We start from the raw sequence: 57,671 nt of genomic DNA, 5'->3' as shown, positions 1-57,671 counted from the left end.
GTTCTTCCTGCCCCGGAAGCCAGTAGTCTTTCAGATCTAATATGTTGATATGCGGAGCAATCTCGTAGGCCGCCTGAAGTGGGTTGGTCCCTCTATTGCCGGCAGGACGATTGTTCGAGTTATTACGGCTTGCATCCAAAGATAATCCCAAAGAAAGATTGTCCCGTAAATGCATGGTAGAATTGACATTCAAGGTATTTCTAAATAGATCCGAATTGGGAACAATGCCTTTATTATTCATATTCGAATACGAAAAGCGATAATCTAGCCCCCTGCTTTTATTTGCAAGCGATATTCCGTTGGTAGTCGTGATTCCTGTCTGTACAAAGTTCTTGATATTATCTGGGTACGAACGTAATTCTGTTGGAATGGGATTGCCCTGATCATCTAGGGGACTGTTCCATTGAACGGCTTTGTAACCTTGGTCCAGTGCCGGTCCTACCATATAACTGGAACTCTCGTCTATCCGCAGATCGCCTGGCTGATCGCCTGGTTTCCATGGCATGGTACCACTAGCAAACTTATTATGAAGCTGAATGAACTTGTAAGGGATATCGAATACGGTATTGCTATTGACTGCAATGGTCATCTTCTCGGCATTCTTTCCGCTTTTTGTCGTGATCAAGACGACTCCATTGCCTGCTCTAGACCCGTATAGGGCGGCGGCACTCGGCCCCTTTAATATCGAAACACTTTCTATATCCTCGGTATTGATATTTGAAATAGAATTGCCGTAGTCGACCTTATTATCGTCACCGATCTGCCCTATATTGGCTAGACCACTAGTCAGTGGCACTCCATCGACGACGAACAATGGTTGGTTGTCGGAACTCAATGAGGACGCTCCACGAATGACCATGCTCACGGAAGATCCAGTAGGTCCTGTTGAGCTGATTGCCACACCAGGTACCTTGCCGGCCATCGCTACCATAAAGTTATCGTTGCTCACTCGGTTCATATCGTCTCCCTTGACCATACCTACGGCATAACCTAAGGACCGGTCTTTACGCTTAATGCCCAAAGCAGTGACAACGACTTCTCCCAATTCACTCTCCTTGGTCTGCAATACCACATGCTGTGTCGGTGTGCCTTCGGTGACATATAGGCCTTTTAGCTCTTGGTAATTGTAACCAATATGATTTATACTAATCGTGTATTGACCCTCAGAAAGCGTAATCTGCGCATTGCCCTTGGTATCTGTCGATGCAGTTTGATTGCCAGATGCCACCTTTATGGATGCTCCTGCTATCGGGATTTGTTGGGCATCGGTGACTCGTAACCGAAGTGTAAAGGATTGTTGTTTTTCTTTTCGCGTAAGCACGACTCCCCCATTCACTTTTTTCGACTGAATATTGGTATGCTGCAAAATATAGTCTAGTACCTCTTCAAACTTGGCGTCCTGGAATGATTTTTCATTAACCCTTATTCGTTCTAACTGTAATGCCTGTTTGTCGTAACCTATAGCGTGTCCGCTGTGTTGTGATAGTAGCGATAAAGCCTGCTCGGCATTGCCTGTTTTTAAATGTATGTTAATGCGTGAAGAGGGGTCAGATATTTCTACTACGCTTGCTGTAGCTGCTCCTACCGGAGGCAGCTGCGCCAACTGACAGAGTGATAACGCCGCAGCCAATTTTGTAAGCTTAACAATTTTATACATATATTTGTGAAAATGTTTATTTAAACATGTTTTTTATGGTGCTCACTGGTCGATTTTGCGGTTTGCCAGATGAGCACTTTCTCTATAATATAATTGGGAATCCATCTATGTATCCCAGAATCATCGGTACAGTGTTATTTCATTTTTATCCCTCCTGAATTTTAATTGGTGAATACTACATATCATGGTCATGAGCTGTTCGACTGTTTCCACCTGAGGCATCAGGAGCGAATATCGAAAGTTATGCGTATCTAGGTTTTCGGTCTTTAGTGTCACACCATAACGCGATAGCATACGGTCGCTCAGCTCCTCAAAAGTTACTCCATCGAGTATAAATCCGCCTTGGGTCCACATATTAGCATACTCGGCATTCCTATCAAAACATGTAAACAGCCCTTCTTGTGCATCGTATCGAAGGCTCTTCCCGGCGGTAAGAACGTAAGATTGTTGCTCTTTATCTGTCACACTAACTCTTCCTGTCTGTACATCGACAGCTACCTGATGTCGCGAAGTGGCGTTATGTACATTGAAAGAGGTACCTAATACTTGAATATGAAGCCCTCCCGTGGCAACAGAAAAAGGATGCTGCGCATCATGTTGTACATTGAAGAAGGCTTCCCCCTGATCGAGGTAAACTTTTCGCTCGCTCTTAAACGATTCCCTATCAAAGCGTAACTTGGTATTGCCACTAAGAAATATCGAGGAACTATCGGGTAGGATAAATTCGCGTATTTCGCCTGCATCTGTCATAACCTGACTCATCGCTGTACTGGAAGTGAATGAAGGGAGGCCACCGTTTTTATAGAAAAATAGACCGCTGGCTATCCCTGCGAATAAAAGGCCCGCAACAATGGAAAGCCAACGTATTTTCCTTTTCCGAGGAAGTGACAATACGATTGGCTGCTGAGCGGTAATCCCGGCCTGAATCTGCGCTTGGATATGATCTCGGTGCTGGCCATTCGTGAAGGGTGTGACTTCTTCGGACGAAACTGTCTCATACCACGAATCGACTTTATCACTGTGCTCTTGTGATAACTCGTTGTTAAGGTATCCTTGTACTATCTTATTGAATTTTTCTGAATTCACCTGTATTATGATTTTACATATACTACAGCTGAAAACAGTGAAAGTACTTTAAGAAACTATGTTCTTTACATTAAGAAATCATGAATGAAACTAGAGGCTATCATAAAGATGAGCAGATTGTCATGATCTGCAAAGCGCTTTGTCAGCTCCTTTTTTAAAATTGCACGGGACTCGGATAGGTAGTTTTTGACGGTCTGCTCCGCAATACCAAGTTGTACTGCTATCTGTGAAATAGAATAATTGTCGGCACGCATCTGATATACAATCTTCATCAGCCCCCTTAAATTGGAAATAGACTCTTCTACGATACTCTCCAAATGCCGATATACAGTGGTACTATCCCCCGCTCTAACGATGCTTTCCATGCGGAGAAGCATCTGTTCAACTACTTCTTTTCGAACTTTTTCACTTGCATAGTAGTTTAATATTCTATTTTTTAATGTTCTAAAGAAGTAGGGGCGTAACGAAATATAATTATCATTTATCAAGTCCCTTTTCTCCCAAATCTGAATGTATACCTCTTGGACTAAATCTTTAGCTGTATCTTCATCACGCATGTGTCGATAAGCTACAATATACAGCTCCTGCCAATAGCAGTTAAAAAAAAAGTTAAACGCCTCTGGCTCTCCATTTTTAAAACGGGATATATAGGTTGATTCGTCGTTGGCTTTGGTCTGTGTCACGGTGCAAAAATACGGCAATAAGGTTAGGCCAATATTAAGTTTTCGTAAACCTTAGGTCGACAATCATGGCACCAAGAACTATTATCGGTCAAAAATATCCCCATTTCTGGCTAATATCAAAAAAATGATTCTGCCTATCTTTGTCCAATATATTGTTTAAGTTAACTGCAAGTTTATGTTCAACCTATTCAAAAAGAATGATACTTTTCCCAAAGAAACGGAACCAGGGAATATCCACATCGCTGATGACCGGCTTTATTATGAAAACAACGATTATATGGAAAGTGTTGACCTCTCGCTATTGAAATACGCCTATATCGAAGTATTAGGAGAGAATCCATATCTATTTCTATTCGACTACAGACAGCATTATATCCCGGTACGCCAGCAGGGATTTTCTAAAACCTACCCCCTGCTAACCAAACGCTTTGGGTTTGACGATCCCCTGTTCTTTAAAACCATCGCTGGCAAAAAAGAAGAGAAGCACCGTATCTGGATTGCCCAAAAAGCTGAGAACTACAAAATATCAGCAGAGCGTCATACGGACTACGAGGATGGATTTGAAGTGCAGTGTGCAACACCTCTATTCGTATCATGGGATACGACCTATGAAGAGTTCTTAAAACTCAACATCGGCCATCTGTACCAATCAGAATTTGAGACGAATTACTTTAAGATTGATTATCCTGTACGGATAGGTTCACTGCAGGTGGATGTTCTAGAGTTTTACTATGATAAAAACGAACGTCAGAACATAGGAGTTCAATCTTATTTTGCGACGCTATATGCGGAGTCTAACACTGACGAAAGTTATTACGATCTGCGAGAGCTATGGTTGGAGGAGATCCCTACCACTATCGATGACGCTGGTTATGAACGCGAGGACCAGAAATACCTGACCTTTGATCTGGGTGGCATAGGATTGTCTATCTGTTATACCTATGATGTGGAGAGTCAATATGACGACGGCGGGACATCGCTAATGATCAATAACCATAGAGATTATGCGGCTACTATTTTGTCTGGCAACTTAGAATTAAATCCAGAGACGACGCAAATACTGCAGTTTGACACTTTGCTGGATTTTCAGCCTGATTATAAAAATAAAGCCAATGTTATCGCACAACCTTCTCTCCTGAAAAGAAAAGCCAAACACCGCCCAGCAGTTTGGCTTGCTGAGGATAATACTTTTGGATTTACAGGAGATCAGTATGCCATTCTATTTGAACGTGACAATGTAAGTCAGATCATTGTACAAAATGTACTACCAGCCAAAGGTGGTGGCTACGTGGAATTGTTCGTGCGGTTAAAATCAGGAGATTTGGTGACCATTTATTATGGAGAACAACAATCGTTGGATAGGTATGTTCATCCGCTACAAGAGCTTTTGGGGATTGAAATAGAGATGCCAGAGCCCTATTACAATTGTTAAGCAGGTACATTATTAATGCAATGGTATGAAATAAAACACTTTACACCTCATAAAGAAAGGAATTTTGAAAAAACAGGCATTTACTCTATATTAATGGTATTGAAACAAGTATATCAACAATAACAAAAACACATATGAAATTATATCCTACGATTGAAGAGGTATTTGACGAACCGAAGGATTTTTTAAAAACAGTATTTTTTCCGCTCCTCAGCATCGACCTTTCGACCGTGGGTAAAGGACAAGGCAAAGTTCACTTCCTAACGGTATGGGGAAATGGAAACCCAGAATTGGATTTTAAAGATGAACTTTTTAATTATGATTACATCAAATTTGACTGGACCGGCGAAAAATATAGTTTTAAGGGAGATCTAAGCTGCATAGAAACCTATAGCTCCCTAAACGAATGGTATCTAGAAGCTGAGCAGGAATACCAGGAGAACAAAGCCGACTACCTCGCTTATAAAGAGTGGGAAGAAGTCAATACCAGTCATCTAGCACAACAAAATAAACGTCGGAAAAAAGTATCTTTCGACTATTATCATTATGTAAATGGATTACTGAACTACTGGATAACGAGAGGCAAATATGCGGAGACTGGTAAATTCATCCAAGGAGGTGCTTATACAAATGATGACTCTGATCATGAGCGGAAAATATATGAAAAGCTGAGTAAAACCGGGATAACTACACGCAGTAATGAACTAATAGGTAAAGTGACGGGCTATAACTACAGCGGTTTTGGAGAAGATGAAATCAGTCTCTATATCGATCGAAAACAAAGTCAGGTTTTCCAGAAGTTTAGCTGGTCATAAGCCAAACATAACAAGGAGCATCAATGATCTATTGATAGACACTGATGCTCTTTCTATATAGAGGACGTAACAATTATCTTCTACATCCCAATGATGATCCGTGGGATAACTTCATAGTTCTTAATTTCAGTGATTTATTATAAAAGCAACTTCTTTCCATCGATCGAGATCAATAGATAGCTTCCGAAATCCTATTTAAAGATTTCTTCATTATTTAACGCTTTAATATTTGGTCACTCTGCTCTCAGCTCAATAAGAGTATCAACAGAAATATGATATTCAGCCAAAATAGGATGCTCGTTTTAAGGGATAGAGGGTTAATGTGATTATTAGTCGCCATAAGTAAACAAAATCTTAAAATGTTTTTCATAGTGTCCCCGGTCTGCCTATTCATAAAACAGTTAAAACTTGTTCTTGATATTAATCACATATATGGATTCTGGATATAGTTTTCATATCACAGCATCCCTACACGATGATGAACTCTCGAAACAACTCTCTCTATCTCATAAAACACAGAAAGGGGCGAGTACGCTTTAACCAATAATACCGGAAAACAAGTCGCTTATCCAATACATCGTAGGTAGATATTAATGCGGCACTCGGACTAACAACAATCTAAGGTTTAATTTGTTTTAATTATTTTAAAAAAAAGAGGGTTATATTTTCCAGCCCCTTTTTCAGATACTTCTAAAGTCACAAATGACAGAAAATAGACTTTTTTGCGCTATCTAAATCGCAAAACATCTAGATATCATTAGCATCAAAATAGGGAGACAGAAACTCTTGGTAGTACGAGGAGAAGCTATCTGCTATTTTCTCTATATTTCCTGTACTCTGATAATAATAAAGTACTACTGGATTTTCTCCGTCGATCACAACAGATGTATCTAAACACATGGGCTCGTTATCGTCAAAATCCCGCTGGATAACAATCAAATGATCAGGAAGCTTGTGTGGACACCAATCTTGCCTGTAGTGTATTGTGTCTTCATAGCAACCACTGAGAGGAGCATCTTTGGAAATCGAAGATATATATAAGTCTTCCAGTCCGCCACCACCTGTCTGAAGAATAAAGTCCCGGAATGATCCGGTAATATTAACGTCTAAAGCATTTTCTAGGATCTTAATGGCAGTATCATCAGAAGCTCCAACCCAACTTACATCTACGCTCTCATCTATATCGGGCAACTGATTAACTCGTGTTACTATTTCGGAGATACTGGAATCATTCATATTAGGATATATTAATTTTCAATATTTATTGTCTATTTTGAGACGTTGTCTATTAAAGTCAAAATTGATTATTTTTTATTCTTTTTCAAAACACACGGTGTATACCAAACATCTATTACTCTTTTATGCCTCCTACCAAATGACTACAGGAAGGACATTCACTGATTATAGGGATATAACTTACGGGGTAAAAAATATAATTTTACAATTCGTAAAGGTTGCTGAACAATAATGAAAGATTATCAACTACAAATACAACGTATCAAGGATAAACTGATCGAGGCAAAAGCTTCGGATAAAGATTTCAAAGTCTTTGGTGCGGAAGCACATCAGTATCGATTAAACCCTCCGATTGAACTAAGGGTAGTAGAGGCCTTTGAACAGACCCATCATGTCACTATCCCTTTAGCATATAAGCTATTTGTCACACAAATAGGCAACGGAGGATCTTCGTACAACAATTCAGGAGCTGGTCCTTTTTACGGTCTTTATCGCTTTGGAGAACACTTTTCGGTCTCCTATAATGATTATGCAGACGAACAGATACAGGCGCCCACAAAGGCTTACCCAGGAATGCCAATTGAAGAATGGAAAAAGGAAGTCGATTATATGGACGAGGCTGGAGATGACGATGCTGCCTTTGAGCAACGCGAGGCGGCGCTATGGGGAGGTATTTTTATCTTGGGGACACAGGGCTGTACATTTCATCACGCTTTAATCCTAAATGGTCCACACACCGGAAGAATTTGTAATATTGACGATGGAGATCGACAAATGCCTCAGTTTTCATTTGAAGAAGATTTCTTAGACTGGTATGAGCGCTGGCTGGACGATGTTATTGACGGGAATCTATCTGATCGAAACTCGGGGTCTTTTGGCTATCAGATGGGTGGTAAAGAAGAAAGTCTCCTTTCATTATTCGAAGACGCACATGATATTACGATCAAACAGGAAGCGTTACGTGGCCTGTTATTTAAGAAGAGGTTAACCGCCGAAAGTCTCTCCAAATTGCAACAGGACTTTGCAAATCAACCTGAAGTACTAAAAGAGCTATTGGTGGAGCTGTTTTTGACGAATGACTACACAATGGCTGTCTCTTACCTGGAAACGTTGTTTAAAACCAGTATCAATCGTGCTGTCAAACTAATACACTGGTATGCTAAAGATCGTAAGAAGGATTGGCTACTTCGTGTTAAGGAGAGTTTAAATGCTAGCCTGGATGAAGAAACTTTCCGCTTTGCCTGCTATATTTTACAAGATGATCCGGAACGGGATTTTGAAGTGCTAAAGCCTTTCGTACATCATGAGAATCCGGATATCAGATCACAGGTATTCTATACCTTCAGTTTTTTGGAAGATAAAAGCAACTACGAAGCCGAATTTTTGATCGGTCTGAATGAACCTTCCAAAAGTGAAATTATTATTGTGTTACAGTCTTTAGGTGATTTCAAAACTAAAGCTATTCTCAAAAAGTTGCAGGAATTGGTTTATAAATTTCCTTATACCGTACAAGATCCAGATGAAGATGGCATGGTGTACTTTTCTTCGGATACGGACGATCTAGTGTATATTACCTCCAATCTCGAACGCGCACTGGAGAAATATGGTCTGGATCACGAAACGGTGAAAACGGCAGATCTGGAATGTTTTGAAATAACGGAACAATAAACCAAAAGAAAATGACGATGCTAAACCAACTAGAGAAAGAACTTCGGATAAGCTATCCCGAGACGTATAAAACGTTGTATGCAAATGGTATGTTGGACTGGGGCGAGACGGGAACTGGCTGGATAAAACTGATATTCCCAAAATTAAAGCTTAATCCTCCCCTCCTACTTTTTGCCGAGGACATAGAAATCTGGGACCCCATAACCTATAAGGCAGGTATAGCAGAAATCATGGATCGTGAAGTATATGATATAGCGCAGAAATACCGATTCGTCCCTATTGGAAAAACTGGAGGTGGAGATCTGTATGTATTGCAATACGACCTGCAGAACGGAGACAACATTCCGGTTACTTTCTTCCCACATGACGAATGTATGGCAGAAGTATTAGCGAACAACGTACAGGACTTTATATTCCGTCAACTGTTGGAAGCTGTGCGGGAAATAGATGATTACGTGATGTTTTATGAAGAGGAGGAAGAGACCATGAAAATTAATCTAAATAATCAACTGCGTACCCATCGCCCCTATTTGACGACAAATCAAATCGCTATTCTAGAAAACATCTATGCCCGCGATGTATTCGCCTACCGATACAAACTACCCAACGGGCATGAGGAAGAGGCAGAGGGACTAGTTACATTTGAAGAGGTTGAAGAAATCTTGAACCGTGAAATAGGCTTTGTGCATTTGAATAAACAATTCGATTACACCGTGTAATATTATGATGACGTCCCAAGAAATGATCAAATACACAGGTTCTTTTTCGAATAAAACGGGGACATACTCTGTTGAAGTATACAACGACTTTGACGATTTCTACATGCAGATCGGACGATTTAAATTCAGTGGATTTGACCTAGATAGTTTTGAATTGGATAATCCAGAAGAGTTTTCCGATCAGGAGCTGATTGATTTTGACATCATAAACCGTAAAATTGACGCGCAACATACTTATATAGAACTGCGAAACTATAGCTTGTCGCTACAGATACCACAGACCCTGATCGTCATGAGTACAAAGGAAGAGATAAATATAGTATTCAACCTAAGGTTGGAACTCTTCGAAAAACACGAGAAAGCATTACTTTCTTTCAATATTAAAGGCGAGTATTTTGAAGCAAAAAATGGTTTTATGGAAATGATCATGGATGATCTACAGCGGCAGTTCGCGGGAAGATATCGCTTCAAAAATTGCTATGGCTGTCTATATGGTGATTATTCGATCTACGGTCAAGGCCTTATGGGGCCAATACTCTGCTTCAAAAATCAGAAAGAGAAGTATCTAGATGTACAAAATAAGAATGAATATATGGAGTTAAAGAAACATGAATCGGCACAACAGGAGATCTACTGTTGTGCCGATTACGAACCCCGTAATAGAGTCGTTGGGTATAGAGGGACGATAATGATTTAACTTCGTCCCTCTAAATCCGTTATTTAGGAATAATGATTCCTTTATTCGGGTCCCCATCCCGGGTTTTGCTTCAAACTTTTATTCAATCGCAATTGATTTTCGGGAATTGCATTCAAATAATCTCTTCCTGAAACAAAACCATAGCCTTGTGGTAGCGCATTTTTGAAAGGATCCAAAAAACCAGAATTATCGATAGGGAATGGATTTTGAGTAATCTGACTGGCAAGGAAGCCTTTGGGCCTTTTACCAATAATCAACTCGTCCGCAGCAGCCCAACGTGCGATATCATCCCATCGGAAACCTTCTCCGACCAATTCTACTCTACGCTCTCTTCTAATCTCATTGATTGCCGGAGATAATAACGGATAATCCCATTTGCTATCCATCGCTATATTGCCAATATCCAAATGAGGCATGCCTACCCTATCACGCAGCAGATTGATCGTGCGGTTGATGTCTGTCTGAGTGAGCACTCCCAACTCTGCCTTTGCCTCAGCATAATTCAACAATACTTCGGCATAGCGAAACAAAATAGATGGTGTTTCCTCATATTGCTGTACATGATAGATAAGCTGTGGATCATATCCCTTTTGTATCACATAACCAGTTGGCGCATTTAGGTCTGCATTTTTATTTAACGTATTATAAATCTCAGACCATTTTTGTGTAGTGCCATTCGCAGCTATTTTCCATATCTGATCCCGAGTGGCCACCGTTTGATTAAGGCGCGGATCTCGGTCGGTAAATTCCTGAGCAATATCCGTATACCCTTGAAAAAGCGGGTTACCAGTTATAGACTTACCATCAGTACACAGATAACTATCCACCATCTGCTTCGTTAGGGATTTGCCTAATGGTTGTGACATTCTAAAATTCCGGTCATTGGTAAATGAGCCATCTCCACGAGAAAGCTGATTATCATACTTACGCCAGTACAATACCTCGTTATTAGTCGTATAATCCCTTCTGTTGAATAAATTTTTATAATCTTCGGATGGGTTTCCTGTTTTATATACACTATATATTCCCGATCCCATTACGAGTTCGCTCGCGGCTACTGCTTGTTGAAGATACTTATCTGGATCAGCATTAAGAGCCGCAAATTTGTCCTCTTTGTGGTACTTTTGCCAAGTACCTTCATATAAGGCGACACGGCTTTTCATCAATAAAGCAATCCATTTATTGACACGGCTATATCCATTGGTGCGCTCTGGAGTTAAATACATCGCTGCGGTGTCCAAACAACCAATAATACGATCTGCAACAAGAGCCCTCGGAGTACGCGGATTGTAAAGCTCCGGCGAACTAGTCCCTAAATCTTTGTCTAACCATTGAATATCCCCATAAGCTTTCAATAAGTTGAAATAGCTTACTGCTTTAAAATAATATGCTTCGCCAACATACTGCTGATAAATTTTGAAATCATATTTACCCTCTATTCGCTTATGATTGACCAAAAAATAGTTTAAGGCTCTAATCTGACTGAAATCAATATTTCCAACTGCGGGAACTACTCGCGTCCCTTGTAGTCGAAGATCTACGGTAGCTCCTACCATATCATCACTATCGTAATCATTACCATGGTTCTGATATTTTGGAAAATTATTTGCCGTATAAAATTGGTTCATATATATTTCTAGATCCAACGGCTTTTCGAAATACATTTCTGAAGGGACTTCGTCCAAAGGCTTTCGGTCCAAAAAGCTGTCGTTGCAGGAAACCTGTATTAAAGAACAGGCCAATAGCAAACTGGATATTTTGATAATGTTCTTCATAATTTTGCTTATTTCAATGTTACATTAAGACCAAAAGACACAATCTTGTTCATTGGATAAATCACACCATTGGTAAGGTATCCACCTTCTCTTGAATCTGAGGCTATGGCAGTCTCAGGATCGAATACTTTTGGCAATTTAGAGAATGTCAATAGGTTCTCCCCCGAAAAATAGACCCGTGCTCTACTGAACAACTTACCCCCAATCTCATTGGGTAAAGTATAGCCCACCTGAACATTTTTCAATCGTATATAAGAAGCATTCAAGAGATATCGAGTCTGTGTCAGTCTATTCTTTTCTGTTTCGGCCGTAAAATAAGGCTTCGGCAAATAGGCATCGGTATTAGGTCCAAGTATGTTGGTTTCATCTGCTGGACGCCAGTAGTCCAATGCAGGAGAATTCTTATATAATCCAGAATTAGCCCAAGCATTCGTCATCCCCCAAAATAATGGTGTAGAAGATTGCGGTGCAAAATCCCGCTTAGCCACTCCCTGCCAGAACATACTAAAATCTATCCCTTTCCAGCTTGCTCCTGCGCTGATACCAATATTATATCTTGGTGTGGTATTCCCTATCACCTTGAAATCACCGGGATCGCCTACTGTTCCCTTACCATCATTAATCACACCATCTCCATTTTGATCCACATATCTAATATCGCCCGGGCCCCAGTTTGCATGGTATTTCTTTTGATCAGGAATCTTTTCATCTTTACTTTGAATTATTCCTCCTGTCTCCAGTCCCCAAATCTCGCCATGGCTTTTTCCGGAGTACCATTCGGTAAATATTTTATCTTCATTTAAATATTCTAATATCTTAGTCTTACTATCTCCTAATGCTAGTTTGAAATTATAGGATAGCCCGTTAGACAACTTATCATTCCAACCGATCACCATTTCAAATCCTTTGGTAGATAGCTTGGCATTGTTGGTAAATGGAGTCGCGGCACCTAGTACATAAGGCAATTCTATAGCCTTTCCAAGCATCTTATCAGTAATGCGGTTATACCAATCAAACTTGAAATCCAGTTTAGAATTCAACATCTGTAAATCAACTCCTGTATTCAGCGTGGTAATAGTTTCCCACGCGATATCGTCACTAATCAACGCAGGAACACCACCATACTGTGGTCTAGAGCCATTTATGATCCAATTGAGGTCTGGTCTAATAGGTATCCTTGAAAAATATAGGCTCGTAGGAACGTTTTGATTACCCAATGAACCGTAAGAAACCCTAACCTTAAAATCATTGATATAAGGTTTGATAGGAGACCAATAATCCTCTTTGGACAGTACATAACCTACCGAAGCAGAAGGGAAGAAGTCAAATCGGTTATCTTTTGGAAAACGTGATGAACCATTATAACGGGCAGCCACCTCGACAAGATACTTTTCCTGGAAATTATAGTTCAAACGACCGAATGCACCTCGCGTAGCCCAATGATTCATCTTGTCCGAAGACGTGATACCTCCGAGAGAGGTTACAATGGAAGGATTATCATCTACCACAGGAGAGACACCTGTACTAGTCAATCCTGTATATAAATTCTCTTCCTGCTCAAAGCCCATTAGTATTTTAAAATAATGATCACTCAACTGTTTTTCATAGGAACTGACCACGTTGAATACCTTATAAACCTCTTCAGAATAGCCTGAAATGTATGATGCGTTAGGTTTGCCAATATTACCAAATGCTCCTGTACCTAGTTCGACCATAACAGGTTTAGGGTTTGAAGTTGATTTAATGTTTCGAATATTATAACTGTAAGTGGCAATTGTTTTCCATCCCTTTATCGGTTCAAGTTCTAAATTTAGATTGGCTAAGAAATCTGCCTTTTTACTCTTATCTCTTCCTGAGTCTTGTAACAAGCGCACCAAAGGGCTCTGAACGGTACCGTTAATATTATAATGAGGCATCATTGGGGCAAACATCAACATTTCACGGAAGGTATGTTCACGCCCCACTGTTGTTTCACCCATTGGAAAATCGGTAGATGAGGTCGCCCACTTCAAATTGGATCCCAGTTTTAGCCAGTCCGTCACTTCAGTAGACACGTTGGACATTAAATTGTAACGTTTGAAATCATCGTGTCCAAAGGCATACGTACCATTCTGTTTACTGTATCCTGAAGAAAGAAAATATTGCGTGCGTTTACTCCCTCCAGTGACATTCAGATTATGCTTTTGGCTGAAGGCATTTTTGCCCATCAATAAATGTGGCCAGTCATTATTTGCATTTCCATTACGCCGCCCTGCCCAAATATTATCAATCGGATGCTCTGGGTCATATTCGTAGGGGAATGTACCATCTAAATATCCTTTAATACGCAACATCTGCTCGTCACTGTACACAGGAGTCAGCCCAGCATTAGCGTTGGCTTGGTTAAAGGCAGTGGCCCAAGTATAAGAGTCAATAAAACTGGGCAAACGTAAAGGGGAAGATAAAGACAAATTATTACTATAATCTAATTTGACTCCTTCTTGTCTCGATCCTCTCTTGGTCGTAATCAAAATCACACCAAACGGTGCTCTTGAGCCGTATACCGCTGCCGCAGAAGCGTCTTTTAAGACAGAGATGTTCTCTACAGTCTCCGGATCGATAGCACCTAAATCCATTTCGACTCCGTCTACCAATACCAATGGACTGGCGTTGCCATTAATAGATCCTACTCCCCGGATATTCATAGCGCTCGCTGCTCCAGGCTCCCCCCCTCTCATACCCATATTTACATTGACATTGGGCGAAGCACCTTTGATAAGATCAGCAACATTATTCGCTGGTCTGTCTTTCAATTGAGCGCTCGAAATAACGTCTACTGATGCCGTAAGGTTCGATTTCTTTTGAGTACCATACCCTACTACGACTACCTCGTCGAGACTCTCAGCGGTATCGTCCAAGATCACAGCTATATGGCTTCTTCCGGAGAGACTAACTTCTTTCGAAGCATAGCCTACAAAAGTAAACTGTAGGGTTTCATTCAAAGAATTGACTTCAATCTTAAAGTCTCCTAGCTTATCTGTCTGTGCATTAGATTTGCTACCGACGACACTGACCGTCACTCCAGAGAGTGCAACTCCCTGACTGCTCTTGACAGTTCCTGTCACCTTTTTTTTGTCCTGTGCATTTGTTACTGCTCCATAAAATAGAAGAACAGTAAAAAGCATAATGGTTCGAATTTTCATCATAATGTATGCTATGTTTAAGTGGTGGTTATTCTTTTCATAATTAATTTTACTAAAGCGCAACGCTCAAATAAGCCATGTTTTAAGAAGCTGAATAATCTTATTCCGCAAAACTCGTGAACGTTACCGAAAAACATTCTTGCTTCTCAAAGGAGATAGTTAAAATCTAAAAGGTAGCTCTACTGCGCTATGTTAACGTTACCGTAAAAAGATCAAAAACGTGGCACATTGCTTTACAACCAGTAAGACGTACTATCTACGCTTGTTGTATTTATTATTTAAATATTTGATAAAAGGTTTATAATAGCACTAATTTAGAAAAAGCATTAGTAATGGACAAATTTATTTTTCAATTTTTAAAAAAATGCATTGTTTCCATTAACAAGTTACAAATAACCTGGCTTTTAAAACGTTAGCCCTTTTTGACTGTAACAATACTAGTTTTACCCTATTCCCTCTCAATCATACATCGCATATACATCCCTCCTAATTGTGTCCTAAGCAAAGTTTGAATATATTCGTAATACGTATGAATCCTATCCGTACAAACTAGAGGCGGACACAACGCTATTCGAGAAATTTAAAACCTTAAAAGCTTTCTCTTGATGGGAATTAAGCTAAAAGAGAAATGGTTAATGATTTTATATATTTGCAGTAAGACACAAAATAGTTAAAGACAGCTAGAAAGAAAAACCAATGAAAACGATATGTAACATTATCCCCGCTCTGTTTATTTTTTTAAGCCTTGTGTCCTGTAAGAAAATCAAGCCACTGGGGAGTCTATATTTTCTTGATGGCAACGAAATCGTCTATCGCTATGAGTCTTCAGGGCCTGGAGTCCCTAAATTGCCTTGGGATAATAAATACAAAACGGTAAATGCAGACAAAGATACGTTCGTTCCGCTACAATGGCCGGGATATGCAAAAGATAAACACCATTTTTTTTATCGTGGCGACGTAATCCGTAATATAGATTATGCTACTTTTGAAATAACGGACGATGTAAAAACTGATTACGGTTCGATCGCTATCGTGAAAGACCAATACCATGTTTATAAGTTTAGGGAGCCATGGAGTATTATTGAAGGAGCTGATCCAAAAACGTATCGAATCGCAGATAACCTCAAAGGAAACGGCAACTGGTTTTGGTATAAGGACAATCGTAATTATTTTGTGGGCGATACGATCATATCGGTGGATTATGACACCTTTAAATCAATCGATGAGGATAGCAGGTTTTATATAGACAAGGACAATATCTATTGGCTCAAATCAGCGTATAAAAACACTTCTTTAGAAAAAATTCCGGCACCAGGGCTGCTGAATAGCCAAATTGTTTATTCTAACCGGGTGCTTCAGACTCCTAATGCACTGTATTACGTCACAAAAAAAGAATCTTTTACCAAAATACCGATAGAAGACCTTTCTAGCTTAAAGTTCTTCCCCCCAGACAACATCTATATGATGGTGGATCGTCAAATATACTGCGAAGGTGCGTTGTTAACCGGCGTGGATTTCGCTACATTTTCGGTGTACCAATATCCAGGGAATAGTGGGTATACCGCCTACGCTAAAGACAAGAATAAAGTCTATTATCGTAATGAAATACTAGAGGGGGCGGACCCTAAATCTGTTCGATTGGCTGACAGGTATATGGAAGACGAAACCTACAGGTGGATACCAGATCTAGGCAGCGCCAGTGTTATTATCAGAAAGACAGCTAAAGAAACAACGACTCGGTAGTGCATTAACTGGTATCAGAGAAATTCTATGAGGCTCTAGTAATAAAGTCGCACGTGAGGACATATATCCAGGCAGCCCCTCATTAGATCAATTGGCTGTCTGGATAAAAGGTTATTAAGGCAACCTATCAAAATCAATATTAGGTGCTTTACTGTTCGTATTAAATTCAAATTTAGTACCCGGAACTACCGACTCATTAAAAAAACCTCCATTTTGCAGAAAATAGCCCTCTGTAGTCAACCCACCGATGGCGTCGACCCGTTGATGGGCACGATAAGTATTGTCAACACTGAATGATGCCGATTGGACCGTCTTCCATTGACCATCGTAGACCCACTGATTTTTAAACTGCACTTGTCTACCCTGGTACCCTTGCTCGGGAATAAAATTCTCCAGGAAACTATGGAATCGCTTTAAATAGGTATTTGTTTTGGGACGCTTGAAACTCGCAATCAGACTCCATTCCTTTTGTTCTGGCTCGAAGAACCAAGCTGTGTAATCTGTATTTCCCTTTCCATCGGGCACTCCTTTTAATAGGAACTTATAGGTCTGGCCGGCCTTCCATTGGTACTTTCGATAGCTCTGACCACCAGATCCCTCGTTACCAAATTCTCCAGTGCGCACTTCTTTTCCTTTCTTCAGTAACTTGATTTTCTGCTCATCCGGAATGCTCTTAGGGTCATCTGTATGAAACGGGCTCCATACAGAAAACAAAATCCTTCTTTCCGATTCCGAGTTGACCTGTATTCCAAAGTAACCTTCGCCAAAACCATTCGCCATGAAATAAGACCCTACTTTATCTTGCCCAAGAGGCACGGTTATCTCATTATAGTAATAGCTAACATCGCCGTCACTAGGAATACTATAGTTGATATTGCAAGATGGTCCCCTACGCGCCCAATAATAATACTCCGCATCATTGGCATACAATAATTCTTTTTTACCTTTCTCCTGTAATACCAGTAAATGCGATATATCTCCAAACGTATTGCCTGTTTTGTGTAGACCTTGTAAATCTACGCGTACATAGCCAGGTTCCTTAACTTCAATCTGTAGCTCTTGGTTTAGTTTTTCTTTTGCCTCTCCTAAATCTACCGTTTTATGCTGGCCCATAGCCGTCATTTTTATTATGGATGGGGTGCAATCTCCAACTGAAGCTTGTAACCTAAGCCCTATCTTACCCGGTTCCTGTACTCTAAAGTATACCGAAGTAACGGCTTCTTGGTTAGTCCAATCTGTCAAACCGTTTATTCTCGAAATCTGAGCTCCACTTCCTTTTGTTATAAATGCGTTTCCTGCTAAAGGTATGTGGTTATAATCACTGATTATATTCTCATTGGTCTGTCCGTTTACGAATCCAGTCAAACACATTGATGCGGACGTCAGCAATACGTATAAAAATCCTTTTCTATTCATTCAAATTAGCCTTTTCGTAAAGATAAAAAGTTAAAGGGAACTCTCCTTATCCTAGAAAAAGTCAATCGATTGCCCAAAAATCAAGCGGTTTCTCTATCCTGTGGATTATGCAATGAGTTACGGTAGGAAATTCCCCATTTTGCGATTTCATCAATAATCGGCCCCAATGTCTTGCCATACTCCGTAATCTCATATACGACCGTGATAGGCTTAGTCTGTTGAACTGTCCTGGTTACTAATTGATTTATTTCCATGTCCTGCAGTTCTTTTGACAGCATCTTAGAACCAATCCCCTCCACCTCTCGCAACAGATCCATGAAACGCATTCTATCCGTTTCGAGTAAAGTTCCCAAAATATGGAACTTCCATTTGCCTGAAAGGATCTCCATCGTGTCTTTAATCGCAGTTATTCTTGTTTTACAGGTCTCACTATAATTTACCGATAGCTTCTTTTTCATATGTGTATATATCTGTTTTTTTATCTGTCATATGGAATATCCAACCTATATTATGCACGGGAGTATTGTGAAATAGTGTGCATGCTGCTTCGCGGTCATTCGTGCCTCTGCAGACTCGACTACATGGATATCTCATATTATTATGACTTACTATTATCTGTTCTCTTTATTTACAAAGTTATGGAACTCTACAGTACTTCCCAATAGGAAAGTAGTTTCCAAAAGGAAACCAATGCTGATTGTACAGTGACTTTGCATTAGATTTGCGGACATAAAATCAAACAACAAAAGATATACAAAATGAAAAAGACGTTTATTTTAGCATTCGTAGCAGCAACAATATTTGTTTCTTGTCAGGGATCAGGTGGTGATAAAACGGCAACCAACAGCCAACAGGAGGTAGCGGAGCAGAAAGGGACAACATATGTATTGGACCAGGATCAAAGTTCGCTAAAATGGACAGGATACCATAAGGGTGGTTTTGATCCAAGATTCGGTACGTTGAAAACGGAAGGTACAGTAGCTGTAGAGAATAATACAATAACAGGTGGTTCAGTTACAATAGATATCACCTCCGTAGCAACCGACGAAAAATCGGTAGATCTGGCCAAAACAGGAGGTAAAACAGCGGCTAACTTAGATGAGCATCTAAAAAACGAAGATTTCTTCCAATCGGACAAATTTCCAACAGCTAAATTTGAAATTACAGGAGTTACGGCTTTTGACAAGGCTAGCGATAAAAGCGTAATAGAAGGAGCAACTAATATTATCAGTGGTAACCTAACCATTAAAGACAAAACTGTAAACGTTACATTTCCAGCAAAAGTAGATATCACTGCCGACACTGTACATGTGATATCAAAATTTACAATCAATAGACAGGATTGGGGATTGACATACGGAACAGACGGAGATCCTAAAGACTGGGTAATCTCTCAAGAGATAGACATCGAGTTGAATATACACGCTAAAAAATAGCATTTTAATACTATTCTCTACCTTGTATACCTTAGGTAGAGAATAGTACATAGAGATTGGAATACATTATTCCTCTTCATCCCAATCCTCATCTTCATAAGAGGTATAAGACCAATCAATAGCGATACGGTCTAACAAGCCATCAAAACGCTCTTGATCGCTGGTTCCAATAAATACACCTGTGCAATTTTCCCCCTCATCAAATGACAAACTGATTACCTCGTAAAAACCATCCGTATATACCTGCTGTCTATCATAAGAAACATCAGGAACAAATGTCCAATTTTGCTTAATCATTTTTACAATTTCTGAATCGATAGGCTCAAGGCAATTGGCATTATAAGGTAAACCTCCCAAAGTACCATTATATATAGCCATTAGCAACAAAAACTTTTCTGTAGTATCCGCCTCCAAGTACCAATCCGGCTCATCATCAGTCCCCGAGTTTCCCCAAACCGGAGGATTTTCATATTGCAAATCCGTTTCTTTTATACCCCAGGAAACCACAGCTTGATATTCTTCAAAAAACAGGAGATACCTATCTTTCGAAAATCCGACTTCGTCGTCAGGTAACAACAGTCTATTGTAGGCATAGTTTAAGTTTTCATGTTTACCTAATGTCACATAATAGTTTTTTAAGGCATTCGGAAGTTTGATACCCAATCGTCCTTCAAGTTCCGCAATCACCTGATCATGAAAACCCTGGCTATCTTCTGACAGATTATACAACCTGCTTATCTCTTGTTTATACTGCATAGCTATGAATCATTATAAACTCCTCTTTTGGAAAAAACACGCTTATTCAAAGGAGAAATTCACCGTTTTAAAACGTAAATTTAATATAAAACACGAGATATAACTATCAGATTTTAGCTAGAGAAGTATTAATATTTTTTGTGCCAACATGAAGAATACATTACACTTAAACTCGATAATTCTATATCTTCGCACCTATGATAAAAAAAGTACTCGTTGTCTTTGTTTTTCTGTATAGTGTATTATCTGTCCATGCACAAAGCAGTTTAAATTATAAAGGAATTACCATTCAACATGGTGACCTCTTATTTGTTGGAGCTCAGGCAGAAAGCCTTTCGGGAGCCATCAACCGTGTCACCCAACGAACGGCCAGCGCATCATTTGACCATATGGGACTTATTGAAGTCGTAGAGGGAGTTCCTTACATCCTGCACGCCAGTAGTAGTAAAGGATGTGTGAGAGAGCCATTGGATAATATGGCAAAACATCATGAGCTACAACAGTATGTGATATATCGCATTGATGACAAATATAAAGATGCTATTCCAGAAGCGATGGTCATAGCACATCAGATGATAGGCAAGCCCTATAACTGGAGCTATAGATTAAACGATAGCTCGTATTACTGCTCAGACTTTGTAGAGCGGGCTTTTCGACCGATAGGACTGTTTAAATTAGAGCCAATGACCTTTAAGAATCCCAAAACAGGTGACTTCGATGAATTTTGGGTAAAATTCTATACGAAGCAGGGTATGGAAGTACCTGAGGGCGAGTTAGGATGTAATCCCAATGGCCTAGCGGCCAATCCTAATATACACCGTATCGGTATCCTAGAGGGTAAGAAATAACAGCTGAAACTGTTTTTCCTTGACAGCCACCGTTAGGGGCCGTCAAGGAAAAAATCTATTTAACCGTTTACCATTTTAACGGCAAGGATATGCTTACACAGTCCTCTTTTGCCCTGATGATTGGTAAACCAGTTACAGGTGCACTGGTGCTTCTCTCCTTGAATGATGACCGTATGCTGTACTCCTGATCCATCTACACGAGCTTCTATATAAGATGCTGTATTCTTTATAAACTGAACACCTGCTGTTGCAACGAGTTTCTTTGCATTTTTCAACCTTGGATTTAATGCCAAAATACGCTCCATCTTAAAGGGCAGTCGTCTGTAATAATGTTGATGGCTATGTAAATCGTAGCCCAGTAGGCCTATAGATGACAATGAAGCAGACAATGTATCCATCGTGTCAAAATCAACATCATGTTCGATTGACAACATCGTCGGATCGAATAATTCATTGGATTTGAGCAGTCCGTTGACGGCATGCACCCACTCATCAGGCACAGCCTTGATCATATTTTCCAGAACATTTCCCTCTCCTGAAAAACCTCTATAACTATCAGGGGACAAGGCCAGTGTAAGTCTCATTTTCCCAAAATCGGCTACAAAAGCAACACTCTCCCCTCCTTGTTCCTGGTAGACGATCAATTTGTCAGCGTATGTTAAAAGTCCTTCCAGTAAACGCAATCGTTGTATGCCTCCAATACGAACGGCATCGCCTGTACCAATCGGTGAAAAGATAAATCTATTGGCTCGCTTAGTCAGGTAAAACTCTCCTTTCGTATTACCTTTAGGGATCCCCTGAAATAGCTGAATAAGCTGTATCTTATTCAACTCAAACTGTACCTCCATACCTGCCAGGTACAACTGCACAGAGGTAAGCCCTTTGATCCAACGCGGTGGTAAAGTTACTTTCTTCTCAACGACTTTGGCTTTATCTGTACTAATAGCGACTTCTTGACTTCCTACTCCAAGCACCATCTTTTCTGTCTTTTTTACTGCATTCAAAGCATTGAGCATAGGCTCATTGAAATCTACGTTGGTCGTACCACTTGCTATAAATTCGCCGTCTATAGCGTCTTCTAATAAATCCAACCGTGCATACACGCCGTTACACGATGAAAAACCTTCAAAACGGATTTGGTTGGTTCCCGCAGAGACGATAGGATCGCGTAGACTCGGAGGAACAGGCCCAAAACTGGATCGCACGACTTTGGACAATGTCAATAGGCATTTAGAAGTCAATAAGGGGTCAGTCAAACTTCCCCAAAAGAAACAGGGGACATTGGCCACTTCTGCCAGTTCAGACTGATGTGCCAACACCAGTTGCTGTATCCCCGATTGTTGGGTCAGTTGCGACTGTCTTGCATAGCTGATTGCTAAATCTTGTTCTGCCATATTGTTATTTTCTTATTTTCTTTAAAACCGGTTGTAGGCTTTTATAAGCATCTAAACGTTCGAATACATGATTCTGTCCTGCTGTGAGACTATATTGTTCCTTCGTCTGCAGATCATAGTAATACTCTATGATTTTTTTAAAATTGGTGGGCATCTTATCCGTCAGGGTATAATGTTGCAAAGTGACATCCAACACCTGCAACAGGGCATTGTTATGTTTGGAAGAGATATCGCGGCATTGTTCCAAAACCTCTACAAAGCGACCTATAGGCCCATAACCGTGACTCAATAAAACACCTAGACACTCCCCTAATACATCCGGTTGTAACCTATTCTCCTCTATAGCTGCTATCAGCACTTCGACCGACATCGCCCGTACCTCTTTTTCCTTATTAAAAGTAGAAGTGGCCAAATACAGATTAGACTGCCCATCCATTCTGAAAAACCCGTACAGCATCTGATTCAGATAGGAAGCCGGTGCCTTCCCTCCAATATCGCTCTTGCTATTGAACCCTAATGTTAAGAACATAGAAAGACTCTCGGTATTCTGTGGCATCAAACTATGCAAATAAGGAATATCCATCCTATGGAGATAATAGGCCACAATAAAACTCTTACCACGGCTATAGATATCTTTATGATACAGAAAAGTATCTATGCCTTGCTTGAATGTAGGTAGCGGATAACTCAATTCATCCCCATTATACACCTGTTCAGATTTCCTGGTAACATAATTATACCCATTGTAGTAGGTGGGTTCTATGGTCAATTCCGGACGAAAAGGTCTGGCTGCAAATGGGATATCTTTTAACGGTTCCTGATCAAATTCCTCGAAATATTCATCGGGATAATGGGTCCGCGCCACGGTAGCCCATACGCCAAACCACAGTAACTCTGCTGAGTCTTTCGAGGTTAATAGATTCTTGAGCCATGACCGTTGCTGTGTTTTGATAGCTGTATCGAGCCCGAATGCATAGTTTAATACCTCGCGCATCTGCGGATCGTTTACCTGCGACAACAAAGGTATTGCTTCATTTAGATCCTCCCTTACGGTACGGCTCAATGCAATCGCTAAATCAACAAAATCGATCTTCACTCCTGCCTGTTGATAGTCAAGAATACGTTGCGTCAATACTGCAGGAGCAATCCAAAAAGGCTTATGACTTGGCAAACTCAATAATGGTAATTTTACGCCATCTATAAGGTGCTGCTGCAATCGTTCCATCTGACTTCCCATAAGGCTAATCCATTTGGAATAATTGGTATTACGATCCTTATTCTGATATACTGTCTTTGGCTTGTAATACATATTCAAGAATACACTTGAGAAATAATCAAAACAAGCAGATTCACGATAGATACTACTTAATTGTTTAATGTAAGGTTCCAGTTGCCTTTTATAATCAGCAGGAAATGTTGGATTATATTGCACCCAGGCATTCATCAGTATCTCTATCGCTATGGAGTCTGTCCCACCAATCACTTCGCCTATCTTGAAAAAGATATCATTCCATGTCTGCGGATAGTCTACTGTTTCGCTCAGATAGCTTATATCCGTTGGATCAAACACATAGGTTTCCCGGCTATCTCCATTCAGGACGGATAAGATCTCTTCTTCGGAATAAACTTCCTCTTGAAATACAGCTTCTAGATCGGTCGCTACCGCCCCCATCATCTGGGACCTGTAAACCTGTAATTTAGAGGCCAGTTCTTCGCTAGGTTCCTTTTGATGTTTCAAGATGAATTTGGCGGCTCTCTCCTGCAACGCTAAATCTGGAATCATAAACAGATCTGCTGCCAGCAAGGTAAGACGTGCGTTTAATTCCGGATATTGCTTTAATAGTTTATCAAACTGTATCAAAAGTGTCTTCAGACTGGCCTTAACGTCACTACGCATAAAAATTCCCTCGCTCCAATCTAAAAATTCGGTCATTTGAAAATCAGGATGTCCCAAAAATGGTTTAAGATAGTCTACTGTAAAATTGACAACAGCGCTATGTTCAGCATGCAACAACGGAAAGAACTTCTGCTGATGGCTCAAAACCACGTCTTCTGGTAATTGTAGACGCTCTATAAGTTTCCTAAAGTAACTTTTGAGATTAATATTCCAATTTTTGGTCTGAGCTTCCAGCGCACCTGTTATAATCAGATCACGATCGATCTTACCGGCCTCCAAGAGGGTGCTGAATACCTTATCCCAGGTCAGTTCATTGACGCTATTTTGATAGCTGTAGTCCAGGTATATATTTTGAATATTGGTTTCATATTCAAATACCAATGGAATATCCCGCTGAATAGTCAGCTCATCTTCGGTCAAAACCTTAAAATGCTTTCCCGACTCCTTGTAGTTGACCGATGATACAGAACCTGCGTATAACTCTGGCTCAAACTGTATGTACCCTAAGTCCTCTAAACGTCTCAGTTTGGAGTACGTTAATCTGTTCCACTCATTGCGTTGGGCCAACTGTAAGAGGTAACCTCCCAACCAATCGGGCTTAGCATATGCTAGAATCTGCTCAACATCAGGACTTTCAACTTGCTCCATGAGCTCATAAAAAATGTCCCAACTACCTGCATCAGATCCCGAAAAGGTAGCTAAAGCAAGTAATTTGACGATACGTTGCTGCTCCTTATTCCCTCTGGTCCCCCAATCGTACTGTGCCTTTTTGCGATATACTGGATCTTTGGAGAGGTCGACATAATCAACCCAATATCTTTTGGCTGCACGGATTTCCTTTTTCAGCACTTCTAGATTACCGGTAGCATATTCTTCCAAATAGGGTATGATATCACTTACTTTGCCTTCACTAATCAATGCTTTTATCGCTGCAACAGCGGCTTCCTTCCGTTGGTTACCTACTGACGGTTTACGTACGGATGTTAATTTGCCCGTAGGCGCTACATCAACATTCCCATCTTCTGAATACCCTTTCTTTGTCTTTTCAGCGATGAGCTTTTCTGCGTCTTTTAGACAAGCCTCTTCCGAATCGAATGTTTTACTTTTACTTTGTCCCGATGTGCCGTTACGCCCGTAAGTGACCGTATGGGTCGAGCCTTCTGTCTGTATCTCCCAAAATTTGTCGGATGTACCGTCGATATATTTTAGATGCTTAAACATGATATTTATTAACGTATTTTCGATTCTTTCCTTTATTTGTTTCCTCTGAAATGTAATACAAAACTTTCCACGAACAATTGTCATGCCACGGGCTGTTGTATTTATAACAGCCACATCTCTTATTTAGACACCATGCAGATCAATAACAGTATTAAACTTATTATCGGCTAACCTTTACTCTCCGAAATATAGAGAATTAAAAATTAGCTAGGAATACAAATGTCAAATAACGATATTTAGGAAGCAGTAACATGAATGTTGCTTTTTAAGAATACATTAATTAAAACATAGATATGGGAATGATAGCAGAGTACCTTATGGTCGATGAAGCCACTTTAGATAGTCTGATGGATCTAAAAAATGAGGATCTGGTCAATCGTATTTTTGAAATAGAAGAAAGCGGAGAGACCGAGTGTATGGATATTGACAAATTATGGGATGCACTGCACTTCTTTCTCACTGGTGTCTCTGCCGCCGATCCCATTGAGGAAAATAAGCTAAGTGAAGCTATCGTTGGTGTACACAGTTTTAACATAGATGACGAGGAAGCTGATTTTATAGCCTGTATTGAACAGGATGAACTGCATGACATCATTAATGTCTTGGAACAGATAGACCTTGAATCTTTAAGCAAAGAATTTAACCCTTCTAATATGAAGGCTTACGCTGTATATCCCAATGGCATATGGCAGGAGGACAAAGAGCTATTACTAACAGAATTCAGACAGGCGTTGACTGGGTTATTAGCTTTTTACAGGAAGGCAGCGGCTATGCATCGTCATGTTATCGTGAGTATTTTATAAGGTTTAATAAAGATACATTTTCTTCATCTTGGCCGTATCCACTTTCAAAACATTCTTCAAATAATTCTCTACAGTACCAAATTCCTTTTTCATATAGACAATACCTGACTGGAGGTACTCCGGTTTGACAGTAAGCAACGGCTCTAAATTCGGATACTGATCGATATACTTTTTGTATTTATCAGCTAAAAAGATCTGCGACTGCATATAGTCCTGAAGCACTACATCCTCGTCCACCCCCAGCGCAAAAAGGAAAAGTGCGGCGGCCATACCTGTTCGATCCTTCCCCGCAGAGCAATGAAAAGCCAAAGGCAAAGACTCTTTATTCTGTAAGAGTCTAAAGAAAGTCCGATATTGATTAATACTTTCTTTATCAGTCAGCAAGGCTCTATTCAAGTCCATCATCATCGTATCCAGCCGTTCTTTCGGAAGCCTTACAACATCAGACAATGAGGAAACGGAAAGGTTGCCTGGAGCGATAGTCAGATTATATACCTTGGCTTGATCAATCTTCTTGCTGGGTTCCTGTTGTCTCTCCTCCTCTGTTCTAAAGTCAACTACACTGGCCAAAGACAAGCTATTAAGATATTGCAGGTCACTTTCGGTCAGATGTGCCCAATCTCCCGTACGAAATACTTCGCCCCATTTCACAAATCGGCCATCTGCCGCTTTAACCCCTCCAAGATCTCTAAAATTATATCCGCCTTCCATCGGCAACAATCGCTCAGCGATGACAGCGGTTCCAGTAGGCGTTACCAATTGGAAATACGAACGGTAAGAACGTTTTGCATGGAGTACAAACTCCCCTTTACCCTCTCCTTGGGCCACAGGCTTAGACAAATCGATAGCATCAACAGATCTCCCTTCGTACAATTTCCAGTTCTCATCAACATTTAATATCAATTTGGATTCATCGGCTTGTTTATTTCTCATTAGTGTTGCTTTTCCTGTTAAATCTTTCCCTGTATAACCTATTTGATGTTGATTACATGCCAATAAGCTAAAGATAATTGATAATGCAAAAATTAGTTTTTTCATGGTATTATTATTGCCATGGAGTAGACTCCATGTAACTTATAATTACCTGAAGGTAACTAATTTCACCAATAAAAGCGACTTTTGCGCTATAATTACAATAAAGTTCATAACATCGGACACAAGCACAATCGAAACGAGAAAAGCAGAATAAAGCCCTAGTTATCGTTAGGTTATTTTATCTTTGCGGTCAACTATTTTTTTTACATGAAATTATTGAAAGACCGTATCCTGAGGGATGGCAAAAGCTTTGAAGGGGGAATATTGAAAGTAGATAGCTTTATCAACCACCAAATGGATCCGATATTAATGAAATCAATTGGTGTTGAATTTGTACGCCGTTTTGGACATTTGCCAATTAATAAAATTGTAACCATTGAAGCGAGTGGTATTGCCCCAGCTATCATGCTAGGCTACCTTCTAGAACTCCCTGTTGTTTTTATTAAAAAAGCCGTGCCGAAGACAATGGAAAATATGTTGACTGCATCCGTATACTCTTTTACTAAAGATAAGACCTATGACATTTGTGTGAGCCAGGATTTCCTGACACCCAATGATCGAGTGGTGTTTATCGATGATTTTTTGGCAAACGGCAATGCTGCTATAGGCGTACACCAGCTTATCGAAAAAGCTGGAGCTAGTGTATTGGGTATGGGCTTCATCATCGAAAAATCTTTTCAGAAAGGACACGAGCTTCTGCGTGAATTAAATATACCTATAGAATCTTTGGCCCGTATCAAGTTTCTAGGTGACAACAGAATCGAATTTGAAGAATAACAGAATTCTCTCCCTGTAAACAGGGATTTTTGACCTAAAAGACTTCCCTCTACCTCGCGTGGTATTGTATCGCCTATGTCGAATATATATTATGTACGGTATGCTCGAGGAATTCATGACCTACGCCCCTATTTACGTCGAAGAGTTTCAAGAGCAAGACTATATGTGGAATGAGGAATTTATCGCTATTATGGAGCGTTACCTGCCCGAATTGTACAAAGAAGATCCCGAAGAAGTCGCCTATTGGCTGAATGGTTTTCTCGATAGCGAACACGATAAAGAGTGGACCCCTAAATATGTAGCTGCCTACATGCCAAAAGAAAAGCCTGAAAAGAAAGGTCTATTGGGACGACCTTTGGTTAACGATTATAAAAAACCTGATAGCATTTTTACCGCTATCAGGTCTACCTTCTTCGATATAACTATTCTTCCACTTTTACACGATAGATCTTAACCATATCTAATCCCTTGTCGCCAAGTGCCTTCATAAAATCCTCAGTCAGATCAATAAGCTTACCCGTTCTCACATCAAACACCCATCCGTGTAGTGTTACCTGATGATTTAATATCGCATTCTGTACTTCGGGAATCTTCACCAGATTTAAACACTGTTCGGCTACATTAAGCTCAACCAGCCTATCATAACGTTCATCCATGTCTTCTATGGCATTCAGGTGCTCCTGATGCAGACGATATACGTCTCGAATACATCCCAACCAAGGATTTAGAATTCCTAGGTGCTCCTGCTCCATTGCCGATTTAACGCCACCACAATTGTAATGCCCACAGACCACAATGTGCTTTACTTTCAGATGGCTCACCGCATACTCTATAACCGATTTAGAGTTCAAATCCGTATTAGGGATAATATTTGCAATATTACGATGGACAAAAACCTCCCCAGGCTCCACTCCCATCAGTTCTTCTGCCGAAACCCGACTATCCGAACAGCCTATATAAAGAATTTCAGGAGATTGCCCTGCTGCCAGCTTTTCAAAATACGTCGGATCGATAGCAAGCTGCTTTTTAATCCATTCCTCGTTACTCTTAAAGATGTTATTGATGTCTGTCATAAATAATTATTTTGAGTAAAAAATTAATATATGTGTTTTCACAAAATGATAGATAGTAGTTGAATATACAATTATTATCCTGTAATCAAATTTCGATTGTTCATTTTTTCTAACTAGCCCAACGAGAGCTACCATAATCTTCCAATTGCTATTTATTTGACACGAGATATAATACGATATGCTACAAGCCTAAGCTTGCATCAATAAACAAAATAATTGTTAGAGTAATCTAATTTAATTAACTTTACATACTTAACACTATTAAATCACAAATCAAACAATACATTTATGGATTTAATATCATTGCAAAAAGGACAACAGGCACAAATCCAACGTATAAAAGATGAATGTCCATATGAGGTTAGACAACGACTATTAGACTTAGGCTTTGTTCACGGGGCATCTATTCGCATACAAAACATAAGCCCCTTAGGTGATCCTATTGCCTATGAGATACACCATACATTGATCTGTTTGCGAAGGGAGGATGCGATATACATATTGATTGAAATTAAAGAAGGGAACGATAATGATGAATAGCGCATGTGAGAATTGTGAACTTAACCCCAATGCAAATCTCAAGAGATTAGGGGAAAGTAATGGAGATAGCCGATATACAATCGCTTTGGCTGGCAACCCAAACACAGGTAAAAGTACAGTCTTTAACGCACTGACGGGACTAAAACAACATACGGGTAACTGGCCGGGAAAAACAGTCACCCGTGCAGAAGGAAGTTTTTCCTATCAACATGACACTTACAAAATAATCGACCTTCCAGGTACCTACTCCCTACTATCCACTTCGGAAGACGAAGAAGTAGCACGAGATTTCATTCTATTTGGCAAGCCCGATGTGACCGTAGTAGTCGTTGATGCAAGCCGTTTAGAACGAAACCTCAGTCTTGCATTACAGATTTTGGAGATTACCGACAAGGTGGTGCTCTGTCTCAATCTTATGGATGAAGCCACACGGCATGGAATACATATTGACATTCGGACACTATCAAAAGACCTTGGAATTCCAGTTGTCGCGGCCAGTGCGCGCAAAAAGGAAGGAATATCAGAGTTGCTGTTCGCGATCCAGCAAGTAGCCACAGAAACTTTTACATGCAAAAAGCAACAACATGTACAACTGAGTGGGGAAAGTGGTCAAGCGGTTGAAGACTTATCATCGCAACTAATACAGCTGGATACCGACTTACCTAATGCCCAATGGCTTGCCATGCGCCTAATTGAAGGCGACGAACACATCATTCACGCTCTAAGCAAAGGCGACATCTCCCCCCATATACAAGGCACAAAGGCCAAAACCATTCTAACAGCAGCCAAAGATCATCAAGAGAAAGTTGGCGATACCTATCGGACTAAGATTGTCGAGGCCATATATACGCGATCCAATCAATTGGTTAAAGACACGGTTTCTTCAGATTCGTCAACCCGCTCATTCCGTATCGATCGTGCAATCGACAATATTGTTACGCATCGTATCTGGGGATTTCCCATTATGTTTCTTCTATTAGGATTGGTCTTGTGGATTACAATTATTGGTGCTAATTACCCTTCAGAATTGTTATCAACTTTACTTTTAGAAAAAGTACACCCATTCTTGAAAAATGCAGCAGAAACACTTCGTCTTCCATGGTGGCTGGACGGATTCCTAATTGATGGCGTATACCTTGCTACGGCTTGGGTAATCGCCGTTATGCTACCACCTATGGCTATTTTCTTTCCTCTTTTTACGCTATTGGAAGATTTTGGTTACCTCCCCCGGGTGGCGTTCAATCTAGACCGTCTATTCAAGGGAGCTGGTGCCCATGGCAAACAAGCCCTGACCATGAGCATGGGGTTTGGCTGTAATGCAGCCGGTGTAGTAGCTACCCGTATCATTAGCAGTCCACGGGAAAAACTCATTGCCATTATCACCAATAATTTTTCTCTTTGTAATGGCAGATGGCCAACACAGATACTAATTGCCTCTATATTCTTAGGCGCTTTAGTTCCCAAACAATGGGCAGGGACTATTTCAATGCTTGCCGTTGTGTTTATTGCAGTGCTCGGAATTGCTTTCACGTTTTTCACTTCATGGCTGTTGTCCAAGACATTATTGAAAGGACAATCGTCATTTTTTACACTAGAGCTTCCCCCTTACCGTCCACCCCGCTTTTTCCAAACCGTATATACCTCTCTTATCGACCGGACATTAATTGTATTGTGGCGTGCGATAGTATTTGCAGCACCTGCTGGTGCAGTGATCTGGTTAATATCAAACATTGCCATCGGTGGACAAAGTATCGCCGTATGGATGATTGAAAGTTTTGATCCGGTTGGAGTACTGATTGGTCTGAATGGAGTCATCTTACTCGCCTATATAGTTGCTATTCCAGCAAATGAAATTGTAATTCCAACGATACTCATGCTCACCACTATGGTATTAGGCAATACCTCTATGGGGCACGGTGCTGGAGTTATGTTTGAAATAGGTGATGCAGAAGTTGCTACACTTCTACATACGGCGGGATGGACTACACTGACGGGCATTAATCTAATGTTATTCAGCCTGCTACACAATCCCTGTAGCACGACTATATATACCATTTACAAGGAAACAGGAAGTCGCAAATGGACAACGATAGCGACCGTCCTTCCAATTTTATATGGAATCATAGTCTGTTTTCTGGTCACTAGTGTATGGAATTACTTTCACTAGAGTGTGTAATATTCTGGGTTTGCACATTGTTTTTTAGCTCTGTACAATTTCTGTTTAATCAGTTAAAGTCCGCCTAGAGCAACATATTTTTAGTACATTTATCCCCTGCTTATCGCAAAACAAACGTAACTAAATAATATAATCTATGGTTTTTGGACTGTTTGAGACGCTTACTACGGCCTGTCTGGTATTGATTTTAGGTTTTTTTATTGTAAAAAAAGTAAAGTTTTTCCGTGATTATAATATCCCTGAGCCGGTGGTAGGTGGATTTTTTATTGCTATAGTGCTGTATCTTATTTATCATTTTTATGGCATTAGTTTCCAGTTCGAAGGCTCCTTGCAAACCGCAATGATGCTCATATTCTTTTCTTCGATCGGACTGAGTGCGGATTTTGCCAAATTAAAAAAAGGAGGTAAACCTCTTCTTATTTTTATCGGTGTGACTGGAACCTTTATCTTTTTCCAGAATCTTTTCGGAATCTCTATAGCGAAACTAGTAGGCTTAGATCCAAGTTACGGATTAATAGCAGGCTCTATTACATTAACGGGAGGACACGGTACGGGAGCAGCCTGGGCCAAAAACCTAACAGATACCTTCAAAATTGAAGGCGCGATGGAACTAGCGATGGCTTGTGCCACCTACGGTCTAGTTATGGGCGGGATAATCGGTGGTCCGGTGGCAAAATTTCTTTTAAAAAAGAACAATATAAGTCCATCTGCCCAATTAAACACAGACGAGGTTCCCCTAGAACCCTTTGAAAACCCAGAGTCAAAACGTCGGATGAATGTTCACAACGTGATAGAGACACTGACCATGCTTGCTATCTGCGTGACAGCTGGACAATTTCTTTACGAAACAATGAAGGGTTCAGCGTTTGAACTTCCTAACTTCGTATGGAGTCTATTAATCGGTGTGATCATCCGCAATATACTGGCTCATACGACCACCTATATCGTTAATGATCATGCTGTCGATACCCTTGGCAATACAGGATTATATCTATTTTTAACTGTTGCATTGATGTCCCTACAGCTTTGGCAACTGTCTGGTCTTGCATCCCAGATCCTTATCGTGTTATTACTACAGACCCTTATGATGATTCTATTCGCTATTTTCGTGACCTATCGCGTCATGGGTAAGGATTATGATGCCATTGTATTGAGTGCTGGACACTGTGGTTTCGGGTTAGGAGCAACACCTACAGCCATTGCCAACATGCAAGCAATTACACTTCGGTACGGACCATCCCATAAGGCATTTCTAATCGTGCCGATGGTCGGTGCATTTTTTGTCGACATCATTAACAATGTCTTTATCAAGTTATTTGTGGGCCTTCTTTCTATGTAAATCTATCTAAAGCTAGATAAAACAGACAGCTCCCTCACGTTCAAACGCTTAATCTTATCCAATGAGATATAAATCAATCTACAAGAGCCCTTCTGTGGACAGGTATCGCTACCTACGCGTAGCTTCAGGGCTATCCCCAAAAACAGAAGAAGCTGCCGCTATAGGGCTGAAAAACTCGCTTTGCTGTGTAATTATCGTAGACCAAGAAAATAATAATGAGGTTATTGGCATGGGCAGGCTCGTTGGTGATGGAGGCTGTCACTGCCAGGTCGTGGATATTTGCGTGCTACCCGAACATCAAAAGAAAGGTTTAGGAAAACTCATTATGCAAATGTTAGCCGACTTCATCGAGAAGGAACTACCAGCATCCTGTTATATCAACCTCATTGCAGATGGTGATGCCTTTCTGCTCTATAAACAATACGGTTTTGAGCCAGTATGGCCTCAATCAAGAGGAATGGGCAAAGTAAAATAAAGGATTAGGAGAACGATTTATAATCTCCTAATCCTTTATAGCTATTTCCACCAATAATAGTAATTATGTGCTCCGTCATACTGAAATCCACAGCGCGGATACAAACTATTGCCGATGTCATTCGTCTTCTCCGTCTCTAACATCAAACCACACGCCCCTGTTTCTTCACACCATTGTTTACTACGATCGATCAAAGCTACAGACAATCCCTGACCTCTATAATCGGGATGGACGAACAGATCACTAAGAAGCCATTGTCTCTCTAACTTCGTGTAGTGAAATAATTTATACAATTGAGCAAAGCCTACTGCCTTACCATCCACAATCGCTAAAAAAATATCAGACTCACTATTTAAAAATCGCTCTCTCAAAAACGCCTTTCCTTTCTCTACATCGGATTCTTGTCGATAGAAAATACGGTAAAGATTAAATAACTCAGCGGTTTCCTCTAGATCTTCCAAACTCGCTTTCTTGATTTTGTAACTCATTGCTTTTTATAGTTTAAATATAGGTCGCAAAAGTATTTTTTATCAAAATCACCTAGATGGTCCAGTTATCAAAAAACAACTGATCCAGCATTTATTTTATAAAACGGTTATGCTCTATCAAGAACTTAGAGCCTCATATCAAAGACTTTCTGTTCTTTGCATAAGGTAAAACCTTTTTTTTCATAGAACAGGTGGCTTTCCGTCCGGATCACATTACAACGTACCCTAAGAAAACCAACGTCTCTCTGACGCGCCCATATAACTGCTTCTCTAATCAGAGCTGCCCCCACCCCTTGTCCTCTCCATTGATCATCAACAACCAACCCAATAATCTCAACTCCGTAATCTATTTCAAGACTAATGGAATAATTCGCCTGCATCCAACCAACTACCCCTCCATCAACAATAACCACCAATACTATGATATCTTGATTCTCGAGCAATATTGAAAGTCGCTTCTTTATAGTCGCTAGCTCAGCAGGGTATCCTAATTGACCTACTAAATTAGTTATTGCTGGAGCGTCCGACATTCTTGCACTTCGTATTTCCATATATTCAATTTTAAACAACCTTATTTTTACATTCTATTTTATCTTCCCTCTCTTACAACTACATTTCTTTATCCTGTAAAATATACATTTTTAAAGATATTATCAGTTTATGACGATATAAACTGTGATAAATGTGCATATTTTCGGATATTTGTATATGCCATTATTCTTTACGTTGGACGACATTTACAATCTCTATAAAATCGATCCCTTAAAAACGATTGATGGAATGGTTATTCTTGACCAAAGTAACCGTCCAAATCGAGAATATGCAGACCACCGACATCAATTTGAAGGTCTCTTATTAAGCTTCCTTACCAAGGGCTCTATGAGAACCAGAATCCACTTTTTAGAATATGAGATTAATGCAGCTGATATTGTCGTCATCCTCCCTCAGCTCATGATTGATGTCCAATATGCGAGTGAAGATGCAGAAATGGTTACTATTGGTCTATCGCTAGATTTTATAGCCTCTTTTCCCAACTTACGGGAGTTTATAATGAATGACGAAATCAGATGGCAGCCCGTCATTAAACTACAGGGTGAAGAACGTGCTCTACAGCAGGAATTATTGACACTTTTGCAAAAAGCTTACCATAAGAAATCAAGCGTCAAAAAAAAGGATCTGCTTCAACATCTCCTTTTTGCTCTCATTAACATAATTTCAGAAGCCTACTCAGCACACAGTGAACGCAAAGAACTCTCAAAAAACAGGACACATGAGATTATCGACGATTTTTATATTCTTATTTCAAAGCACGCTATTGAACAGAGGAGTGTCAAGTTTTACGCCGATAAACTATATTTGACACCACAGTACTTATCGACTTTGCTAAAAAAAGCAACAGGAAAGTCAGTCTTGCAATGGATCGACCACATCCTTCTTATGCACGCCAAAACCCTCCTTAAATCATCCAATATTTCAATAAAAGAACTTAGCAATCAATTACATTTCTCTGATTCAAGTTTATTTTGTAGGTATTTTAAACGACACACAGGCACTTCACCAAAGTCATTCAGAAATAAATTCTGACCTGAACAGGTCACATCATTAGGCCACGGTATAAATATTTAACATATGATTTTCAAACACCTTTTTAAAGTCACATTAAATTGGCTTAATAATGTACATACTCCTTCTCAGAAACAGTATTACAAAAGCCATCGGATTAGTATATCAGGCAAACCAGAAATGATGATATCTGCGGCCAAAGCATTCAAAGGTGACCCCGAACTATATAACCCAGAAGATCTTTTATTAAGCAGTTTAGTCTCCTGCCACATGATGTCATACCTATACGTATGTGCACAAAACAATATTGAGGTGTGTTCTTACACAGATCATGCCGAAGCTATACTGGAAACTAAAGCTGACGGTAGTGGGCGGTTCACTAAAGTCACATTAAATCCTGCTGTCGTTATATCAGACCCCTCCCAAAAAGAGTTAGCATTAGCATTACATAGCAAAGCAAATCAATTATGTTTTATAGCCAATTCCTGTAACTTCCCAGTTATACACCAGGCGACCTGCAGTCACTCTTAGTATTTACTACAAAGTATTTAAAAACTAGATTTTAGCTGTCCATCGCTTGAATCTGATCATCACTAAATCCCTGCAATTTGTCTAACTCTTCCTCAGACCATTGGAGTAGGTCTGCCAAGAGAAAGACCTGGGGCTGTTGGTCGTTAAGAGGGTCTACATTATCCAGTAACGTACCCTCTATTCCCTGAGGTTCTCCATCCTTTAGAATCTGATAGCCTTGTTCCACCCATTTTTGAATCTGTTCTCTTTTCATAGCTATTTTCTTTTATCATTAAACCATAAGAAAAGTTGCATTTGATCAAGCTTCAGAACCTAGCTTTATCTACACAACTATTGGATAAAATTAATTTTTCCCCCAGCCAACCGCTTCTGCTTTCGCTCCGATGGATTACCGTATATATCAATCACCCCACCTGCACGGGTCTGGGCATCCACACTTTTACCTACATTAACTAGACATTTACCTCCTGCATTTGTTCTTATATAAGCATAGTCCGACAATAGATCCTTCGCTTCATAATGTCCTCCAAAAGTACAGTTTACCGTCTGTTCCTCCGCCTCTCCTTCTAACGTTATACTTCCCCCGGCTGTACTCCAGGCCTCAATAGATCCTGTATGTACCCGAATAGCTATACGCGCACCTTCGTTGGCCGACAGGTAAATAGAATCCACCTCCAACTCGTGATTATCAGTACTTATCTGAGCTCCTTTTCGAGCAATAATACTAGATATATTTTTCGCGTAAAGGCTAACATCCACCTTATGTCCCTGCATAATCGCACTAGTCGTCATCTTCAACCGTAATACATCATCTGTCTGTATGAGCTCCAGCTGCCCAGCATACTCGCCTTCGATAACAATTTTATCCTCCTCACCTGATAATAAACGTACCCGAATTTTGTCTGTGACATCAAGCTCCCTAAAAGCGGATAGCGTTCTCGACAACTGCGCCTGTCCCTGAAAAACAGCACAGGCCCCTAATAAAAATATTAAAAATAATTGTTTCATAAATCTTATCTACCCAATTGAATCAGTTCCTGTTCGGTGTACATTTTGGCTCCCTTTAGATAACTAAATAATAAACCCTTGGTTTCACGGTCATTCAATTTGTAAAGGTTACCAACCAGAAAATCTTTATCTTGCTCTATATTGTCGCGGTATCCCAAATATGTAGGAATGTAATATTGTATACACAAACGTATAAAACGTAATTCGACATTATTGGGTTCCATCTTAATCTGCTTTTCAAGCATTTTCTTTCCACCGTTAAAGTAGCTCATTTTCTTCAAGGGATTACCCGTATGTTTTGCCATAAACATATGAAAAGCGGCCTCATAGCCCTTTTCCAATGGACTTTTAGCATGCTTTTCCAATGTCTCCAGATGTCGCTCACAAAGTTCCTGATTTTTAACTCCCTTATTAAAATCTTTACGCACTTCATCCAAATTTAGATGTTGTCCTTGAGCGAGCAACACAAGATTGAAGATTCCGATACAAAGCAAAATTCTTTTCATATTCAAGCAATTACTAAGTGAGCCACAGGCTCGTTTTCTATCTTGGAGCATCCTCTTGCAGTTAGATCCAAAATATGACTTATAATGATTACTTCCGTTAAATTACAAAAAATGAGCCAAGTATTCTCTAAGAAAGGGAGTAACTTTTACAAAAAACAGAGGCAAGATCAGCTTTTTATCTTATTTCGGTGCTATAAGATGCCCGTACAAGTAATTAGCTACCTCCTCTAACAGTACTGGTTCATCATCTTCAAAGACTTGTTTACAGCCGTTTGTGATTACGACCACACCAAATTGTTCTTGGGGCTCGAAAAACATTGCACTATATAAACCATAAGCAGAACCTGTATGGCCAACCACCTTCTTCCCCTTTATAAACGTTTTATTTTCGCGTAGAGCCAAGCCATAGCCCGCATCCTTATTTACAGGGGTCTGCATAATATTCGCTGATGTTTTTGAAATTAACCTAACGCCATTATACTCTCCGTAGTTCATATGCATCATCATATAACGAGCTAAGTCCTCTGCCGAAATTTTAAGTCCTCCAGTAGGCGAAAATACCGGTGTTGTATACCCTAATGTATAATTCTGCACCTCTTCGCTCCTTGGTGCATACGCCGCAGGTTGAGCCTCGAATTCCTCCTTTTTTGAATCGTACTCATAGATTTTGGCAAACATTGTATTATCCAATGAATCGACACAATAGCCACCATTGAGCCTCAAAGGCATCAAGATTTGCTTCTTTATATAATTATCAAATCTAATCCCTACAGCTTGCTCCAATGCTGCACCTGCCATATTAAAGTTCAGATTACAATATTCATACTGGGTCCCCGGTTCATAGTCATTGTACCCCTTCTTCCATTCCGGGTTTTTAATTGGATTGATAGCATCAAGATTAAAATATCCATTCTTATCACTAATACTAGAGGTATGAGAAAGCAACATTCTCAGTGTAATCACTTTATTAGGAAAAAGAGGGTTTCTGACAGGAAATCCGATCAGACTCCCAAAATCATCATCCAAAGAGGCCTTCCCTGCCTCTACCAACTGCATCCAAGCAGTAGCCGTGAATGATTTGGATATAGATGCTATTCTAAATAGATTGTCAGCGACATTTAAAGGCGTCTGCTTTTCCAGATCTTTATACCCCACAGCATCGCTGTGAATAATCTTTCCATCTTTGACCACTACATAAGCAAGTCCGACAGCATTATAACGCTTCGCGATATTTGTAACATCCAGTTTTATATTCTGTGAGAACGCAGATGTAAACACACTGACAAAAAGTAGTAAGGCTATATATCTCATGTTTAGAGTAATTTGATTAAGCAATCTTTAGCATCTAAATTTACAAAATAGATCTTAACCCCAGCCGCAAGAGATACCCTACGACTATCGCAATGGTAAAACTGGCCAATGTCCCAACCAAAACATACTCTGTAAATTTTGTATCCTTGGCATTTTTCAGATCTCCGAACCGGAATATAGATTTGGCTGCCAATAGAAAGCCTATTCCTGAGAGAAAACCAACCTGAATAAACAGCACAATAATAAGACGTTCCATAATTCCGATAAGCATTCCAGCATCAATTAATGTATCTTTCCGCTTATTGCTCAGTTCATTCTCTTGATTCCATTTGCTAAAAAACACACGCAAGAAGATAGGACTTACCACAGCTACCAACAAAAACGCGATAACACACAAAATAACCTGGTCTGAGGTTAAGTGTTCAAATAATCCAGTTGGTATACCAAAACTATAAAATGTTGCACCTATTAATACTGCTAAGTGTAAGAACTGATCTAGCGTAAATAGAAAAACTGGTCTATAAGGCCATAGCTTCTCCCACCATATCTTGAGACTATCCACAGCAAGATGCGCACAACCGATAGCTAATATCAGTATCCAGTATTCCGACCACGAAGGATACAATACTATAGTAAGTATCAATAGATGCACCAAAATATGGAGTAAAAGATAGAATACATTATCTCTTCGCTTGATCACCCAGCTTTGAGGCTGTAAGACAAAATCTCCAAGTAAGTGTGCTAAAAGTAATTTTAAAAAAAATGTCAGCATCTTTTCAATAATTGTTCTGTGCAATAGGCTATTGCTTTATTTAATTTGCTCCAACCCGCCTTAGTAAGCTCAGTACTCACTTGGCTCTGATGCTTACGGTGGAGTTTCTTTGCTAGCTCCTGTTGATTCAGGTCAGGGGATCGCAACGCTTCCGCAACGGTTTCCGCCATATTGGCGGTCCATCGGTTTGCTATCTCAACGCATAAATTAAGCATAATATTACTTAACTCATCCCAATCTTCCCAAGGAGACCTTACCATTAGCAAATCTTTATGAAGCGATTCAAAGGCTTCACCAGATCGCACAAAAGCATCACCAAATGAATTCTTTATATGTGCGTCCATATATTCTATCGTACCAATCCCCAGTCCCATCCGAACTTCCAGATCTCCGAGAGACCGGATGCGGGATTTGATATAGAACATAGACTCAATAGCCTTCTCCATACCCACCATAACCTGAAAACTATCCCCTCTAAAAACATCAAACTTATCCGAACAGTCTCCTAAGGTCTGCTCTAAAAGTGGAAGCCATTCCCGAATATCTTTAGAGCGCGAGTCTACAATGTCACCTGTGATAATTGCATACAATTCCATAACCTTTAATTTATTATCATATCACTCCTTAAAAGGATAATCAAAATTATCACTATTTTTAGTGATAATCAAAATTATCACTACTTTCAATGATAAAAACAATTATCAATTGATCTGTTTTAATATTTATATTAGCTACAGGAAAACAAATCATGTCTAAATAGAGTTTTGTATATATGAGTAAATTCCAGAAACAACTAAAGGCAGGTTCAAAATTCCAACTAAAGGATTTCCCCACACACATTGACAAGATTAGCCCTGAAGAAGCTAAAAAAGAACTAAAACAGGTACGAAAAGATATTGCAAATATACAGGAAGTCATGTACGCACACAACAAATACAGCGTATTGATCTGTCTTCAGGGTATGGATACTGCGGGAAAAGACTCCCTCATCCGAGAAGTATTCAAAGATTTTAACGCTCGTGGTGTTGTCGTACAAAGCTATAAAACCCCTAGTTTCAAAGAACTACAACATGACTATCTTTGGCGTCACTATATCGCACTACCAGAACGAGGCAAATTTACCGTTTTCAATCGCACACATTACGAAAATGTTCTCGTTACTCGTGTACATCCAGAATATATATTGCAGGAAAATATTCCAGGCATCACCCAAGTAAAGAATATTCCCAAAGATTTTTGGAAGAAAAGATATCAACAGATCAATAATTTCGAACACCATATCTGTCAAAATGGGACGATTCTACTAAAGTTCTACCTACATCTCTCCAAGTCCGAGCAGAAAAACCGCTTACTGAGACGCCTAGATAAAGAAGACCACAATTGGAAATTTTCTCCAGGCGATCTAAAAGAACGAAAACGCTGGAATGAATATATGTCCTACTATCAGGAGGCCATCCAGCACACCAGTAAACAGCAGGCGCCTTGGTATATTATACCTGCGGACAACAAAGAAATATGTCGCTATCTAGTGGCACAGGTCATTTTAGAAGAATTAAAAAAACACAAAGACATTAAATATCCCGACCTCCCAGCAGACATCGAAAAACATATCGCTTGTTACCGCAAAGAACTAGAGAATGAAAAATAAACAAGCATTATGATCATCTATATTGTATAATTTCGCTTTCTTCAAACACTAGAACTACCCTATTGACAAGTTTGTAAATCTGCATCGTTTTTAATCAGGATTTATCAAAAAAATAGGTTTGAAAATGAAGTATATATAATATATTTGTATCACCATGAGCACAACATCATATTTATCAGATAGAATCAATAGCCTTTCCGAATCGGCTACATTAAAAATGACCAAATTAGGTCGTGAATTAGCCGCACAAGGCATAAATGTAATCAGTTTAAGCGTTGGCGAGCCTGACTTTAACACTCCAGATCATGTTAAAGAAGCCGCTAAAACCGCACTGGATGAAAACTATACGCGATATACTCCCGTACCAGGATATCCTGAGTTAAGGAAAGCCATCGTCGACAAGCTGAAGAACGAAAACGGGCTAGATTATGACATATCTCAGATTGTCGTATCCACAGGTGCTAAACAATCTTTGTCCAATGTTATCCTGACTTTGATCAATCCTGGAGATGAGGTAATCATTCCTACCCCCTACTGGGTCTCTTACTCTGAAATGGTAGTCCTTGCAGAAGGAAAATCTGTTTTTATTGACACTGATATCGAGAGCAACTTCAAGATTACACCAGCACAACTGGAAGCCGCTATAACGCCGAAGACCAAAATCTTTATGTTTTCCTCACCTTGTAATCCTACAGGTTCGGTATACAGTAAGGCTGAATTGGAAGCACTCGCTAAAGTTTTTGAGAAACACCCTAATATATTCATCATATCGGATGAGATATATGAGCATATCAACTTTATAGACAAGCACGAATCCATAGCTCAATTTTCAAGCATCAAAGACCGCGTAATCATTGTCAATGGTTTTTCAAAAGCCTTTGCTATGACCGGCTGGCGTTTGGGATACATTGCCGCAAGCAAAGAAATTGCTGCCGCCAATGACAAGATGCAAGGACAGACTACCTCCGGTACCTGCTCCATAGCGCAGCGTGCAGGAATTGCCGCCTATGAAGGAGGTCTCGAGAGTGTTAACAAAATGAAAGAAGCATTTGCACGTCGACGTCAGTTGGTCTATGATCTATTAAATGATATACCCGGTGTTAAAACCAATCTTCCGGAAGGTGCTTTCTATTTCTTCCCAGAAATCAGCTCATTTTTTGGCAAAAAGGACCAAGATGGTAATATCATTAAAAATTCAGGAGACCTTGCGTTATACTTACTCAACCAAGGACACGTTGCTACTGTAGATGGAAACTCGTTTGGTAATGATAACTACATCCGACTATCCTATGCCGCTTCAGACGAAAATCTTAAAGAAGCTCTTCGTAGAATAAAAGAAGCATTAGCAAAACTTTCTTAAACATATAAAAAGCTCCCTCCTCGAAGGGAGCTTTTAGTATCTTCAAGTATCTGCCCGATCTGTACTGATCAAAATAAGACTGGCCACATCATCTTTTTCCAATCGAATCCATCCATTCTTATAACAGAAAAAAGGGAACTGGCAAAAGATTTTACCACTAATCCCAATAAAAATGCATACCTTTGTGTGCTTTTTTAGCCCTATTGAGGACTGTTAAAACACATAAACACTGTTTACACATGAAATTATCACAATTTAAATTCAACTTACCTGAATCTCTGTTGGCATCTGAGCCATCTGAACAACGTGACGAATCACGTTTAATGGTCTTACATAAAGATACAGGTAAGATTGAACATAAAATCTTTAAAGACGTCTTAGATTATTTTGATGATAAAGACGTGATGATATTAAACGACACCAAAGTTTTCCCGGCCCGTATGTACGGTAATAAAGAGAAAACAGGTGCTACCATCGAAGTATTCCTTCTTCGTGAACTCAACAGAGAGCTAAGACTATGGGATGTTTTGGTAGATCCAGCCCGTAAGATTCGTGTAGGAAACAAGCTTTATTTTGGTGATGATGATTTACTAGTCGCTGAGGTAGTTGACAATACAACATCCAGAGGCCGTACTATCCGCTTTCTTTTCGAAGGTACTGACGAAGAATTCCGTCGTAACATCGAAATCCTAGGAGAAACACCACTACCAAAATACATAAAACGTAAGGCGACTCCAGAAGATAAATTCCGTTATCAAACCATCTATGCGAAAAATGAAGGTGCAGTAGCAGCACCTACAGCAGGGCTTCACTTCTCTAGAGAATTGATGAAACGTCTAGAACTTAAGGGAGTTGACTTCGCCGAGATTACACTACACATAGGCTTAGGTACATTCCGTACCGTCGAGGTAGAGGATTTAACTAAACATAAAATGGACTCCGAGCAGTTTATCATAACGGATGAAGCTGCAAATAGAGTAAACCGCGCTATCGATGATAAACGCCGTATATGTGCTGTAGGTACAACCTCCATGCGCGCGATAGAATCCTCTGTATCAGCAGACAGACACTTGAAACCAGGTACAGATTGGACGAGTAAATTCATCTATCCACCATACGAATTCAGTATAGCAAACTCAATGATCACCAACTTCCATACTCCAGAATCAACATTATTAGTAATGATTGCGGCATTTGGAGGTTACGAAAATGTAATGAATGCTTATGAGGTAGCTGTTAAAGAGAAATACCGCTTTTACAGCTACGGTGATGCAATGCTTATTATTTAAGATTTAGAACATCCCATATCTTTAATTAACTATTATATTAAAGATAAAAACTTTAGCTCTTCCTATAATTTAAGATAAGACTAAAGCTTATGAATATTTCTATATAAAAGCGCATTTATATTGCGCATAAATACAATTTTATGTAGGTTTGAAGCGTGGATAATTAAAATCCACGCTTTTTTTATTATGGCCAACAAGATTGCAATCATAGCCGCAGGAGGAAGTGGCACACGTCTCCAATCCAACCTCCCAAAACAATACCTTTTATTGCATGACAGACCTGTGCTTATGCATACCGTACTCGCTTTTTCTGGTATAGCCGACCGTATCCTTATCGTCTTAAACGAAGAGATGATAGAGACATGGAGGTCCTTATGTAAAGAGTATGAGTTTGATATCCCACATGAGTTAGTCTCTGGTGGTAATACCCGTTTTCAAAGTATCAAAAATGCCATATGCCATATTGTAGCCACGACACCATCGCTTGATCATCCCACCGCCATTGCGATACACGACGCAGCGCGTCCCTTAGTAGACAGTTCATTGATCATAAAATCATTCGAACTTGCACTCCAAGGCCAAAGTAATGTTCTAGCTATCCCCAGTGTCAACTCCATCCGACTAGGCAACAAGAACGCCTCCACAGCAATAGACCGCAATGATGTATGGCAAATACAGACCCCACAATCTTTCCCTGCTTCCCTCTTGATTGAAGCCTTTGAACAAGAAGAGACTCCTATATTCACAGATGATGCTTCAGTCGTTGAACAAAAAGGCCATTCTATACACTTAATCGAAAGTACCGAAAGAAATATAAAGCTGACTTTTCCAATAGATTTCAAAATAGCAGAACTATACCTCAAAGGTGAGATCTAAACAGGAATCCCTCAGGAACAAGATAGCGCTGATTAACTCGGCTATGCATTACCTCGTATGATACGTAATAATACGACGATAATAGCAATGACCAACAAAATATGGATGATTCCTCCTGTTGCGTATCCTCCTAAAAAACTAATAGCCCAAATAATAACCAAAATTACGGCGATTAAATAAAGTAAATTTCCCATAGCTTTAAAATTTAATGAATTTATACTGTTGTTCTAATTATTTTACAATAACGAACAGCCGATAATTCAAAAAGTTTCTTGCAAACCAAATTATTTCACCTCAATAGCGAGTCTATCGTAGGCAACATGCACATGAGCAGGGAGAATACGCTCTATATATTCATGTTTTCCAAATCTATGGCTTATATGAGTAAGATAGGCTCGTTGTGGCTTTACATCAGCGATAAAAGCTAGCGCCTCTTCTAGGGTAAAATGTGATATATGCGGAGACTCCTGCAACGCATTAACGACCAATATATCCAACCCTTCTAATTGTGCTCTACTCTCTTGAGACACGGTCTTGGCATCGGTGATATAAGCAAATTTACCGATTCGAAATCCCATAACCGGCATCTTATAATGCAATACTTCAAAAGGCATTATCTTTTGCTCAAATATATCAAAAGAAATCCCAGCTTTTATTTCTTCAAGGTCAAGTTGAGGCACGCCAGGGTACTTAACAGCGGAAAAAGCATAGTAAAACTCCCTTTGTAACGCCTCCAAAGTAGCGGCATCAGCATAAATCGAAATCGACTGCTGTTGATGATAATTAAATGCACGTACATCATCGAGACCTGCAATATGATCTTTGTGAGAATGTGTCATCAGGACAGCATCCAAATGGTCTACTCCCTCACGCAACATCTGATATCGAAAATCGGGTCCAGTATCAATAACCACGTTATACCCGTTATCTAATTCAATCAAAACAGAAGTACGCAACCGCTTGTCTCGCTGATCAGTAGATTGACATACCGGACAGCTACACGCAATTACGGGTACGCCTTGAGAAGTTCCTGTTCCTAAAAATCGAATTTTCAATATCTAATCGTTTGTTTTCAATAATGACTTATAAAATGCCCATTGCTTTTCATCCAGATTCTCTTTAAGAAATTCAAAATCCCGAATCAATTGAACTAGAGAATTTATTTTAATCTCCAAATTAGAAAATTTGTTGACCACAATAACTTTAGAGTTTTGAATAACACAAGCCCCGGTCTTAAAGTTACCTTTTTCATACCGGACTTTATAGCCCAGCTCTTCCAACAAATTTTCTATCTTATCTAGATTATACTGTGTAATCGATACCACTATTCAAATTTAAACTATCAATTCCTTAACTACTAATTATTACATGAATTTCCTTACCAAATTGTTACTTCATTTACACTGAGGTGTCTTTCCGCAACAATACACGGTCTATATAATTTCGCATGAAGCCAAAACCATAAGCCATCAGTTGTATAAAAGCAGTCACAACAGAAAAAAGTCCCACTCTAAAGCTCTTAGTTACCATTGTACTATGCCACAGAAGCAGTACCACAAAGGAGAATAAAAAAAGATCTCCCAGCCACACTAAGTAATGTAGTAACACGACATCATTAAATAATAGAAGATCTACGATATTCAATATAAAAAGTCCTAACACTCCCAATGTAAAGACAGCAGGCAATGCATGTACAGCTTTTAACTCACTCGGATAGATTTGAGCAATATCAATCCTCCCCTTTCCAAAATTATAGATTTGCTTAAAGAACTGATTTAGGCTAGTACGTCTTTTATGGTATACAAAAGCCTCAGAAATAAGCCCCACCTTAAACCCTGAATTGATCATTCTAATACTAAATTCAATATCTTCTGATCTCCTCGACAACTTATACCCTCCTGTAGACTCCCATACGTTTCTTGATATTCCCATGTTAAAACTGCGGGGATGAAATTGTCCGACGTGATTCTTATTTCCCCGTATCCCACCAGTCGTAAATGGACTAGTCATTGAATAACTGATAGCCTTCTGTATCGTACTAAAAGAGTCATGCGCTGCATCAGGTCCACCAAAAGCATCCCATCCCTCCTCATCAATAGATTCCTTTACAATTGCCAAATAGTCTTCTGGAACGAGAATATCCGAATCAAACACAATAAAATATGCACCATGAGCTCGTTCAAACCCATAGTTCCGAGCAAATCCCTGACCTTCATTTTTCTTTTCAAAATAATGGATATCCAGGTCTTCTTTAAATCCCTCTACAATAGTTTTTGCGGGCACAGTTGATCCATCTTCCACAACAATAACCTCAAAATCCTTATAGGATTGCCTTAACAGAGACTGTAAAAGTTCTCTGATTTCTTCAGGACGGTTATAGAGGGGAATAATAATTGAAAAAAACATGGTTACACAACTCGTTCGATTTGATATTTATTACGCTCCGAACTATTTCTTGATAACAGTTCAGCAATAAACCCAGTCAAAAATAACTGTGTACCAATCATAATCGCCAACAACGATAGGTAAAATAAAGGTTGATCAGTTACATTACGATATACGGAACCGCTCGCAATACTCATTAGCTTTTCCGATATCAAGTATATTGTAATAAAAAAACCAATTAAAAAACTGATAACACCTATCGGTCCAAAAAAGTGCATTGGCCTTTTCCCAAACTTACCGACGAAGAAAATAGACATCAAATCCAAAAATCCCTTCACAAACCTACCTGCACCAAATTTTGTTGTACCGTATTTTCTAGGATAGTGTTGTACGACCTGTTCTTGTATATTAGAAAACCCTGCCCATTTAGCAATCACAGGAATATATCTATGCATTTCACCATACACCTCTATGCTCTTTACCACATCTTTCTTATAGGCCTTCAATCCACAGTTGAAATCGTGTAGATTATTAATACCAGACATAGCCCGAGTCACAGCATTAAATAACTTTGTGGGGATCGTCTTTGTAATAGGGTCATATCGTTTCTGTTTCCAGCCTGACACAAGATCCGCCCCTTGATTCATAACACGGTCGTACAATTCAGGGATCTCATCCGGACTATCCTGTAAATCTGCATCCATTGTAATCACAACCTCTCCTTGAGCTGCTGCAAACCCAACATTCAAAGCCGCAGACTTACCATAGTTACGTCTAAACTTTATTCCCGAAATCTGTTCGTGCTGTTGCTTCAGATCTAATATAACCGACCAGGATGTATCCTTACTCCCATCGTCAACCAAAATGATCTCATAACTAAAGTTATGGGCTACCATCACACGTCGAATCCAATCGGTCAGTTCCGGCAGTGACTCGGCTTCATTATACAAGGGTACTACAACTGAAATATCCATATACTATTTAAGAATCATTTATTTTTTGACAACCTTCGTGCGGAACAACAATGCCAATACCATTGCAAAGACAAAATTCACCAAAAGACTAATAAAAATCGGAGGAACTGTATTCCTAAAAGATAAATCAGAAAATGCAAACGCCCTATCCTGCTCTATAATCTCCATCTGCTGATCTATTTCGTCATCAGTTGCACCTCTACTTTCCATCTCTACAATCTTAAGATTCATGAGATTTTGGTAACTTTCCTCTAATACTGTCCGATCCAGTATCAACTTCTGGTAGACCGTAATACCAATAGCACTAACAACAATACTTGCAGCAAGAAAGATATAGATACTTTTCAATGCCCTACTAAAAGTCCAATCCGCACCATTTCTCTTCTTCAAAAGATAAACCAATCCTATCGGGATCAAGACAGTACCTACCACCTTAAGCGCAGTACTGACCATATATAATGAAGAATAATTATCTACAGTACGGCTATGGTAAATAGCTATTATTGAAAAGACGATAGACAAGACTCCAGCCACAGCGCCATATACTAACGCATCTTTTTTTTCTCCTTTGGACAATTCGTTACTCATATCTAGGTCTTACTTGCTAAAGTTAATAATAACCTGGTATATAGAGGTTTCATAAGCCTTATTAGAAGCATTTTTTTCAAAATCAGCTACTTGTGCGTCTGAGGGATTTTGTTCAAAAAAGAAAGATACCAATGGGTAGAATAACTCAAAAAGTTCATCCCTATCTGTCAATGTAGTAGACACTTTAGCTATTTCCGAGTAATCACTTTCTACTAGAATCTGATTTGCAATCACTTTCTCATAGATACTGTATTCATCTTGGAACTCATCTTCTTCGACCAATAAGAATTCCTTTAGATAATCTTCCAGAGAAGGTTTAATCTCATCGTCTGCACATTCTTTCAGGTACAGGAACACATTTAATAATTCTGTTCCTCTATCGATTGTATCTTCTTCAATTTTCTCCCATTCTTCAGAATCTAGATAATCTTCTTCTAGCTTCTGCACATCCTCTGCAAAGAAATTTATCATCAACAAATCGAAACTCACTTCGCGCAGTTCTTCAAAGCGTTGATGGTCGTCAAACACCTGATCCAGTTGCGAAACCTTTTCCATAAAAGGCAACTCTAAATCATAAACGGCAGACAAACCTGCCATAAACTCCTTACTATCTATATTATCGATACGCGCATATGTATTAACTGCCGCGTTTATCGCATTTTTAACTTTAATATCCATGTTATTATTTATTAACAATCAACTTATTATTATTTATCACAAGATTCACTTTCCCTCGCAATTCTTGCCCCATCAATGGGTTATTTGAACCTTTTGATTTATTGCTCTGGGCATCAAAAGTCCAAGTCGTATTAATATCAAAAACGACCAAATTCGCTTCCTCTCCTTTTTCAAACTTTGGAATCTCAATTCCTAAAATATTTCTAGGCCCTATGGCCATCTTTTCGACAATAGCCTCTTCAGTCAATCCTGCACGAATAGCTAGAGGTAGGGCAGTTTGTAGTCCCGTTATTCCATTTTTTGCGATGTGAAACTCAACGTTCTTAAATTCAATTTCATGAGGTGTATGTTGTGAGACCACCGCATCGATCACACCATCCTTAAGTCCTTTTAACAAAGCCTTCACATCTTTTGCTGTTCGTAGAGGTGGACATACTTTATAGTTAGAGTCAAAAGTAACCACATTCTCATCCGTAAAAACCAGTTGATGCGCAGCTACATCACAAGTTACCTTAATTCCCTTAGCTTTAGCTTTCTTAATAAGCTCTACTGACTCGGTCGTTGATATTGTGGTAAAGTGAATTGGTGCATCATTGTATTCCGCAAGAAATAGATCTCTAGATACCATTAATGCCTCCGCCAGATTAGGACTTCCTTTCATACCCAAGAAAGTACTCATAGTACCTTCATTCATCTGATCATCGCCCGACATGGAATCATCCTTAGCAAAAGAAATAATCAATCCATTAAAACCTTTAGCGTACAATAGCGCGCGTGCCATCAATCCCGCTTCCTGTAGGCTATGATTTCCATCCGAAAAGGCAATGGCACCATTTAGCTTCATATCATATAGCTCAGCCATTTCCCTTCCCTCTCTCCTCTTTGATATTGCACCTATAGGATATACATCTACCAAATTGCCCTTTGCTCCATTTACCAAAAGCGCCACCTCAGCCCTACTATGTACTGCTGGATTTGTATTAGGCTGTATTGCCATTCCGGTAAAGCCTCCTGCAGCAGCTGCTGCAGTACCTGTAGCTATATCTTCTTTAGTCTCCAGTCCCGGCTCGCCGATATTTGCGTTCAGATCAAAAAAACCAGGACTCACGACGCATCCTTTTGCCGAGATAATGTCCCAATCCGAATTTACCGGTTTTATCTCCTTATCTATAGCTGCAATTTTTCCATCTTTGATTAAGATATCAATTAGCTCTCCATTCAATGGATGATTGGGTAAGACTAACCTAGCTGAAGAAATTAAGACTGTATTCATGGATATTTTGCTAATATTTAATTTGTTGTAGAAATCCTAAAGAAAGTGAAACGATAGAAACCAAAGAAAAGAGCATCGAGATAAGTCCTGCCCTACATAAAATCATAAAGTAGAATGATACTATAAGTCGCTTCATTAAAAGACAAACCTACATAAAATCTCGTTTATACGCAATATAATTGCGTTGTAACCTAAAGTGATTTTTGCACTCCTTCTCCTCCATTCCGTTTTTTTTACTCTCCCCACCTATACGAATCGATTTGCAAGTCCGCTAGTGAGAATATCCTATCGACTACCGTAGCTGCCAGTTCTTCCATAGTCTGAGGTAAACTATAAAATGACGGGCTAGCTGGGCATATTATTCCACCAGCCTGCGTCACACTCGCCATATTATTGATATGGATAAGGCTTAAAGGAGTCTCCCTAGTAATGAGTATCAATTTTCTTCTTTCTTTTAAAATAACATCAGCTGCTCTGGTTGTTAAATCAGAAGAAGTACCATTAGCTATCCGAGCCAATGTGCCCATCGAACAGGGACAAACAACCATCGTATCATAATTAGCTGACCCAGAAGCAAAAGGCGACATAAAATCATTCTTTGAATAAAATGTAAAGTCCTTGTATTTATTATAATCTTCGTTTTGCAATTCAAACCGCCATACATCTTTCGCATTATCAGACATCACCACCCCGACATGAGACACCTGATCTCCCATATGTCCTAACTTATCTAACAACACCTTAGCATATATCGAGCCTGAAGCTCCAGTCACAGCGACTACTATTTTACGTTTCATATGTAAATAATTTGATTTTCAGTTTGGATCCGCCAGCTGGCGGATCCAAACTATATTCATTCGTGTTTGTGCAGTTGCTGCTACATGGATATTTCATATGTATTATAACTTCCCTCCCAATTGTTCTAACAGCATATCCATATGCTTTTTTACTATCAACCTTACGAATACTTCGTTTGACAAAGCTAATCAAAATCTTCAGTAACTATTTTGCCCTTACGTCAATGAAATGGCATAAAAAAATAGAAATAAAAAAGGGTCGAATAAGAATTATTCGACCCTACATCTACCTATGAAAAACATGCCCTTGGGGAGGGCAATACAAATGTACTAAGAGAAAGTATATTTACAACGAATCATACTATCTTTTATCTGTAGTTTTGGCATATTTGTAGTTGTTCGACTACAAGCACTTTATTACAACTACATTCTACGGACAAAGAACCCACAATACGCTAACTTATAGACCAAGAGAATTAATTAACATTTGAGATATTACTAACATTTTATCTGAATATCCCTTTTTTTTATTTATTTCGAAACTAGATAAAAGTGTTATAATACCATGAGTGCGACAATAATAGAAGAGTACATTGAAACGGGAAATCACCAAGACCTTGAGCTACTATTGAGCCAAGATGTCAGCTTAGTTCATCAAAAGACTAGCCACGACATCTCTCCTCTCCTCCTGTCCTGCTACTATCACAAACCTCAGGTCACTCAGGTTATTTTAAAATTCATATCGACAATAACCATACATGAAGCTTGTGCTACTGGTCTATTGCAACACATACAGATGATGATAGAGCACAAGAAAGATGTGGTCAATGAGCTTTCAGATCATGGCTTCACCCCATTAGGAATTGCCGCTCATTTTGGCAAGGAAGATGTCGTACGTCTCCTTTTATTGCATCATGCAAATCCCAATATCAGTTCACAGAACGGCTATAACACCTATCCTCTGCATGCGGCCTTAGGTATCAATCATGATGGCATTACGAAAATGCTTATTGAAAGCGGTGCAGAAGTAAACGTTTTACAATATGGTGGCATAGCCCCCATACATCTGGCTGCACAACACGGCAACATTGATTTAATTGTTATTTTGCTTGAACAAGGAGCTGACGTTACCCTTAAGACAAATACAGGACAAACCGCATCAGACCTAGCTGCAGACAAAGGCTTTACGGAAATTTCGGGGATTTTAAAGGTATAACAGCTTAAGTTTTTAGTATCGCTACCCCGATCGCACACTCCAAGCATCTCTTTTTACTGCAATATTCTTTTTTCAATAGTATTAATGCTTGAGAATCCGCGGCACTTTGACACGCAAGTCCCAGATTTTGGTAGAAGGCAGTAATTGCATTTTGCTCCATAGGTAGCTGTTCCAACCACATCACAGCTCTCTCTTTCAGTTCCTCATTTCCAGTGAACTGACCATAAGAGAACAGCATCGGGGCAAAACAATTTATCACCAAGTGATAAAAGAAAGTATCACTCCACCCTTTACCATGAGACTTTGTATAACAGCCAAACCGAAAATGGTTAGCCCAATAATCATCAACACCAATAGCACGAACAGCAACTAACAACTCCTTTAGCTCCGTGGCCGAACATATCTTATCAAACCAATAAGCTGATCTGCTAATCATTCCCGATAACTGTGCTAATCTATATGTTGGAAAATTATATGGTCTCGCTCGCATAAATTTCCATAGTCTTGGAGACATTCCTTCTAACCCGTGCATCTTTTGAAGAATCTGATACTCCCTTTTTAAGCAAACAAAGTAGTCATCATCACATTCCTCCTCTAAAAAACCACTCATCCCAAACAGCATAGCAGCAATCTTTTCTGGCGCGTCCTGATATTTATACACTAATCTAGGTTCTATACGAGACATAAGCTCTTCAAATGCATCACCATTAATATTAGTACCAAAAGCACGTCCCAACACAATTAAAAATGTACGTTCCCAATCTTGCTTTGTCATATTCAACAACTCAGAACAGTGGTTATACTTTTCTTCTAACCGCTCTATGGTCAATCGTTGCAACCAGCCGGGACGCACAGATGACAACCCATGCCTAAACTGTCCCTCACAGGCAATCTTTCTTTCTTGCTTCCTAAGTGCATCATAACGATTCAAAAGTGCAACATCCACAAAATCATCTAATACCAACGTAGGGATACAGGTACCGTCCGTCCTTAAATTAGGTCGGGTTCCTAATTGCCAAACCACATGCAAAATTGTAGCAGTATATGCTGGATCCAAGTGATGTCCATGTTTCGTCCAATCATCCTCCTTGACATGCATCTCCACATGCCCCCTCCATATTACACCCCCCAATTGAATCGTAGCCAATTCGAAATCTGGACCAGCGTGGTAATTACGCTGCCCCACATCAATAATCTTGAGCATCTCACCTTGAGTAGTCTTTAAGTCACCTTGGTTATACAGCCTATAGCGCCAGATAAAATATAGTAATTCCTCTGGATAGTCCATCCTTAAAATTACAAATAATTTACTATCAAACAAATAGCAAAAACAAAACTACACTAAAGCGTCGCCTTTATTACCGATAATATAAACGTAAAGTATCTGATGCCACCTGTCTTTCCTCTTGATACGAAACTGGCAAATGAGGTGACTCGATACCAGCCCCCCACACAGCATCGCCTACAAATACCCTAGCTTCATCCCATAATCCCGCTTGGATAAAAGCCTCCAAAGTCTTACGCCCCCCTTCTATTATGATAGACTGTACATCCATCAAATACAACTGATAGAGGATATTTTGAGGTAGATACATATCAAAATTTTCTAATGCTACATATTTAAGGTTACCTAACCACTCCGTTTTCTTTTCATTAAAAATAATCAAATCCGTTTTTTGATTCAAAAACAACTGATGAGATGTTGGTACAACCAAGTCTTTATCAATCAGAACACGTTTAGGTGATTTCCCTGTCCAAAGCCTGTTATCCAACATCGGATTATCAATTAACGCTGTTGCTGTACCCACCAAAATAACATCCTCCTCCGACCGCCATTTATGAGTCAGTTGTTTACTGGCTTTATTACTGATCCAAGCCTGCCCAGGAGTTTCAGGAGCAAAATACCCGTCTTTGGTCTCCGCCCATTTCAATATTACATAGGGTCTATTCTCTTTTATTTTCGTAAAGAATCGTCTATTAATGAATTCGCACTCTTCCTCAAGCACTCCTATTTCTACTTCAATTCCTGCTTCGCGCAACTTAGCTATTCCCAGTCCATTGACTTTAGCGAATGGATCCCCACAACCTATCACCACCCGACGTACTCCCAATGCAACCAGCATATCTGCACAGGGGGGCGTCTTACCATAATGTGCGCAAGGCTCTAACGACACGTATACGGTACTCTGTTTCAACAACTGCAAGGCCTCTTCTTCACCATAACATCCTTTCACAGCATTCACTGCGTTAACTTCCGCATGCGCTCCCCCATAAGGCGATGTGTACCCCTCACCAATAATCTTACCTTCGTGTACAATTACTGCTCCTACCATTGGGTTAGGACTTGTAGTTCCAGCTCCCAATTGTGCCAACGCTATACAGCGACTCATGAACTTCTGATTTTCAGTCATAGTACAAACTTACCATTTTATAATAAGAAGAGCAGATAGTCTAAACTTAAAAAAATAGCTAGATTTGCGTTATGGACAACACTTGGCATGCTATCGCCCAATCTTTTCAAAAATCCCTGAAGGAGCTCTATCCAGATTCCGAAATCGAGGAATTATTCCTAATGGCCTTAGAGCATCATACACAGAGCAAGCGAATTCATTATCAGCATATGAAAAATGAGGAAGCTTCTTCCAGACAGATTGCATTCATGCAAGAAGTACTGGCACAGCTACAGACCGGGCGTCCTATCCAACAGATTTTGGGCTATGCTTATTTTTACGGGAGCGTATTTGAAGTCAACCAAGACACTCTGATTCCCCGTCCCGAGACGGAAGAATTAGTACATCTTATCAAACAAGATTTCAAGGCCATACAGACGGTCAATTGTATTGACATAGGAACAGGCACCGGTTGTATACCTATTTCTTTAGCTTTACATATGCCTCAACATAATTACTGGGCTGTAGACATCTCCCCAGCCGCATTACAGGTTGCTAAACGGAATGCTCAGAAACACCAGGTAGAGATACAATTTTCGCAGCTTGACATTTTAGAATGGCAGCTAGTATTCCAAACGGACCAATACTTTGACATCATTGTCAGTAACCCACCCTATATCACCCCTGCTGAAAAAAAGGAAATGCATCGCAATGTTCTAGATTTTGAACCACACACTGCATTATTTGTAGAAGATAATGCTCCACTTTTATTTTATGACTACATAGCTGAATTTGCCAAACAGCATTTGAACCAAGGAGGGGTACTATATTTTGAAATCAACCAATATCTGGGCAAAGAAACGGTAGAGCTCTTGTCAAAAAAAGGATTTAGATCGATAGAATTACACAAAGATATCAACGGAGCAGACCGCATAATCAAGGCTAAATTGGATTAATGGAAGTTATCGATAAATAAAATATCTTTTTTTAACCTGAAAAACAACTCTTTAAAGGCGTTTAAACAAAATAAACCACCAAACATTTGGCACCTATTAGGGTTTTTTATACCTTTGCATCACTTCAAACAACGAAGGATAATTCGAAATAAAGAATTAGGATTCCGTAGCTCAGCTGGTAGAGCAATACACTTTTAATGTATGGGTCCTGGGTTCGAATCCCAGCGGGATCACAAAACAAAGCTTCACAGAAATGTGAGGCTTTTTTTGTATCCCTGTATCTGGGATGAGAACCCAAGGTTCGTTTCGTAGAAGGATCAGGGAAAAGCTGGAGCCTTGCGGGGCTGATCCAATCCCAGCGGGATCACAAAAAAGCTTTACAGAAATGTGAAGCTTTTTTTTTGCATCCCTATATCTGGGAAGAAAACCCATGGTTCGTTTCAAGATCTCCCAACATCTTTTCTTATGATTTTTTCCATTTTTCTCCCCTTCGCCAGCTCATCCACCAATTTGTCTAAATACCGGACCTTTTGCGTCAAAGGATTTAAAATATCCTCCACACGATAGCCGCAGATTACCCCAGTGATCAGAGAAGCACTAGAGGGAACTTTTGCTTGACTAAAAATCTCCTCAAAAGTTGCTTTACTGGCGATCAGAGCTTCAATCTCCCTAATATCAAACCCAGTCAACCAAGAAATAACTTCCTGTAATTCCTCACGTGTCCGTCCCTTTTTCTCTATTTTTATTATATAATGCGGATATACTGATGCAAATGTCATCTTTGCTATTCGTTCATCCTGCTCTACTGAATTCTTCATAATAGATACAATTTTTAAATTATATTTTCTTTACTAATTTCCTATTTGCTGCTTATCTTTGAGAAAACAGGTACTCTAAATTAGAAAAATTAATAGCACACATTATGTTTTTGCCAATATTTAACTAATTATCTGAAAACTAGACACCTCCCAAGTAGAAAAAGTAAAAAATGTAATTACTTTTTTATCTTTACCAGAGTGAGTTGAACAACAGACCTATGAAACGTATCCGAAATTATTGGGAAATACTAACACATATCGGCACCGACACGTCTATGTCTTATATGGATTCCAAGAGAGCCCATATGGTCAATATGATTGCAATATTATGTATTCTCCCTGCAATATTTTTTTCTATCACCAAT

The 57,671-nt window shown here is 39.6% G+C and carries 57 protein-coding genes and 1 tRNA gene (2 of these 58 cut by a window edge); 25 read left to right on the top strand and 33 right to left on the bottom strand.

Annotated elements, in window-relative coordinates; genetic code table 11:
- From JKG64_RS01580 to JKG64_RS01570, 3 genes are all read right to left on the bottom strand, one after another.
- Nucleotides 1-1,657, bottom strand: partial view of a SusC/RagA family TonB-linked outer membrane protein gene (locus JKG64_RS01580; protein WP_210352587.1) — the 5' portion only. 1,988 nt of this gene lie to the left of the window's left edge; only the first 1,657 of its 3,645 coding nucleotides appear in the window; the start codon lies at nt 1,655-1,657; its stop codon lies beyond the left edge, outside the window.
- A gap of 120 nt (nt 1,658-1,777) precedes the next feature.
- Nucleotides 1,778-2,743 carry a FecR family protein gene (locus JKG64_RS01575; RefSeq protein WP_210352586.1) on the bottom strand — a complete coding sequence of 322 codons (966 nt, stop codon included), beginning with the start codon at nt 2,741-2,743 and terminating at the stop codon, nt 1,778-1,780.
- Nucleotides 2,744-2,808: 65 nt separating this feature from the next.
- On the bottom strand, nt 2,809-3,426 hold the full coding sequence (locus JKG64_RS01570; protein WP_210352585.1) for an RNA polymerase sigma factor: 618 nt from the start codon (nt 3,424-3,426) through the stop codon (nt 2,809-2,811).
- A gap of 175 nt (nt 3,427-3,601) precedes the next feature.
- On the opposite strand from JKG64_RS01570, the gene JKG64_RS01565 reads away from it, so the two are divergent.
- Both JKG64_RS01565 and JKG64_RS01560 read left to right on the top strand, forming a co-directional pair.
- Nucleotides 3,602-4,858 (top strand): hypothetical protein, encoded by a 1,257-nt coding sequence (locus JKG64_RS01565; RefSeq protein WP_210352584.1) that lies wholly within the window; start codon nt 3,602-3,604, stop codon nt 4,856-4,858.
- A 134-nt stretch (nt 4,859-4,992) separates the two neighbouring features.
- Nucleotides 4,993-5,673 carry a hypothetical protein gene (locus JKG64_RS01560; RefSeq protein ID WP_210352583.1) on the top strand — a complete coding sequence of 227 codons (681 nt, stop codon included), beginning with the start codon at nt 4,993-4,995 and terminating at the stop codon, nt 5,671-5,673.
- 747 nt (nt 5,674-6,420) lie between these two features.
- Here the strand turns inward: JKG64_RS01560 and JKG64_RS01555 are convergent.
- Nucleotides 6,421-6,909, bottom strand: coding sequence for an SMI1/KNR4 family protein (locus tag JKG64_RS01555; RefSeq protein ID WP_210352582.1), 489 nt, complete (start codon nt 6,907-6,909; stop codon nt 6,421-6,423).
- Nucleotides 6,910-7,140: 231 nt separating this feature from the next.
- Between JKG64_RS01555 and JKG64_RS01550 the strand changes: the two genes are divergently transcribed.
- Genes JKG64_RS01550 through JKG64_RS01540 form a run of 3 tightly spaced genes read left to right on the top strand, consistent with a single transcriptional unit; the run spans nt 7,141 to nt 9,993 of the window.
- Nucleotides 7,141-8,577: a hypothetical protein gene (locus tag JKG64_RS01550; RefSeq protein ID WP_210352581.1), complete on the top strand. Its 1,437-nt coding sequence runs from the start codon at nt 7,141-7,143 to the stop codon at nt 8,575-8,577.
- Between the two features lie 17 nt (nt 8,578-8,594).
- Nucleotides 8,595-9,296, top strand: coding sequence for an SMI1/KNR4 family protein (locus JKG64_RS01545; protein WP_210352580.1), 702 nt, complete (start codon nt 8,595-8,597; stop codon nt 9,294-9,296).
- 4 nt (nt 9,297-9,300) lie between these two features.
- On the top strand, nt 9,301-9,993 hold the full coding sequence (locus JKG64_RS01540; protein WP_210352579.1) for a DUF6304 family protein: 693 nt from the start codon (nt 9,301-9,303) through the stop codon (nt 9,991-9,993).
- A gap of 41 nt (nt 9,994-10,034) precedes the next feature.
- Here JKG64_RS01540 and JKG64_RS01535 read toward each other — a convergent pair whose 3' ends face one another.
- Together JKG64_RS01535 and JKG64_RS01530 are read right to left on the bottom strand one after the other, a co-directional pair.
- Nucleotides 10,035-11,768, bottom strand: a complete 1,734-nt coding sequence (locus tag JKG64_RS01535) for a RagB/SusD family nutrient uptake outer membrane protein (protein WP_246512454.1) — start codon at nt 11,766-11,768, stop codon at nt 10,035-10,037.
- Between the two features lie 8 nt (nt 11,769-11,776).
- Nucleotides 11,777-14,953, bottom strand: a complete 3,177-nt coding sequence (locus JKG64_RS01530) for a SusC/RagA family TonB-linked outer membrane protein (protein ID WP_210352578.1) — start codon at nt 14,951-14,953, stop codon at nt 11,777-11,779.
- 693 nt (nt 14,954-15,646) lie between these two features.
- Here JKG64_RS01530 and JKG64_RS01525 point away from each other — a divergent pair.
- Nucleotides 15,647-16,693: a DKNYY domain-containing protein gene (locus JKG64_RS01525; RefSeq protein WP_210352577.1), complete on the top strand. Its 1,047-nt coding sequence runs from the start codon at nt 15,647-15,649 to the stop codon at nt 16,691-16,693.
- A gap of 114 nt (nt 16,694-16,807) precedes the next feature.
- Here JKG64_RS01525 and JKG64_RS01520 read toward each other — a convergent pair whose 3' ends face one another.
- Together JKG64_RS01520 and JKG64_RS01515 are read right to left on the bottom strand one after the other, a co-directional pair.
- On the bottom strand, nt 16,808-18,109 hold the full coding sequence (locus tag JKG64_RS01520; RefSeq protein WP_210352576.1) for a DUF3472 domain-containing protein: 1,302 nt from the start codon (nt 18,107-18,109) through the stop codon (nt 16,808-16,810).
- 80 nt (nt 18,110-18,189) lie between these two features.
- Complete coding sequence (locus tag JKG64_RS01515) at nt 18,190-18,567, bottom strand: winged helix-turn-helix transcriptional regulator (RefSeq protein WP_210352575.1); 378 nt, start codon at nt 18,565-18,567, stop codon at nt 18,190-18,192.
- A 300-nt stretch (nt 18,568-18,867) separates the two neighbouring features.
- Between JKG64_RS01515 and JKG64_RS01510 the strand changes: the two genes are divergently transcribed.
- Entirely contained in the window at nt 18,868-19,545 is a 678-nt protein-coding gene (locus tag JKG64_RS01510) for a YceI family protein (protein WP_210352574.1), read from the top strand.
- Between the two features lie 66 nt (nt 19,546-19,611).
- Here JKG64_RS01510 and JKG64_RS01505 read toward each other — a convergent pair whose 3' ends face one another.
- Nucleotides 19,612-20,301, bottom strand: coding sequence for a hypothetical protein (locus JKG64_RS01505; RefSeq protein ID WP_210352573.1), 690 nt, complete (start codon nt 20,299-20,301; stop codon nt 19,612-19,614).
- Nucleotides 20,302-20,498: 197 nt separating this feature from the next.
- Here JKG64_RS01505 and JKG64_RS01500 point away from each other — a divergent pair, with 197 nt between their 5' ends.
- The gene (locus JKG64_RS01500; protein ID WP_210352572.1) at nt 20,499-21,149 is read left to right on the top strand and encodes a YiiX/YebB-like N1pC/P60 family cysteine hydrolase; all 651 of its coding nucleotides are present in this window, start codon (nt 20,499-20,501) and stop codon (nt 21,147-21,149) included.
- A 59-nt stretch (nt 21,150-21,208) separates the two neighbouring features.
- On the opposite strand, the gene JKG64_RS01495 is transcribed toward JKG64_RS01500, so the two are convergent.
- Nucleotides 21,209-22,543 (bottom strand): SWIM zinc finger family protein, encoded by a 1,335-nt coding sequence (locus JKG64_RS01495; RefSeq protein WP_210352571.1) that lies wholly within the window; start codon nt 22,541-22,543, stop codon nt 21,209-21,211.
- Between the two features lie 4 nt (nt 22,544-22,547).
- On the bottom strand, nt 22,548-25,661 hold the full coding sequence (locus JKG64_RS01490) for a DUF6493 family protein (RefSeq protein ID WP_210352570.1): 3,114 nt from the start codon (nt 25,659-25,661) through the stop codon (nt 22,548-22,550).
- A gap of 293 nt (nt 25,662-25,954) precedes the next feature.
- On the opposite strand from JKG64_RS01490, the gene JKG64_RS01485 reads away from it, so the two are divergent.
- A complete protein-coding gene (locus tag JKG64_RS01485; protein WP_210352569.1) occupies nt 25,955-26,464 on the top strand; it encodes a YfbM family protein in 510 nt (169 codons plus the stop codon).
- A 3-nt stretch (nt 26,465-26,467) separates the two neighbouring features.
- On the opposite strand, the gene JKG64_RS01480 is transcribed toward JKG64_RS01485, so the two are convergent.
- Nucleotides 26,468-27,502 carry a tyrosine-protein phosphatase gene (locus JKG64_RS01480; protein ID WP_210352568.1) on the bottom strand — a complete coding sequence of 345 codons (1,035 nt, stop codon included), beginning with the start codon at nt 27,500-27,502 and terminating at the stop codon, nt 26,468-26,470.
- A 204-nt stretch (nt 27,503-27,706) separates the two neighbouring features.
- Here JKG64_RS01480 and xpt point away from each other — a divergent pair, with 204 nt between their 5' ends.
- Together xpt and JKG64_RS01470 are read left to right on the top strand one after the other, a co-directional pair.
- Nucleotides 27,707-28,276: a xanthine phosphoribosyltransferase gene (gene xpt, locus JKG64_RS01475; RefSeq protein ID WP_210352567.1), complete on the top strand. Its 570-nt coding sequence runs from the start codon at nt 27,707-27,709 to the stop codon at nt 28,274-28,276.
- 100 nt (nt 28,277-28,376) lie between these two features.
- The gene (locus JKG64_RS01470) at nt 28,377-28,730 is read left to right on the top strand and encodes a hypothetical protein (protein ID WP_210352566.1); all 354 of its coding nucleotides are present in this window, start codon (nt 28,377-28,379) and stop codon (nt 28,728-28,730) included.
- Here JKG64_RS01470 and JKG64_RS01465 read toward each other — a convergent pair.
- A complete protein-coding gene (locus JKG64_RS01465) occupies nt 28,699-29,349 on the bottom strand; it encodes a carbonic anhydrase (protein ID WP_210352565.1) in 651 nt (216 codons plus the stop codon). The two genes, JKG64_RS01470 and JKG64_RS01465, sit on opposite strands and share 32 nt — an antisense overlap.
- 288 nt (nt 29,350-29,637) lie before the next feature.
- Here JKG64_RS01465 and JKG64_RS01460 point away from each other — a divergent pair, with 288 nt between their 5' ends.
- From JKG64_RS01460 to JKG64_RS01445, 4 genes are all read left to right on the top strand, one after another.
- A complete protein-coding gene (locus tag JKG64_RS01460; protein WP_210352564.1) occupies nt 29,638-29,889 on the top strand; it encodes a FeoA family protein in 252 nt (83 codons plus the stop codon).
- A complete protein-coding gene (gene feoB, locus JKG64_RS01455; RefSeq protein ID WP_210352563.1) occupies nt 29,879-32,056 on the top strand; it encodes a ferrous iron transport protein B in 2,178 nt (725 codons plus the stop codon). The genes JKG64_RS01460 and feoB overlap by 11 nt, the downstream gene beginning before the upstream one ends.
- Before the next feature lie 145 nt (nt 32,057-32,201).
- The gene (gene gltS / locus JKG64_RS01450; RefSeq protein ID WP_210352562.1) at nt 32,202-33,404 is read left to right on the top strand and encodes a sodium/glutamate symporter; all 1,203 of its coding nucleotides are present in this window, start codon (nt 32,202-32,204) and stop codon (nt 33,402-33,404) included.
- 61 nt (nt 33,405-33,465) lie between these two features.
- The gene (locus tag JKG64_RS01445) at nt 33,466-33,879 is read left to right on the top strand and encodes a GNAT family N-acetyltransferase (protein ID WP_210352561.1); all 414 of its coding nucleotides are present in this window, start codon (nt 33,466-33,468) and stop codon (nt 33,877-33,879) included.
- A 41-nt stretch (nt 33,880-33,920) separates the two neighbouring features.
- On the opposite strand, the gene JKG64_RS01440 is transcribed toward JKG64_RS01445, so the two are convergent.
- Nucleotides 33,921-34,367 carry a GNAT family N-acetyltransferase gene (locus tag JKG64_RS01440; protein WP_210352560.1) on the bottom strand — a complete coding sequence of 149 codons (447 nt, stop codon included), beginning with the start codon at nt 34,365-34,367 and terminating at the stop codon, nt 33,921-33,923.
- A 125-nt stretch (nt 34,368-34,492) separates the two neighbouring features.
- Complete coding sequence (locus JKG64_RS01435) at nt 34,493-34,918, bottom strand: GNAT family N-acetyltransferase (RefSeq protein ID WP_210352559.1); 426 nt, start codon at nt 34,916-34,918, stop codon at nt 34,493-34,495.
- A 157-nt stretch (nt 34,919-35,075) separates the two neighbouring features.
- Here JKG64_RS01435 and JKG64_RS01430 point away from each other — a divergent pair, with 157 nt between their 5' ends.
- Together JKG64_RS01430 and JKG64_RS01425 are read left to right on the top strand one after the other, a co-directional pair.
- Nucleotides 35,076-35,951 carry a helix-turn-helix transcriptional regulator gene (locus tag JKG64_RS01430; RefSeq protein WP_210352558.1) on the top strand — a complete coding sequence of 292 codons (876 nt, stop codon included), beginning with the start codon at nt 35,076-35,078 and terminating at the stop codon, nt 35,949-35,951.
- Between the two features lie 45 nt (nt 35,952-35,996).
- Nucleotides 35,997-36,461, top strand: a complete 465-nt coding sequence (locus tag JKG64_RS01425) for an OsmC family protein (protein WP_210352557.1) — start codon at nt 35,997-35,999, stop codon at nt 36,459-36,461.
- Nucleotides 36,462-36,492: 31 nt separating this feature from the next.
- Here the strand turns inward: JKG64_RS01425 and JKG64_RS01420 are convergent, their stop codons facing one another.
- From JKG64_RS01420 to JKG64_RS01395, 6 genes are all read right to left on the bottom strand, one after another.
- The gene (locus JKG64_RS01420; protein ID WP_210352556.1) at nt 36,493-36,714 is read right to left on the bottom strand and encodes a hypothetical protein; all 222 of its coding nucleotides are present in this window, start codon (nt 36,712-36,714) and stop codon (nt 36,493-36,495) included.
- A 77-nt stretch (nt 36,715-36,791) separates the two neighbouring features.
- Nucleotides 36,792-37,469 (bottom strand): head GIN domain-containing protein, encoded by a 678-nt coding sequence (locus JKG64_RS01415; RefSeq protein ID WP_210352555.1) that lies wholly within the window; start codon nt 37,467-37,469, stop codon nt 36,792-36,794.
- A 5-nt stretch (nt 37,470-37,474) separates the two neighbouring features.
- Nucleotides 37,475-37,975 (bottom strand): hypothetical protein, encoded by a 501-nt coding sequence (locus JKG64_RS01410; RefSeq protein WP_210352554.1) that lies wholly within the window; start codon nt 37,973-37,975, stop codon nt 37,475-37,477.
- A gap of 180 nt (nt 37,976-38,155) precedes the next feature.
- The gene (locus JKG64_RS01405) at nt 38,156-39,286 is read right to left on the bottom strand and encodes a serine hydrolase domain-containing protein (RefSeq protein WP_210352553.1); all 1,131 of its coding nucleotides are present in this window, start codon (nt 39,284-39,286) and stop codon (nt 38,156-38,158) included.
- 40 nt (nt 39,287-39,326) lie between these two features.
- On the bottom strand, nt 39,327-40,058 hold the full coding sequence (locus tag JKG64_RS01400; protein ID WP_210352552.1) for a DUF3307 domain-containing protein: 732 nt from the start codon (nt 40,056-40,058) through the stop codon (nt 39,327-39,329).
- Complete coding sequence (locus JKG64_RS01395; RefSeq protein ID WP_210352551.1) at nt 40,052-40,654, bottom strand: hypothetical protein; 603 nt, start codon at nt 40,652-40,654, stop codon at nt 40,052-40,054. The genes JKG64_RS01400 and JKG64_RS01395 overlap by 7 nt, the downstream gene beginning before the upstream one ends.
- Nucleotides 40,655-40,830: 176 nt before the next feature.
- On the opposite strand from JKG64_RS01395, the gene JKG64_RS01390 reads away from it, so the two are divergent.
- From JKG64_RS01390 to JKG64_RS01375, 4 genes are all read left to right on the top strand, one after another.
- Entirely contained in the window at nt 40,831-41,706 is an 876-nt protein-coding gene (locus tag JKG64_RS01390) for a PPK2 family polyphosphate kinase (protein ID WP_210352550.1), read from the top strand.
- Nucleotides 41,707-41,860: 154 nt separating this feature from the next.
- Nucleotides 41,861-43,066, top strand: coding sequence for a pyridoxal phosphate-dependent aminotransferase (locus tag JKG64_RS01385; protein ID WP_246512452.1), 1,206 nt, complete (start codon nt 41,861-41,863; stop codon nt 43,064-43,066).
- A gap of 239 nt (nt 43,067-43,305) precedes the next feature.
- On the top strand, nt 43,306-44,355 hold the full coding sequence (gene queA / locus JKG64_RS01380) for a tRNA preQ1(34) S-adenosylmethionine ribosyltransferase-isomerase QueA (RefSeq protein ID WP_133586437.1): 1,050 nt from the start codon (nt 43,306-43,308) through the stop codon (nt 44,353-44,355).
- A gap of 186 nt (nt 44,356-44,541) precedes the next feature.
- Complete coding sequence (locus JKG64_RS01375; protein ID WP_210352549.1) at nt 44,542-45,231, top strand: IspD/TarI family cytidylyltransferase; 690 nt, start codon at nt 44,542-44,544, stop codon at nt 45,229-45,231.
- Between the two features lie 41 nt (nt 45,232-45,272).
- Here JKG64_RS01375 and JKG64_RS01370 read toward each other — a convergent pair whose 3' ends face one another.
- The 9 genes from JKG64_RS01370 to JKG64_RS01330 all read right to left on the bottom strand — a co-directional run bounded on the left by JKG64_RS01370 (nt 45,273) and on the right by JKG64_RS01330 (nt 51,926).
- Nucleotides 45,273-45,425: a lmo0937 family membrane protein gene (locus JKG64_RS01370; RefSeq protein WP_210352548.1), complete on the bottom strand. Its 153-nt coding sequence runs from the start codon at nt 45,423-45,425 to the stop codon at nt 45,273-45,275.
- Between the two features lie 90 nt (nt 45,426-45,515).
- Entirely contained in the window at nt 45,516-46,286 is a 771-nt protein-coding gene (locus JKG64_RS01365; protein ID WP_210352547.1) for an MBL fold metallo-hydrolase, read from the bottom strand.
- 3 nt (nt 46,287-46,289) lie between these two features.
- A complete protein-coding gene (locus JKG64_RS01360; RefSeq protein ID WP_210352546.1) occupies nt 46,290-46,556 on the bottom strand; it encodes a hypothetical protein in 267 nt (88 codons plus the stop codon).
- A 73-nt stretch (nt 46,557-46,629) separates the two neighbouring features.
- Nucleotides 46,630-47,637, bottom strand: a complete 1,008-nt coding sequence (locus tag JKG64_RS01355) for a glycosyltransferase (protein WP_210352545.1) — start codon at nt 47,635-47,637, stop codon at nt 46,630-46,632.
- 2 nt (nt 47,638-47,639) lie between these two features.
- The gene (locus tag JKG64_RS01350; RefSeq protein ID WP_210352544.1) at nt 47,640-48,590 is read right to left on the bottom strand and encodes a glycosyltransferase family 2 protein; all 951 of its coding nucleotides are present in this window, start codon (nt 48,588-48,590) and stop codon (nt 47,640-47,642) included.
- 18 nt (nt 48,591-48,608) lie between these two features.
- Nucleotides 48,609-49,178 (bottom strand): DUF4199 domain-containing protein, encoded by a 570-nt coding sequence (locus tag JKG64_RS01345; protein WP_210352543.1) that lies wholly within the window; start codon nt 49,176-49,178, stop codon nt 48,609-48,611.
- Between the two features lie 9 nt (nt 49,179-49,187).
- Nucleotides 49,188-49,856 carry a hypothetical protein gene (locus JKG64_RS01340; RefSeq protein WP_210352542.1) on the bottom strand — a complete coding sequence of 223 codons (669 nt, stop codon included), beginning with the start codon at nt 49,854-49,856 and terminating at the stop codon, nt 49,188-49,190.
- A 4-nt stretch (nt 49,857-49,860) separates the two neighbouring features.
- Nucleotides 49,861-51,129: a dihydroorotase gene (locus tag JKG64_RS01335; protein WP_210352541.1), complete on the bottom strand. Its 1,269-nt coding sequence runs from the start codon at nt 51,127-51,129 to the stop codon at nt 49,861-49,863.
- A gap of 233 nt (nt 51,130-51,362) precedes the next feature.
- Complete coding sequence (locus tag JKG64_RS01330; RefSeq protein ID WP_210352540.1) at nt 51,363-51,926, bottom strand: UbiX family flavin prenyltransferase; 564 nt, start codon at nt 51,924-51,926, stop codon at nt 51,363-51,365.
- A gap of 565 nt (nt 51,927-52,491) precedes the next feature.
- Here JKG64_RS01330 and JKG64_RS01325 point away from each other — a divergent pair.
- A complete protein-coding gene (locus JKG64_RS01325) occupies nt 52,492-53,142 on the top strand; it encodes an ankyrin repeat domain-containing protein (RefSeq protein ID WP_210352539.1) in 651 nt (216 codons plus the stop codon).
- 4 nt (nt 53,143-53,146) lie between these two features.
- Here the strand turns inward: JKG64_RS01325 and JKG64_RS01320 are convergent, their stop codons facing one another.
- Nucleotides 53,147-54,430 (bottom strand): DUF2851 family protein, encoded by a 1,284-nt coding sequence (locus JKG64_RS01320; protein ID WP_210352538.1) that lies wholly within the window; start codon nt 54,428-54,430, stop codon nt 53,147-53,149.
- Nucleotides 54,431-54,500: 70 nt separating this feature from the next.
- Nucleotides 54,501-55,553 carry a bifunctional diaminohydroxyphosphoribosylaminopyrimidine deaminase/5-amino-6-(5-phosphoribosylamino)uracil reductase RibD gene (gene ribD, locus JKG64_RS01315; protein WP_210352537.1) on the bottom strand — a complete coding sequence of 351 codons (1,053 nt, stop codon included), beginning with the start codon at nt 55,551-55,553 and terminating at the stop codon, nt 54,501-54,503.
- A gap of 71 nt (nt 55,554-55,624) precedes the next feature.
- Between ribD and prmC the strand changes: the two genes are divergently transcribed.
- Nucleotides 55,625-56,488 (top strand): peptide chain release factor N(5)-glutamine methyltransferase, encoded by an 864-nt coding sequence (gene prmC, locus JKG64_RS01310; protein WP_210352536.1) that lies wholly within the window; start codon nt 55,625-55,627, stop codon nt 56,486-56,488.
- A 160-nt stretch (nt 56,489-56,648) separates the two neighbouring features.
- Nucleotides 56,649-56,721 (top strand) — tRNA-Lys (locus JKG64_RS01305).
- A 207-nt stretch (nt 56,722-56,928) separates the two neighbouring features.
- On the opposite strand, the gene JKG64_RS01300 is transcribed toward JKG64_RS01305, so the two are convergent.
- On the bottom strand, nt 56,929-57,306 hold the full coding sequence (locus JKG64_RS01300) for a DUF2200 domain-containing protein (protein WP_210352535.1): 378 nt from the start codon (nt 57,304-57,306) through the stop codon (nt 56,929-56,931).
- A 218-nt stretch (nt 57,307-57,524) separates the two neighbouring features.
- Between JKG64_RS01300 and JKG64_RS01295 the strand changes: the two genes are divergently transcribed.
- Nucleotides 57,525-57,671, top strand: the start of a protein-coding gene (locus JKG64_RS01295; RefSeq protein WP_210352534.1) for a sensor histidine kinase. The gene runs 1,221 nt beyond the window's last position; the window shows 147 of its 1,368 coding nt (coding positions 1-147); the start codon lies at nt 57,525-57,527; its stop codon lies beyond the right edge, outside the window.

This window comes from Sphingobacterium tabacisoli, from assembly GCF_017908035.1.
Taxonomy (GTDB): Bacteria; Bacteroidota; Bacteroidia; order Sphingobacteriales; family Sphingobacteriaceae; genus Sphingobacterium; species Sphingobacterium tabacisoli.
Note: the sequence above shows the minus strand (reverse complement) of the source record. Positions and strands in the feature narration are given on the sequence as shown.

Excerpts from the sequence above, each read along its gene's own strand:
- JKG64_RS01565 (WP_210352584.1), top strand. The coding sequence starts at position 3,602 with ATGTTCAACCTATTCAAAAAGAATGATACTTTTCCCAAAGAAACGGAA.
- JKG64_RS01560 (WP_210352583.1), top strand. The coding sequence starts at position 4,993 with ATGAAATTATATCCTACGATTGAAGAGGTATTTGACGAACCGAAGGAT.
- JKG64_RS01555 (WP_210352582.1), bottom strand. The coding sequence starts at position 6,909 with ATGAATGATTCCAGTATCTCCGAAATAGTAACACGAGTTAATCAGTTG.
- JKG64_RS01550 (WP_210352581.1), top strand. The coding sequence starts at position 7,141 with ATGAAAGATTATCAACTACAAATACAACGTATCAAGGATAAACTGATC.
- JKG64_RS01545 (WP_210352580.1), top strand. The coding sequence starts at position 8,595 with ATGCTAAACCAACTAGAGAAAGAACTTCGGATAAGCTATCCCGAGACG.
- JKG64_RS01540 (WP_210352579.1), top strand. The coding sequence starts at position 9,301 with ATGATGACGTCCCAAGAAATGATCAAATACACAGGTTCTTTTTCGAAT.
- JKG64_RS01535 (WP_246512454.1), bottom strand. The coding sequence starts at position 11,768 with ATGAAGAACATTATCAAAATATCCAGTTTGCTATTGGCCTGTTCTTTA.
- JKG64_RS01530 (WP_210352578.1), bottom strand. The coding sequence starts at position 14,953 with ATGATGAAAATTCGAACCATTATGCTTTTTACTGTTCTTCTATTTTAT.
- JKG64_RS01525 (WP_210352577.1), top strand. The coding sequence starts at position 15,647 with ATGAAAACGATATGTAACATTATCCCCGCTCTGTTTATTTTTTTAAGC.
- JKG64_RS01520 (WP_210352576.1), bottom strand. The coding sequence starts at position 18,109 with ATGAATAGAAAAGGATTTTTATACGTATTGCTGACGTCCGCATCAATG.
- JKG64_RS01515 (WP_210352575.1), bottom strand. The coding sequence starts at position 18,567 with ATGAAAAAGAAGCTATCGGTAAATTATAGTGAGACCTGTAAAACAAGA.
- JKG64_RS01510 (WP_210352574.1), top strand. The coding sequence starts at position 18,868 with ATGAAAAAGACGTTTATTTTAGCATTCGTAGCAGCAACAATATTTGTT.
- JKG64_RS01505 (WP_210352573.1), bottom strand. The coding sequence starts at position 20,301 with ATGCAGTATAAACAAGAGATAAGCAGGTTGTATAATCTGTCAGAAGAT.
- JKG64_RS01500 (WP_210352572.1), top strand. The coding sequence starts at position 20,499 with ATGATAAAAAAAGTACTCGTTGTCTTTGTTTTTCTGTATAGTGTATTA.
- JKG64_RS01495 (WP_210352571.1), bottom strand. The coding sequence starts at position 22,543 with ATGGCAGAACAAGATTTAGCAATCAGCTATGCAAGACAGTCGCAACTG.
- JKG64_RS01490 (WP_210352570.1), bottom strand. The coding sequence starts at position 25,661 with ATGTTTAAGCATCTAAAATATATCGACGGTACATCCGACAAATTTTGG.
- JKG64_RS01485 (WP_210352569.1), top strand. The coding sequence starts at position 25,955 with ATGGGAATGATAGCAGAGTACCTTATGGTCGATGAAGCCACTTTAGAT.
- JKG64_RS01480 (WP_210352568.1), bottom strand. The coding sequence starts at position 27,502 with ATGAAAAAACTAATTTTTGCATTATCAATTATCTTTAGCTTATTGGCA.
- xpt (WP_210352567.1), top strand. The coding sequence starts at position 27,707 with ATGAAATTATTGAAAGACCGTATCCTGAGGGATGGCAAAAGCTTTGAA.
- JKG64_RS01470 (WP_210352566.1), top strand. The coding sequence starts at position 28,377 with ATGCTCGAGGAATTCATGACCTACGCCCCTATTTACGTCGAAGAGTTT.
- JKG64_RS01465 (WP_210352565.1), bottom strand. The coding sequence starts at position 29,349 with ATGACAGACATCAATAACATCTTTAAGAGTAACGAGGAATGGATTAAA.
- JKG64_RS01460 (WP_210352564.1), top strand. The coding sequence starts at position 29,638 with ATGGATTTAATATCATTGCAAAAAGGACAACAGGCACAAATCCAACGT.
- feoB (WP_210352563.1), top strand. The coding sequence starts at position 29,879 with ATGATGAATAGCGCATGTGAGAATTGTGAACTTAACCCCAATGCAAAT.
- gltS (WP_210352562.1), top strand. The coding sequence starts at position 32,202 with ATGGTTTTTGGACTGTTTGAGACGCTTACTACGGCCTGTCTGGTATTG.
- JKG64_RS01445 (WP_210352561.1), top strand. The coding sequence starts at position 33,466 with ATGAGATATAAATCAATCTACAAGAGCCCTTCTGTGGACAGGTATCGC.
- JKG64_RS01440 (WP_210352560.1), bottom strand. The coding sequence starts at position 34,367 with ATGAGTTACAAAATCAAGAAAGCGAGTTTGGAAGATCTAGAGGAAACC.
- JKG64_RS01435 (WP_210352559.1), bottom strand. The coding sequence starts at position 34,918 with ATGGAAATACGAAGTGCAAGAATGTCGGACGCTCCAGCAATAACTAAT.
- JKG64_RS01430 (WP_210352558.1), top strand. The coding sequence starts at position 35,076 with ATGCCATTATTCTTTACGTTGGACGACATTTACAATCTCTATAAAATC.
- JKG64_RS01425 (WP_210352557.1), top strand. The coding sequence starts at position 35,997 with ATGATTTTCAAACACCTTTTTAAAGTCACATTAAATTGGCTTAATAAT.
- JKG64_RS01420 (WP_210352556.1), bottom strand. The coding sequence starts at position 36,714 with ATGAAAAGAGAACAGATTCAAAAATGGGTGGAACAAGGCTATCAGATT.
- JKG64_RS01415 (WP_210352555.1), bottom strand. The coding sequence starts at position 37,469 with ATGAAACAATTATTTTTAATATTTTTATTAGGGGCCTGTGCTGTTTTT.
- JKG64_RS01410 (WP_210352554.1), bottom strand. The coding sequence starts at position 37,975 with ATGAAAAGAATTTTGCTTTGTATCGGAATCTTCAATCTTGTGTTGCTC.
- JKG64_RS01405 (WP_210352553.1), bottom strand. The coding sequence starts at position 39,286 with ATGAGATATATAGCCTTACTACTTTTTGTCAGTGTGTTTACATCTGCG.
- JKG64_RS01400 (WP_210352552.1), bottom strand. The coding sequence starts at position 40,058 with ATGCTGACATTTTTTTTAAAATTACTTTTAGCACACTTACTTGGAGAT.
- JKG64_RS01395 (WP_210352551.1), bottom strand. The coding sequence starts at position 40,654 with ATGGAATTGTATGCAATTATCACAGGTGACATTGTAGACTCGCGCTCT.
- JKG64_RS01390 (WP_210352550.1), top strand. The coding sequence starts at position 40,831 with ATGAGTAAATTCCAGAAACAACTAAAGGCAGGTTCAAAATTCCAACTA.
- JKG64_RS01385 (WP_246512452.1), top strand. The coding sequence starts at position 41,861 with ATGAGCACAACATCATATTTATCAGATAGAATCAATAGCCTTTCCGAA.
- queA (WP_133586437.1), top strand. The coding sequence starts at position 43,306 with ATGAAATTATCACAATTTAAATTCAACTTACCTGAATCTCTGTTGGCA.
- JKG64_RS01375 (WP_210352549.1), top strand. The coding sequence starts at position 44,542 with ATGGCCAACAAGATTGCAATCATAGCCGCAGGAGGAAGTGGCACACGT.
- JKG64_RS01370 (WP_210352548.1), bottom strand. The coding sequence starts at position 45,425 with ATGGGAAATTTACTTTATTTAATCGCCGTAATTTTGGTTATTATTTGG.
- JKG64_RS01355 (WP_210352545.1), bottom strand. The coding sequence starts at position 47,637 with ATGTTTTTTTCAATTATTATTCCCCTCTATAACCGTCCTGAAGAAATC.
- JKG64_RS01350 (WP_210352544.1), bottom strand. The coding sequence starts at position 48,590 with ATGGATATTTCAGTTGTAGTACCCTTGTATAATGAAGCCGAGTCACTG.
- JKG64_RS01345 (WP_210352543.1), bottom strand. The coding sequence starts at position 49,178 with ATGAGTAACGAATTGTCCAAAGGAGAAAAAAAAGATGCGTTAGTATAT.
- JKG64_RS01340 (WP_210352542.1), bottom strand. The coding sequence starts at position 49,856 with ATGGATATTAAAGTTAAAAATGCGATAAACGCGGCAGTTAATACATAT.
- JKG64_RS01335 (WP_210352541.1), bottom strand. The coding sequence starts at position 51,129 with ATGAATACAGTCTTAATTTCTTCAGCTAGGTTAGTCTTACCCAATCAT.
- JKG64_RS01330 (WP_210352540.1), bottom strand. The coding sequence starts at position 51,926 with ATGAAACGTAAAATAGTAGTCGCTGTGACTGGAGCTTCAGGCTCGATA.
- JKG64_RS01325 (WP_210352539.1), top strand. The coding sequence starts at position 52,492 with ATGAGTGCGACAATAATAGAAGAGTACATTGAAACGGGAAATCACCAA.
- JKG64_RS01320 (WP_210352538.1), bottom strand. The coding sequence starts at position 54,430 with ATGGACTATCCAGAGGAATTACTATATTTTATCTGGCGCTATAGGCTG.
- ribD (WP_210352537.1), bottom strand. The coding sequence starts at position 55,553 with ATGACTGAAAATCAGAAGTTCATGAGTCGCTGTATAGCGTTGGCACAA.
- prmC (WP_210352536.1), top strand. The coding sequence starts at position 55,625 with ATGGACAACACTTGGCATGCTATCGCCCAATCTTTTCAAAAATCCCTG.
- JKG64_RS01300 (WP_210352535.1), bottom strand. The coding sequence starts at position 57,306 with ATGAAGAATTCAGTAGAGCAGGATGAACGAATAGCAAAGATGACATTT.